Raw genomic sequence first — 54,862 nt, forward strand, 5'->3', positions numbered from 1 at the left:
TCAGTAAGAGCCCTGAGAGATGATCAGGTAGATAGGTTAGAAGTGGAAGTGTGGCGACACATGTAGCGGACTAATACTAATAGCTCGAGGACTTATCCAAAGTAACTGAGAATACGAAAGCGAACGGTTTTCTTGGTTTGAATAGATATTCAATTTTGAGTAGGTATTACTCAGAGTTAAGTGACGATAGCCTAGGAGATACACCTGTACCCATGCCGAACACAGAAGTTAAGCCCTAGAACGCCGGAAGTAGTTGGGGGTTGCCCCCTGTGAGATATGGAAGTCGCTTAGCTTTATTCCGCCATAGCTCAGTTGGTAGTAGCGCATGACTGTTAATCATGATGTCGTAGGTTCGAGTCCTACTGGCGGAGTAGTAATTAAGAGAGGCTTAGTCCTCTTTTTATGTGGCTCTCTTTCAACTGTAGTGAAAGGACAAAATTTGTCCTTTCTTTTTTGATATTCAGAGCAAGAAAAATGCGTTTTTTGAAGTTTTCAAAGTTTCGAAAACCAAAGGCATTGCGCTTGATGAGTTTGATGAGAATATTCGTCGCTTCTAATTTGGCGTTGTAAGTTGTAATATGAAGTCTCTTCAAAGTAGGTAGGAGTTGCATTTTGAACCACTTTACAAATAGGAACTATAAACTCTCCCTCTACTTTTCTTGAAACAATTGAAGTCCGCTCAAAACGCCGTCCGATAATATTTTCATATACTTTCTCCTCTCTAGGAGTCCGTGCATCATAAGGACGATAAAGGTAGGGGACGATTCCCGTTTCGTCAATATAGTAGATTGGAACTAGAATAGTATGTTACAACTGCTAAAAATATTTCTAGAAATTAATTTGACTTTCCTAATCGATTTATTCATCGCTTTATTATAACATGCGCATTTTAAACTAAGCGACTATACAAAATTAAGCATACCATCAGCTATTATAGATAATGCAAGATTACATAGATTTGAATATCTGATAATATGCGTTTTTCTTATTTTAAGATTTTTTCCTCAGTCTCTTTTAGTATTCAACGCAGTCAATAAGGTTTTTATCAAAGTCTAATTTAGGTAGTAAATTTATTTCTATTCTGTCAACTTTTCCTATTTTTTCTCTTGTTGAGGTTGGTATTTTAACAATTCAGGAGTTATTAATGATTAATTAAAATTTTTTGTTAGAATAAGATCATAAAAAGTAAAGGAGTGTATGCTTATGCTACAAAATATTTATGATCAGATGACTGATTTCTATGACAGTATCGAAGAAGAGTATGCTACTTTCTTTGGTAATAGTTGGGACTGGGAACATTTTCATTTTAAATTTTTAATTTATTATTTAGTGAGATATGGTATTGGGTGTCGTAGGGATTTTATCGTTTACCATTATCGTGTTGCTTATCGTTTGTATCTTGAAAAATTGATAATGAAACAAGGTTTTGTTGCTTGTTGAGATAGTCTGAGTTAATTTCCGAACAAACTTACTTTTTTATGGCAATATAACAATAAATAGCTGGTAATTTGTCTAAAACATTTTTTAATAGTTGGAAATAGCAAATCTTTCTATTGTTTCTTCTTGATAAAAAGGCGATTTTTTCTTATAATAAATTGTAAGATATAATTGCAGGTGAGATTCCTGCCATGTATGTGAGAAAGGAAGAGCCTGAGGGCTCAGACAAGATTATGACTTCAGTTGTTGTTGTAGGTACCCAATGGGGTGATGAAGGTAAAGGGAAGATTACAGATTTCCTTTCAGCGAATGCAGAAGTGATTGCACGTTACCAGGGTGGTGATAATGCAGGTCACACGATTGTGATCGATGGTAAGAAATTTAAGTTGCACTTGATTCCATCTGGAATTTTCTTCCCTGAAAAAATCTCTGTTATTGGGAATGGTATGGTTGTAAATCCTAAATCTCTTGTGAAAGAGTTGAGCTATCTTCATGAGGAGGGTGTGACAACTGATAACTTGCGTATTTCTGATCGCGCGCATGTTATTTTGCCTTATCATATCGAGTTAGACCGTTTGCAAGAAGAGGCTAAGGGCGACAATAAGATTGGTACTACAATCAAGGGAATTGGTCCAGCTTATATGGACAAGGCTGCTCGTGTTGGGATTCGTATCGCAGATCTTTTGGATAAAGATATTTTCCGTGAGCGTTTAGAACGTAACCTTGCTGAGAAGAATCGTCTTTTTGAAAAATTGTATGACAGTAAAGCGATTGATTTCGATGATATTTTTGAAGAATATTACGAATATGGTCAACAAATCAAAAAATATGTGACAGATACATCTGTTATCTTGAATGATGCGCTTGATAATGGAAAGCGTGTGCTTTTTGAAGGTGCACAAGGTGTTATGCTAGATATCGACCAAGGTACTTATCCATTCGTTACGTCATCAAACCCTGTAGCTGGTGGTGTGACAATTGGTTCTGGTGTCGGTCCAAGTAAGATTGACAAGGTTGTTGGTGTATGTAAAGCCTATACGAGTCGTGTAGGAGATGGTCCTTTCCCAACTGAGTTGTTTGATGAAGTGGGAGAACGTATCCGTGAAGTTGGTCATGAATATGGTACAACAACTGGTCGTCCACGTCGTGTGGGATGGTTTGATTCAGTTGTGATGCGTCATAGTCGTCGTGTTTCTGGTATTACTAATCTTTCATTGAACTCTATCGATGTTTTGAGTGGTTTAGATACTGTGAAAATCTGCGTGGCCTATGATCTTGATGGTCAACGTATTGACTACTATCCAGCTAGTCTTGAGCAATTGAAGCGTTGCAAGCCTATCTATGAAGAGTTGCCAGGTTGGTCAGAAGATATTACTGGAGTTCGTAATTTGGAAGACCTTCCTGAGAATGCGCGTAACTATGTTCGTCGTGTGAGTGAATTGGTTGGTGTTCGTATTTCTACTTTCTCAGTAGGTCCTGGTCGTGAACAAACAAATATTTTAGAAAGTGTTTGGTCCTAAGAGATTTTTAAGATTTGTTTAAGATAGGTCGGGTATACTATAGACAGTTACAAGAAGACCTCCTAACTTGTTGTAACAAATATCCTAAACTTTTCTTTTTCATAATAATCTCCCTATAAAGTCACCGCATTCGGTGGCTTTTTTTGTCTTGGGATTCATGATATAATAATAAAATCGATAAGTAGTAAAAGGGAAATTGATGAATTATACAGTTGAAGAAAAAGAAGTCTTTATGAGGGAAGCTTTGAGAGAGGCTGAGATTGCTCTTGAACACGATGAAATTCCAATTGGTTGTGTGATTGTCAAGGATGGCGAAATCATTGGTCGTGGGCACAATGCGCGTGAGGAATTGCAGCGGGCGGTCATGCATGCAGAAATCATGGCAATAGAGAATGCGAACTTGACTGAGGAGAGCTGGCGTTTGCTGGATTGCACACTTTTTGTGACCATTGAGCCTTGTGTCATGTGTAGTGGGGCGATTGGGCTTGCCCGTATTCCAAACGTGGTCTATGGGGCTAAAAACCAGAAATTTGGCGCTGCTGGAAGTTTGTACGATATCTTGACAGATGAGCGTCTCAATCATCGTGTGGAGGTTGAAACGGGAATTTTGGAAGATGAATGCGCAGCTATTATGCAGGACTTTTTTAGAAATAGACGGAAAAAATAATTTTGCTTTTAAAATGAATAGGAATGTGATATAATTAACAGTGGAGCAACAGTTCTGCGTGAAGCGGGTCAGGGGAGGAATCCAGCAGCCCTAAGCGATTTGAATTGTGTGCTCTTTTTTCGTACAATTTAAAAACCCTTTAATATCAACACTTTAAAGGGTTTTTGTTTGTCTTATATGATAAAAAGGGGCAGGCGAGGGGCATAATTTATAGTTTTATCTTTTCTAACTTACTAGATATGTCTGATACCATTTTTTGAGTGACATGGGAATAAATCTCTAGTGTGGTCTTTGAGTCGCTATGTCCTACTCTATCCATGATGGCAGTCAAAGGAATGCCTAGCTCGGCAAGTAGGGATATGTGAGAATGTCTAAATGTATGTGTAGTTATATTTTTTTCTATGCCGATTTTTTGACCATGTCTTTTCAATGCACAAATAACCCTGGCATTTGTTATTGGTTCTCCTAGAGTATTGATGAAAATAAAATCTGTATCAAATCCATTTGTCGCATTCTCTATTATTTGCTTTTTGATAATATCTAACACTTTTTGAGGTGCTGTTATAACCCTATCGGACTTGATTGTCTTTGGTGTAGTTCTCTCTTTTTGTCTGAAATCGTATGTATGCTTGATGTGAATAGTCTTTTTAGAAAAATCTATATCCTCCTTGTAGTTTAAGGCTGCCAGTTCTCCATACCTCATGCCAGTAAGAAAAAGAACTTTAGCTATTCGGATATACTTTGTAATTCGATAATCACATAGGGCCTCGTCTTTTAAATTTTGGATGAATAACTTAAACTCTTTTTGGTCTAAGTATTTTGTGTTTTTCTTCCTGAGTTCGTCGGATGTAATTACTTTTCTAGGCGTTTCAACAAATAGCATTTCATTTGTATCAATATAATTCATTCTGATAGCGAATTTCATTATCTGATTGAGCTTGAACTTGATTTTAGAAACATAGTTATGAGATCTCCCGTCTTGTAATAGTTGATCTATTACTTTTTGTAATAAACGTCTATCAATATTTCTAACTAGGTAGTCGCCCTCTATCTGCTTTAAAATCTCTTTTTTTACATTTTTTGAAGCATAGACTGTTGAATTTTTAACACCGTGTTTCCAATTCTCCTCGAATTCCTCATATAGTTTTTCAAAAGTTATATCAGAAACAAAATGTTGTTTTTCTCCTAACTTTTGTTTTATCTTTTCCTGCAACAAGATAGCAGCTTGATTTCTTGCCTGGGGAGTTTTCTTCTCCATCGTGACTGACACTTTTTTCAATTTCTCAGTATATGGATCTTTGTAGCGCTCAAAAAATTTATATTTGCCATTTGGCAATTCTTCCATCCACATTGATTTTACCTCACTTTTTTGATAAAATGGGTATAGTAAAAAGGGCTTTTTAATGCCTTTTACTATACTACCTAATCCTCACACTCTCCTCGACCAAAATTTGAGTGTGGGGATTTTTTTTTGTTTTTATAGTTATTCTGATGAACTATCCTATCAATTCATAATATTCGTCAATTACCATCAATTCGTCCGTGACTGTTCTAAGCTCATGTTTTTGCATGAACTGGATATAGTTGAAAGATTGATGGTCGTCTGATAGTGCGAGTTCTTCTTCTAGCAACTTATGAATCATGTGCCTATTAGCCTCATTCTCGCATCTGGTGTGGTTATTTTTATATAGTGCAGTAGAATGTTCCAGATGTCCTAATTCGTGGTATATGACCCGTTTTTTTGCGTTTTCGGACAGTTCACGGTTTATAAAGATAATACTAATCTCTTTGACGTAAACTCCAGGTCTTTGCCAAAGTTCATTATCAAAGTAAGCGAGAGTGACACCGTGTGAGTCAACTAGCTCTTCAATAGTCATAGGCTATCATCCTTTTTGTGTTATTTTGTTGTTAAAATGGTTACGATGATTGCGAGTATCCCCAGTAAAGTACTAACTAACAATCCGATAAACCAATACATGAACTCTTTTTTGCTTTTAGCTTGCTCTTCTAATCTCTTGTTTTCTTGAGTTAGAAACATAGTTTCAATACGTTTCTCGAAATTATCAAATTTTAAATCGACTTGCTCAAATTTCAAATCAACTTGTTCAAATTTCAAGTCGATTTTTTCAAATCCGCTACGCATTTCTTGTTTGAGTTGGTCAATTTTTAAATCAATTTTCTCGAATCCATGCTGGGTGTCAGAATTAATTTTATCAAGTTTTAAATCGATTTCAGATTTGCTGTAAGTATCTTGTGACATAATATTTTCCTCCGATAACATTTCTGACTCCATTATATCACGATTTTGTATGGGTACAGTTGTCAAAGAGGCTCTTTTACTACTCAATGAAACAAAATTAGATGGCAAAGCTTTAAAATTATCTTGTGTGTCCGGCATTGATTATCCCCACTTTCCAAAATGATGATAACTATATGCTGTATCTACTTCCTGACCGTTTTCGTCCATCAAGACGAAGAAAAAGTAAAAATCACTTGGGTTCTGTATCGTAAAATTAAAGCTGAAATTACCAGTGGCCATACCAAAGCCGTCTTCGAGTAGCACGAATTCTTGTCTCGCGATATTAATTCTAGTAGCATGGACAGGGTAAGACGTGCCGTTGGGGAAGTGGGCAGTTAGAGACAGGATATAATCTGTTTCAGGTCTTAGATTAAAGAAGTCTAGAAATGCAACCAAAGATGTCGAACCAGGAAACATATCAAAGTTAGTGATCGTTCCTAGAAACTGAGAAGTTTCAGGATTGACAATCCTGATTGCTGTCATCTTTTCTCTGAACGGATTCTTTTTCATTGGAATACTTGTCATACTATCTACCTCTCAAATAAATCTCAATGATGTTTTGAATCGCGTCAATATCTTCTTCTGTAAGAGGCTTGCCATCGAAGGTCTTGGCATTCTCTGCCATCTTTCGGAGGTCGTCAGATGTGTATCCTGCGATTGTATCAGCCTTTGCAATAGTCGGATTATCCGTGCGACCGAGCAGGTAGTCAGTGGAGACATGGAAATAGTCGGCGATTTCTTGTAATCTTTCAGCATTTGGTTTTTTACTCTTCATGCTATAGATTGTGTTTCTGCTATATCCAAGTGTTTCTTCGAGAGAATTTATAGAAATTCCTCGTTTTTGGCAAAGTTCTTTAATTTTTTCAAACAAAGAAAACATTGATTTATCAGCCTTTCTAAGACATGACAAAAAATATTTAAACTTTTGTGTGTAAAATCGTTGACAAAACACAATCAATAGTTTACAATAGTTTTTGTAAGTAAGTTACAACTAAAAAAACAACTAAGAAATAAATTATAAAAATGTTTTGGCGAACGGTATTTATAGTTTTATTAGTGCTTTTTCTTATGCTTTTATTCTAAACAATAGATTGTAAAAAGTCAAGCGATAACACAAAAAATAGTTAAATTTTTAGTTGTTTCTTATTTACAAATAAGTAAATAGGAGGAACGTATATGCCAGATATTGCAAACGGTCGTGAAAGAGTTAATGCTTTCTTGAAAGAGAAAGGGATCAAAAAAGCAACTCTAGCGGTTGCTTACGGCTTTAAGCGACAGGAAGTGACAAACATTCTAAGTGGAACAACAAAAGGTCCACGAGCGAACAGTTTTATTCTTCAGGTGATTGAAGATTACGGGATTGAGTAGCACAAAAAGCACCTAACAGAAGTCAGGCGCTAATCAAAATAACTAACTGAATTATAACACGAAAGGAGCAAAAATGGAAGCAGTTGAAATTGTAAGAATTAAAGATGTAATCATCGAAAAGGTTTCGGCTAATGATGAAGAATTAGAACACATCTTTGGATGCTCGAAACGGCAAGCGGGAGACATGAGACGCGAGATGAAGAAGCTACCTAGCCAACAGAAGCATCTTAGGAATGATGGCCAGCTTGTCACGATTAAAGGTTTTGATGCTTATCTGCAATATCGTGGGACTCAAGCTTGGGAAAAAGAAATGGTGAAAAGCAAGAAAATGAGGTCAGTCGGATGAAATTACTAGACAGAATCACAAAATGGTTTTTCAACACAACAAAAATCGAAGTCAACACCGACTGGCGATTGGTTGCGTTGGACTTAAACCGAGAATTGATTGCAGCACAAGAAGAAAAACAAATACTTTATCAGCGCATTGCTGACTTGGAAAAACTTTTAGAGGTATAGAAAAATGGAAATCAAATACATCTATAATCAAACGCCCCTTGGTTGGGTGTGGCAGTTGGTAATTGATGGGTACGAGTTTTTTTATCCATGTGGCGATTTTAAAGCGTTAAAAAAATTCGTCAAATCAGAACTAGAAGTTTTGTTAGACAAAAAAGAAAGTGGTAGTAATCACGGCTTGGCATTCCATGCGTGTGGATATAACGGACAAGCACAACAAGAATATATTTCTTATTGGGATAAACAAGGTTTAAGTGTGTTTTAAGGAGAATAATATGACAGAACCAACTTTAATGAGCCAACTACTCGGATTTGCAACAACCTTTATTTGCTTTTTTGTAGCATTGATGGTCATTGAAAACAACGAGCAGAAAAGAAAAAGGCAAGTGGAAGAACAAGAAATTCTAGACAAAGCGATCATTGAGGTTTACCAACAGGGGCGGAATCAGTTCAACAACATCGCTCGTATGAATCTGAGAAATTCAGATAAACAATTTACGTACGACGTGCAACCGCCTGTAGGACTCGCAAAATGTGTAGAAGAAGGAGTTTAAAATGGTCCGAAATAAATTGACAGATTTAACCAATACTCTTTTTGCTCAGTTGGAAACATTGGACGACAGGGATCTTACTGCTGATGAATTAAAGACCGAACTCCAACGATCAAAACAGATGGTCGCTATCTCAGGTCAAATCCTACAAGCTGGCCAGTTGGCGCTAGATGCCGAGAAGTTCAAAGATAAGGTAGGTGAGGATAATGCCCCAATCGCTTTGCTGGAAGGATGAGTACACCAAATACATGCATGAAATATGCCCTGGTCGTTTAACTCCTGAAGTAACCAGGTTGCTGAATGAAAAATTTGGTACGAATTATAACAAGAGTCAAATCGGTGGCGTACGCAAACGTCTAGGATTGCTTGTCGGCGAAGCTTATCAAGGTAAATTGCTGACTAAGGAGCAACATGACTACCTTGTGTCCATCCAAAAAAATAAGATTTCTCGTGATGTCGCAAATGAAATGAACCGAAAATTCGGATTATCACTGACTGAGAAACAGATTAAGAGTTATCGGAGAAATAATAATCTACATAGTGGTTTGACAGGAAGATTCGAGAAAGGTCAGACTCCCCACAATAAGGGGAAGAAATACCCAAATATGCCAAAAAACAGCGGGCAGTTCAAAAAAGGTAATCGACCTCCGAATTATGTGCCTGTCGGCACTATCAACTACACAACAGACGGTTATCCGAAAGAAAAGATTGGAGAACCTAATCAATGGGTCTTGAAACATCGTAAAGTCTGGGAGGACCATCACGGACCAATACCAAAAGGGTACTCAATCGTTTTTCTGGACGGTGATAAAACAAACTATGATATTTCTAACCTGGCATGTTTATCTAAGAACGAAATTGCTAGAATGAATCAAAATCATCTATTTACGTCCAACGCTGATTTGACCAAATCTGGTATTGGACTAACAAAACTTATAAATAAAATTAGAGAGGTAGAAAAAAATGGCTAGTTTATACGAACTAACAGGTCAGTTCCTGAGAATTTATCAAATGGATATTGATGACGAAACAAAAGCAGACACGCTTGAGGCCATCGATTGGCAAGAACAATTCGAACAGAAAGCAGAAGGATATGCCCATGTTATCAAGAATCTAGAAGCTGACGTGGACATGTACAAGGCTGAGGAAGAGAGCTTCAAATCCAAGAAACAGGCGGCACAGAAAAAGCTGGATTATGTCAAGGATAACATTATGGCAGCTATGAATGTCACAGGTCAAACCGAAGTCAAGAGTGGTGCCCTGATTATAAAAATTGCTAAGAATCCAGAATCAGTCAAGGTCAACGAAGATGACCTTCCGAAAAAATATTTTACAAAAAAAGTGACGCTTGCGCCGGACAAAAAAACACTCAAAGAGTTACTTAAATCTGGCAAGAAAGTCAAAGGAGCCGAGCTCATTAGGACGGAAAAGTTGGTGATTAAGTAATGGAATTGATGAACAAAACACGAGTAACAGATTCGCTAGCAGTTGTTATTGGACCAGAATCAATTGAAGTGCTTGTTACAGAAGGATTTCTATTCGATGTTGCGATTCGTTTTGTGAAAGTAGACGAAACAAATCTTGATCAAGGAAATGAAAAACCGGTATTTACTCCGGAGTACAAACTGGTCACAGTCGCTAAATACAAGGAAAAACCTATTTTTGAATCCGAGGAAGATATTCGAAGATTCGAAAAACAAGCAAAAGAAATTAAGGCGCTATTTGCCTTTGCAAAGGTAAATAAACAAAATTGGTTTAACACGGCCCTTTATCCAGGAGTGCTGACTGAGAAAGTTGGTGTTTGATGAAAATTTTAGCAATTGATCCATCAAGCAACAAAATTGAAACCAGTACAACAGGGATTGTACTCTTGGATAATGCAAAGCTGGTTGATTATTGGGTGGTCCCTTATGGTGCCCAAAACTTCAAAGCTTGGTTCAAAGAGATTGGTCGTAGTCTTGAATTCGACATAGTGGTCGTTGAAAAATTCGAAGTTAGGGACAATGATTATTCCAGGGACAACTCGGTTGTAGAAACTATTGCAGCCATTGAACTTTGCTATCCGGACTTGGTTCTGCAGCGTAACGCAGGTTATCAGACAGATATACCAAATGACTTGCTGAAAGCTCTTGGGCTGTGGAACTTTGACAAGAGCCATCACAATGATGTGAGGGCAGCAGCAAGGCTCGGGCTCTTCTATGCCCAACGGAATGACATCGAGGAGGTGATTGTGGACATTGGCAATCGAATTACGCAAATGGCAAGCTGAAGCAGTTAAACGTAGCGACCGTAATTGTCCTGGGATCTTTCTTGAGGCATACGGCGGCCGTGGTAAGACCATCTGTGCTTTTGAAATAGCAAAGCACAAGTCAGCAAAAAAAGTCCTGGTTATCAATAATCGTTTAGCTATCCTGAACGGATGGAATAGCACTTATCAAAATCTAGGATACGACACTGATTTTGAATTAGAAACGATGACGGACCGTAGATTGCAGAACAGACTTGCAAGCGGTGAGTCTATTGAGTGTGATGTATTCATTATTGACGAGTGGCAGAACATGTCTAGTGATGCCAACGTGAAGGCTTATCGCAAGGTCAAACGTGGCTATACAGTTGGACTATCAGCAACCCCGATCAGGAAGAAGGGGCAAAACTTCTACCCTCTGGAAAAAACATTTTTTGGGATGGCTGATCCTAATCAAAGAGAAAACTGGCAACTGGCTCATGGAAAAATGAAATATTCCAAGTTCAGCTATTCTAAGCAAGAATGGGATGATTTCCGAGACTATGAAAACTATGTAAGCAATCTGCCTAACTTCTTCCGCTGGGAGGAAGTAGAAGCCATTGAAGAAGCGGAAGAGAACAACGGATTTGAGGTTGTATTTGAACCTATCTGGTGTCTAACTGCTAATCCGGAGGAATTAGAACAATTTAGAAAATTGAATATTGTTGGAAAAGATGGTAAGTATGCCATGGCAAAACAGACATTTGGCCGAAAAACTTTCGAACGATACTTAATCCAGACTGGTTTTGAGGTTGACTTTCCAAAATTGAAAGCAGTTAATGCAGATACTCCAATGCTACTTCAATTGGATCTTCTACTAGCAAGCAGGACAGAAATGCTGATAGTGAGCAAATCCAAGCAGATTGTAGAGGTCATCAGAGAGCGTCACCCAGAAATTGGTATTTGGACTGGAGACAAGAAGGACTCCTTAGAACAGACAAATGTGGTTGCTACAAGTCAGGTTTTAGGTGTAGGAGTTGATGGCCTTCAGCATAAATTTAAAACTATTGTGGTCTTAGACCCTGTTAATCCATCTGATGGAGATTATGACGATTATCGCCAACTTTTATGGCGAGTAACAGGCAGCCGTCAACAACATGACGTGCGTGTCATTGAATTTTATTTTTAAGGAGAATCAAAATGAAACTTTCAAGTGATTATATTGTAATGCGTAACAAACAAAGCGGACATTTTTTAAATGAACTCAAGAACAAACGTTCTTCATTAGCTACTCAGGCCGGTTTTGTGGATGATATTCGAGGTGCTCTTACAATGCCATATGATTGTTATCTTGAACAGAAAACAGCTCTAAAATCATTGGCTAAGGTACACGGAATGGAGATTATTCGGGTTAAAGCCACATTTGAACTTACTTATCCAAATGGTAGCGATGTTTCAAAAATCGAGCGTGAAAATACTAAGCCTGGTTTGCTTGATCTATTGAGAAACTTATAAAGGGGGAGATGTATGGTAACAAAACAACAATCCCCAATCTTTGTCACTTTACAGAGTATCCAGCAGAGTTTGGTTGCTCCAAAAGGACAGTATAACAGTTTTGGGAAATATAGCTATCGAAGCGCAGAGGACATCCTAGAAGCGCTGAAGCCAATCTTGCAGGAACACGATGCAGTATTGATTTTACAAGATGGAATTGTACAAATCGGTGACAGGTACTATGTCGAAGCAACAGCAACTCTATATGCAGTTGGTGAAACTATTGGGACTACAGCCTATGCTAGAGAAGATGATAGCAAAAAAGGGATGGATGGTAGTCAAGTTACAGGTGCTGCATCCAGCTACGCCCGAAAATACGCCCTAAACGGACTTTTTATGATCGATGACAATAAGGATCCTGACACGGATGAATATCATAATCAGAATAGCCAAGCAGGCCGTACGTCGCAAAAACCAGCTCAAAAAACAAATAGCCAGCAAAAGCAACCGGCTAATGCTCCAGCTAAAAGTAACGGAGCCAAAACAATTACAGGAGCACAGGCTAAAACCATTCGGACAGAACTCAAAAATATGGCTGAAGCTACAGGGAGTCCTGCTGCAACAATTGGAAAATGGTTCATCGATAAAATGGGTGTTGATAAACCTGAAAGCATTCCAGCTGATCGATTGAAGGAAGCTCAGAAGATTATCGCAGATGCGAAGAAAGCAAGAGGTATTGAGTAATGGGATATACGGAACTGGGGCGCAAACGTCCGATTGAATTACAGATTGATTATTATGATAAGATCCTAGTCTATCAGCATCAAGGTGAGATTTGGGGTGTATGTTATAAGCACGGAGAAATTGATTGTGTTTACAACTACACTAAGAACGATTTCTTTTGGCTTGAAATTTCAGATATGTCCTTAAAAGAAATTGTTACTAAAATTATCAAGCCTTTGAAGAGAAATAACCATGGATTATACTCATTTCATGAGAGTACGTTCAGTAGAATTTTGGAGGTAATAAAATAATGATTAACAATGCTGTACTTGTAGGGCGCATGACCCGTGATGCTGAACTCCGCTATACACCGCAAAATGTAGCAGTTGCGACTTTTACTCTTGCAGTAAACCGTACATTCAAGAGTCAAAATGGCGAACGCGAGGCTGACTTTATCAACTGCGTTATGTGGCGCCAACAAGCCGAAAATCTTGCAAACTGGGCTAAAAAAGGCTCACTTATCGGGGTGACAGGCCGTATTCAGACTCGTAGTTACGATAACCAGCAAGGACAACGTGTCTACGTGACAGAAGTCGTGGCTGAGAATTTCCAAATGTTGGAAAGTCGTAATCAACAAAGTTCGAATGATACATTTGGGAATGACAACCCGATGGATATTCAAGACGACGATTTACCATTCTAAGGAGTTACTAAATGGGAATGAAAGAACATGCCTTGGCTTATCAAAAAAAAGGATTTTCGGTTATTCCTATTAGTCCTTCAAATAAGCAACCGATGATCAAATTTGCTGATAAACCAGCTATGACTGCGCAAGAAATTGAGGATTTTTGGAGTCAGTATCCGGATAGCAACATTGCTGTTCGGACTGATAAATTCTTCGTTATCGATGTGGACCTGCACGGAAAGGCTAATGGCTATGAGAGTCTGGCTAATTGGGAGCATCTGAACTTGATAACTCCAACACTGCAGGCAAAGACAGCTAGTGGCGGTAAACATATTTTTTATTTTAAACATCCTGATGTGTCCATGACCCAGATGATTGGATTTCTGCCTGGTGTGGATATCAAAGCACATCCAAATAATTACGTACTGGTTGCTCCGTCTAAAACTTCCAAAGGTGTCTATGCTTGGGACAAGAAAAAGTCCAAAGAGGGTGGCACTATGGTCACGGCTAGTCGATCTCTTGTAATGGCCATCAAGAAGGAATACAACAAAAAGAACTCTGGTAGTGACCTGGATAATATCTACTATCAAATCAGCAAAGGTGCTGGTAAGAGAAACAGAACAACCGAATTATTTGAAATGGTTGTCCTAGGCTTCGGCGATGAAGGCAGCAGAAATGATACACTTGCAAAATTTGTGGGCGGACTCCTTAGTAGGTCAGTAGATCCAAACTGCATCCTAACACTTGCAGAAACAGCCAATAACAATTCGGTAGAACCTCTTGGACATAGAGAATTAAGTAGGACTGTCGAATCAATGATCAAGAAACACATGAGGGGGGGTGGCCATAATAGCTGATGTCACGAATATTTCAATCAAGCAATTTTCGCGCAGAAAGAAAAAAATCTTAAATGAAGAAGGTGAACAGATTGAAATTGAATCTATTGTGGCTGACAGTCCTAGAAATGTTCTTCTTGCAATGAAGAGCGATAACAAGCTCAACGACTTTCTCAGACACAATGAATTTACTGGTGAACACGAAATTGTGGAGGATGTCAAATTGGATGCTATCCAGTTAAGGAAGGGGCAGCTACCTTCAGCCTTTGAATCCTACCTAAGCGTATATTTGGAGAATCACTTCAAGACAGTTTTCAAGGCTGGAGCATTAAGGGATGGTATTGAAGCATTTTTTGCAGAAAAAACCTACAATCCGGTTAAAGAATACATGGAAAACGCTTATGAGTCATGGGATCACAAAGAACGACTTGCCCAGGTATTTCAAACTTGGTTGGGTGCAGAAGACAGTATCTATGTCCAGAAAATTGCTGAAATGTTCTTTGTTGGTGCGGTCTCTAAGGTTTTTAATCCATGGGTTAAATTCGACTACACGCTAGATCTTGTCGGTGGCCAAGGTGCTGGAAAGACCACTTTCTTGCAAAAAATAGCCGTCGGTTGGTATACAGATTCAGCTAAGGATTTTATGGACAAGGACAACTATGAGATTATGCTGAAATCGCTGATCGTCAATGACGACGAGATGGTTGCTTCCAGGAAGACTACTTTTGACGAGCTAAAAGCCTTCGTGACTAAAACAGAACTTTCTTTCCGTAGGTCGTACGGTCGCAGGGCCGAAAAATTCCCTAAAAACTTTGTGATCGCAAGGACCAGCAATAAAATTGAGTACCTGGGAGACAAGACTGGCGAGCGGCGCTTTCTGCCTGTGCTGGTGGATGCAGGCCAGCAGTTTGTCAAGCCATTTGATATGACCGATCATGATGTGCTCCAGCTTTGGGGTGAAGCAGTCGCTATTTACAAAAAAGGATTTATCCTTACCTTTGATGATGAGTTCGAAAATGAGCTTGCGGTCTATAAGGAGCGCTTCACTTATAAAGATGAAGCCGAATCGCAAGTATACGACTATCTTGAAATGTTGGTTCCAGAAGAATGGGAAGATTTCTCAGTCACTCAGCAACATCAATATACCTGGTGCTACTTCAATGATGGTAGCTATCGCAATGAGTCCGGTCTGATATATGAAGGTGTGAAGCTTCAATCGAGTGTGTCTGCTAAACAGATATTAAAGAATGTCTTTGATATTGATAGCGCAAGAGGTGAAAAGATTGCTAGGAAAATCAAGTTGATTATGGACAATAATCAGGATTGGGAATACAAAATAAAGAAGGTTAAAGGGAAGACACTACGTGCATATTTTAGAAAAAATATACAAACAGAAGTGATGTAACCTTAGCAAAAATGATGTAACCTTTTAGGCAAAAAACGGTCAAAAATCCTGTTTCGGTTACATCAGGTTACATCATTGATGTAACCGCAGGAAAAGTCAGTTATATCAACGGTTTGAGTGCTGTTTTTGATAAAATTTTAAAAAAAGTGATGTAACCCTCTTAAACCCTTGATACTACTGAGGTTTTGGAGTGTCTATTAGTAAGGTTACATCATTTATATAAAATATTTAATAAGTAAAAATAGCAAGTGCTATAAACGTTGATATAACAGCATTCTTGTTTTTTATAAAATATATTTTTCAAAAAGTGATGTAACCTGTAACCTTAGAAAAAATATTCATTAAACAAACATATTTTTTAATAAATTAAGGAGAAGAAATGTCATATACAGTAACACTATATTTTGACAATATGGTAGATAAAACTCACTTCTTTAAGAAAGTTGGAGATGCTACTAAATGCAAGGCTCAACTTGAGAGCAAGTATCGAGGGGAACGAATGTATAAAGTAAAGATGGAGGAGATGGAGTAATGAGTTATGATTTGGAAATCTTAGCGAAAATAGAGAGTGGAGATTATATTTGTATTGCTGAACCTAGATATAGTTCTCCGACCTACAATCTCGGTAAGATGTTTAGAATTGCTATGGATTGGGATTTTGACCAAGACACTACATACAACATTGCTGACATTTTAGATAATATCCAGCGCGGTATATCTGAATTAGAGCGGTACCCTGAAAAGTATGTGCAGTATGAACCTGAAAATAGATGGGGAACAGTCAGCGGTGCCTTAGAAGTTTTAAAGTCACTGAAAGAATGTATTTTAGAACAAGATATTGATATGAAATATTTATATATGAGGTGGTAATATGGAACGACCTGAACGACACCCATCTAAATACTTCATTCCTGAACTGATTGAAAATGAAGATATTATCTTCAACAAAGATAGCAATTATCACAAGCAGAAGAAAAAAGAAAAGAAAAATCCCATTTTTAAAATAAATAAGTCCAAAAATAGATGGGCGCTTTGAGGAGTTAACAGAATGACAAGAAAAAACTATATTATTTTTATCAGGCATTTAAAAAAAATAAAAGATTTAGCAGATTTTTATGAATATATTGCAGACTCAAAAGTTTGTGGAAGTGCTATTTATTTATTTTTAATCATTTGTTCACCTTTCATTGCTTTGCTATTTCCAATCGCATACATAGAGCATTGTTTTTATAAAAAAAGATTTATTAGACAATGCGTTGAATACGATTGGTGTTCAAAGGAATATCTTGAAGAGGTTGTTGATATCAAAAAAGATGATATTGGAGAGGTGGAGTGATGAGTTATGATTTGGAAATCTTAGCGAAAATAGAAAGCGGAGATTATATTCGTATCGCTGAACCTAGATATAGTTCTCCGACCTACAATCTCGGTAAGATGTTCAGAATTGCTATGGATTGGGATTTTGACCAAGACACTACGTACAACATTGCTGACATTTTAGATAATATCCAACGTGGTATCTCTGAATTAGAACGGTACCCTGAAAAGTATACTCAGTATGAACCTGAAAACAAATGGGGAACAGTCAGCGGAGCATTGGAAGTTTTAAAGTCATTGAAAGAGTGTATTTTAGAACAAGATATTGATACGAAATATTTATATATGAGGTGGTAACATGAAACGACCAAACAGATACCCGTACACACGAGGTCAATGGGTTGAAGAAACCGCTGATTATTATACATATGCAGACGGTATTTATTTTACAAGTCATGTTTTAAAAAATAGACTCACTAGAGAAATTAAGAGCAAGGAGATGAAATAGTGATTATCAAAAATTACAAATATGATTATTCAAGTGGCAGAATCTGCTACACAATTGATGTAGATGGTTATGAATCAGCCGTGGAACATACAAAGACAGACCAAGGAAGTGTACAAAGAAATGATATTGATGATTTCTTAAGTAAGGTTGAGGAATACGACTTTCAAGAAGCTGAGATGATTGAAACATTCGTTGACTTTCAAAATGATTTGCTCTTATATGGAATTGGTTTTGAATTGAGAAATGAGGTCACAGATTGAAACGATTCATATCTATCTGGATTCTGCTATCTGCTGGATTGAATATCTGGCAGATGGACAGGATTCGAGATTTGGAAGAGAAGAAGCCGATGGTTATCTATAAGGCAGATAACGCAGGTGGTGAGATATTCGGTAAGGTCGTTGAAAAAGGACGGCATGGCAAGTTATACACGCTTACGATACGTGATTACGGGGTGTTCGTTGTTACGAAGGACGTGTACGAGAAAGTGAAAGTTGGGGATGAGGTGATGTTATGAAAGTTCGATTTAATGGGAAGTATAACTTCTTCTTAACCCAATTTGTCCATTTTATTGTATTGGACTATCTCTGGAAGATACTTGAAATTATCATCTTAGGTGGAGTGAGAGGGAATTTGGCGGATTCCATTATGCTTTCTCTGATTTGTGTCTATATTGCATGGATTTTAGATAAGGAGGAATGAAACAGATGACTACACTAGACAAAGTCAAACAATGGTTTATTGACCGTGACCTTGAAAACGGTGGACGGCTGGATAAGCAGTCTTTAAAATTAAGTGAAGAGTTCGGTGAGTTATGCGCAGGCTATCTCAAGAAGAATGAGAAGCTAACCAAGGACAGCATTGGAGATTGTGCAGTCGTGATTGTTGGTCTGGCGTTGCTCATAAAAGCGGATGTGCAGGAGATTTTTGAGGAAGTAAGTTTCATCGAAAATGAAGATGTGATGGATTCCTTTAAATGGTTAAGTGCTGAGATTAGTAGTTTTCAATTGAGGCAGGATTTAATCGGCAAGAAAATGTGTCGATATAATTTAGCGCATTCAATCGGTTATCTAAAATCAATCAGTAAATCGCTTGGTTATAGTTTTGAGGAATGTTTTGAACTGGCTTACCAAGAAATCAAAGACCGAAAAGGTCGTTGGATTGATGGTTCGTTCGTAAAAGAGGAGGATTTAGGATGATACCAAGATATAGAGCGTGGATAAAAACAGAAAATTGTTTTGCTGATTATATAGAGTCGATTCGATTTTACATAAATGAAATAGACCTATGCTGGGGTGGAATTTGCGAAAGCGATTGTTTTGATTTTAAAGACGTTATCCTCATGCAATCAACAGGACTCAAAGACAAGAACGGCAAGGAGATCTTTGAAGGCGACATTGTGAAAACCACTAGATTTTTTGGAAGAGCTGACGAAGTGGGCGGTTTTTATGAGTATGACAAGGAAATAATAGGGGTTGTTAAGCAACTTGAAGGAGCTTGGGTAATTGATACAGGCAGTGAAGCAGTAAATTTATGGACTGAAATTGAAGAAAATGAAGTTATAGGTAATGTTTACGAGCAACCTGAGTATTTGAAGAAAAAAGGAAATTAAGATGACAGAAACTATTAAACTACCAAACTACTATGAGCCTGATTGGGGAAATGCAAGATACGGCTCACTGGAAGAACTTAAAGAGTTGTTACTCTATAAGCGTATCGTGAAATGGGACAAAGACTTTCTGCTACTTGAAGATGGCACAGAGGTCACTATCGAGATGTCTGAAAGTGATTGCTGTGCCTCAGCAGGTGGGGAGTTCCAAGATGTATCACTTGATGCTGTGATTACTGATGTTGAAATTGGGGAACCTAAAGAAATCCCTGACCATTGGGGAACGGGCTATAAAAACAAAGTAACTATCTTCCACAATCAGAACCCTGTAGCTATTGCCAACTGTGAGGCAGAACATAACGGCTATTATTATAGCGTAGGGTCCCTAGTGATTGGCGACATTCATTTCCCAGTAGTGAAAGCGTAGGAGGCTACCTATGAATAAACGTCAACGCAAAAAGAAAATTTTGAACGGTCTGAACAAAGAAGAAAGATACCGTAGGACGCATTGTCCTGTATGCGATAGCGAAATTGGAGTATTTGATGAATATTTTAATACATACGGTTTCTGCTCTGAATATTGTGGCTATGAATACTACGGAATTTCAAGATTATAAAAATAAAAGATTGGGGTTAAAATGACGTTGTTTGATGAAGTGCAGCAATTAAGCTCAGAAAGCCACTCAAAATGGTTCGAGCGATATTTTGAGAAATATAACCTAGAACAAAAACTAAAAACTTCTGCTCAAAAAGGTTATACAGGTTATTTAATCGATGTTTGGTCAGTTAGAGACGAATATCTCAGGAATCGATTAGGAGATGAAAGAACGTTGGAAGCGTTAAGAGAATTATTAGGAGCTGGCTTTACTGTCAAATATAAGCTTTATCTATCTAAAAATTTTTTCACTGGACAAGATTTCGTTTCTAACAAGAAAATTCACATAACCTGGTAATAAAAAAAGCTAAGACACTCTCTGCCTCAGCTATAATTAACACACTATTATTATATCACAAAGGAGACAGAGAGTGAACAAGGCTAAAGAGCTCTTGAAAGAGCTGCAGGATCTAGACATGGACATCCAAAGCCGTATAGATGAAATCAATGAGCTTGAGGCAGGTTTGCTCTCAAGTCCAAAGTGGACTGATGTCAAAGCCCAAGGTGGCCAGACCAGAAAAGTTGATGATGTCTATACACAGCTGGTAGTGATGAAAGAGGCTATAGAGCAGGATACTAAAGAGGTTATCAATAGGAAACTTGAGCTTGGCAGATTGATTAACAAGCTGAAAAATCCGAAATATAGAACAGTATTGAGGATGACCTACATCAATAAAATGTATGTTGATGACATCTGTGACAGCATGGGAGGCATGAGCTCTCCTACTTATTATCGCTTGAAGAAACAGGCAGTAAATGAACTTGATGTCATTCTTACGGAATTGATAGTAAATGATAGTAAATGATAGTAATGGTACAGGCATGAAGTCTAAAATCTGTTAAAATGGTAGTATCAAGAATTAAGGGTAAGGCAGTAAGTCTTCCCTTAACATGGAGAGTTGGCAGAGTCAGGTTGAATGCGCCCGTTTGCTAGACGGGTGGTCGCCTATGTGCGGTCCGTGGGTTCAAATCCCACACTCTCCATTGAGTGTTTGTGTCCCAGAATGGGGTAGGCAGTAGGTTTAGAATTCACATATCACTCATTAACTTATTAGAAGGTCGGCTTATCGACTGGACCTTGCATGATTGCGTAGCTAATTATATTCCGGATAAGTTATAAGCTAGAGGGTTTGATTCCCTCAGAGGTTTTAAATGACTACAAAAAAATAAAAAAAGGAAAACTTTCAAATTGATTACTAATTAACACGCAAGTCTGTAGTCTGCTTGCAGTAAGAACATAGCTCAAGTGGTAGAGCGGTAGAATTTTAATCTATTGGTTGCAGGTTCGAGCCCTGTTGTTCTTATGAGAGGTCTTACAATGGGTCACACAAACGTGTGGCTTTTTGTTATCTTTGAAAGAGAGGGAATGATGAAACCGCAAAAACTTACAATATTTGGAGGCAGAAGAACCTCGGTGGACTATGATCAACGAAACAATGAGTATACTGAATACAATCGTACTCGTTGGAAGTATGACAAGGATGTCAAGAGGTTTTATAATTCATCTATCTGGAAGCGAACAAGTAAGCAAGTGTTGCTTGAGTCTGATTATGTTTGTGCGATGTGTGGAGATGAAGCGACAATGACTGACCATATCATCAGTGTTAAACAAGATTGGTCCAGACGATTAGATAGAAATAATCTTCAAGCAAGTTGTAAGAAATGTAATGACAAGAAAGCAATCAAAGAAAGATATTCTTTTTAGTTCTTTTATTGTCAACCTTGTGTAAAATAAAGAGAAATTTTAATATAAAAAAACGATATTGAGCTAGCTGAGGTAAGGGAATTGCTAAGGAATCGGTCGGTTTTTGTACGGAAATACCCCCTTCAATTTCTTACGGGGGTATATAACGTTCGGGAACAGGAACGCTGCCCTCTTCTGTACGAAAAATTCCCTTTTTGAAATATTGGAAGTTATAAAATTTGGTGTAAAGGAGGCAGAAATGGGACGGAAAATGAAGGTTGTCGAAAGCAACAAAAAGCACATGACCAAAGAAGAGAAAATAGCTCGCAAAAGTATACAGGAGAAGGCTTCGGATGGTTTGGATGCATTACAACTAACACCGCCAAAGCACTTCGATCCGATTGCGAAAGCAGAATATAAACGAGTCATCAACGATCTGCGAAAGCTACCCCTAAGAAATCTAGACAGAGCCGTTTTAGAGAGCTACTGCACCTGGTATGCAGTCTACAAAGAGATATCTCGCGGATTGCAGAAAAAAGGTTATGTCTACGAGAATGAAAAAGGTTCGGTAGTTCCAAACAAAATGTTGTATACATTAGAGCGTGCCACAACTAACTTGATGAAAGCAGCATCTCAGTTAGGATTGACGGTGGACAGTCGCATGAAATTGTATGTGCCACAGGTTGAAGAAAAGAAAGAGAGTATTTTTGATAAATTTGGTAGTTAGGAGGTGATTGTGTGGAAGACGTAGCTTATCAGTATGCTTCAAGAGTCGTAAGTGGAGAAATCATAGCCAGCAAGAAAGTTATAAAAGCTTGCAAGCGACATTTAAGAGATTTGAAGCGTATGGATGATGAAGACTTTCCATATATTTACTTACCTGACAAAGCAAAAAATCCGATAGATTTCATTGAAATGCTCCCAGATGTCAAAACTGGCAAACCATATCCACTGGCAGATTTTCAAAAATTCATTTTATCGAGTTTGTATGGTTGGAGAAGAAAGTCTGACACATCGATAAGAAGATTTAAAAAAGCTCTAATCAGTTTGGCCAGAAAGAACGGGAAGACTATTCTCGTTGCAGGGATTGCCCTGTACGAGTTTTTATTTGGTCGGAACCCTTCTATGAGCCGACAACTATTCTGTACTGCCAACGACCGTTCTCAAGCCCGTATCGCATACGATATGATCCGTAAGCAGTTAGATGCTCTGAGAGCGCAAGATGAAGATATTCGAAAAGCAACTAAAATCGTGCGTGATGAACTTCGTAATTTGAATGATGAGAGTTATGTTCGTGCGTTAAGTCGAGATACTGGAGCGGTCGATGGATTTGAACCATACGTTGGTATCTTGGATGAGTTTGCAGCATCTAAAACTAATGAGATGATTGAGTTGCTAGAATCTGGGCAAGGTCAGTTGGATAATCCGTTGATTTTGATAATCTCAACAGCTGGTATGAACTTAAATGCTCCAATGCACACAATCGAATATCCATATATCGAGAAGATTTTGGACGGAGATGTGATAGATGATAGTTATTTTGCTTTTATTGCAGAACAAGACAATGAGGAAGAGATAGCTGACGAGGCTAATTGGATAAAATCCAATCCAATTCTTGAAGTCGAAGCGCTTCACGAAAAGATGATGGATTATCTTCGTAAACGTCGCAAGACGTCACTAGAAACTGGTACGGTCAATGAAGTTTTAATCAAGAATTTCAACATGTGGAGGCAATCCTCTGAAGAGTCTTACATGGATAAAGAAAGTTGGTCTAAGGCTAAAATCGATAAACCAGATACTAGAAAACGTAGAGTATGGATTGGTGTTGACGTAGGTAGGTCAAGTGACTTATTCTCCATTTCTCCAATGGTCATGATGGACGATTACTGGTATGCGGATAGCTTTTCGTTTGTTGCTACCAAGTATGGTCTGATTGCTAAAGAAAAACGAGACGGTGTTTCTTATACCAATTTGGAGCGAATGGGCGAATGCGAGATTACTACTCTTGAAAGTGGGGTTATCGATGATGAGCGTGTTCTTGAGAAGATTGAAGAAATGGTTTATGAGAATGATTGGGAATTGCAGGGTATTTATTTCGACCCTTATCAGTTCGGTTCGTTATTGACCATGATTGAGAAACGACATCCTGAATGGCCTTTGACACAAATACCACAAACAACAATGGTATTGAATATGCCTACTAAACAATTCCGTGATGATATCCGTTTAGGAAAGATAAAGCATAGCGGAAATCAGTTGCTTACTATGGCAGTGAATAACGCTTATACTCGTGTTGATAACAATGGTATGAGGATTGATAAGAATAAAAATAGCAATAAAATCGACCCTTTGGACGCTCTTTTAGATGCGTATGCTGCTTGTTATTTAGAACCATTTGACGGTACAGGATACTGGACGAATGAGAAAATTTTGAAAGGAGATTCGCTGTTTTGAGATTTTTAAATCAAATACATACAATCTTGCTATTAGTTGGATTATCTTTCTTCATCTACGGTATTTTCTTGATAGGTGAAGTATATGGCTATATCTCTACAGGTATTATTCTATGCTTGCTTGCTTTATATATTGATAAAACTAAATGAATGAGCTATAATATCCTTTAAATAGGAGGGGTGTTTATGCCAAAATCATACAAAACTCAGTTGCTGGAAAGAATATCTGATTACAGAAACCAGATAGAAGAGATTGACCAAGAAGTAGACCAACTTGTTAAAGAGAGTAAAAAAGGTTTTCTCGCTTTCTTGTTTGGGGCAAGAGACTATAGCTTTAGGATTCAACCGTTATTAAATAAAAAATCTGAGATACAACAGTGGTTGGGTAAACTTGAAGAGGAATTAGAAAAAGACTATATTTATGGACGTAGGTTATTCGTAAAGGGGACTAAATACCGAGAAGAAGGAGAGGTCCCGTTTCGCAAATTAGCTGGTATCCCAGAAGATGAAGATGATATGTTTTATCATGAAATAGTAAAAACAAAGAATTTTAAACTTGTTCCGGAACCAACTAATCAAGCAGATGAGAATGCGATAAAAGTAATGGTTGAGGGTTATTTTGTAGGTTATATTGACAGACGTTATAACAAAGGTTTGAAAAAATACGTAAATAATGATGATTACATTATCGAGGGTGAAGTCATAGGAACAGGAGGTTCTTTTGATGTTGATACAAGTTATCCGATACGTTACGATATAGAGTTAAGAATTAGGAAGAAATAGCATTCAAGAAAATTGAGTGCTTTTTTTGTACCCAAAAATAGAAAGGAGGTGAGAATCTAATGGCTTTTTTTCAATCTTTGAGTTCGTCAAAATTATCTTATGACGACTATATATCATCTGTGGTATCTGCCAATTCAAGCCCTGAATATACTGGTATTAAGGCTTTAAAAAATAGTGATGTCTTGACTGCAGTATCTATTATCGCTGGTGATGTGGCGCGTTTTCCTCTGCTAAAAAAAGATTTAATGGGGAATATTGAGATAGATGAGAATATGAATTATCTTCTAAATGTGAAATCGACTGGTAATGCTTCGGCAAGACAGTGGAAATTCGCAATGACGGTCAATACTATCTTGACTGGTAATTCATTCTCCCGTATTCTTAGAAATCCAGCGACTGGAAAGGCAATGGAGTTTCAGTTTTTTAGACCGTCTGAAACGACGGTTGAAGAAACAAATGACCATGAGTTGATTTATACTTTTCGTGACCAACTGAGTGGTAAAGAGGTTCGTTGTCACTCGGATGATGTTATTCATTGGAAATTCTTTAGTCACGACACGATACTTGGGCGCTCTCCGTTGTTATCTCTTGGAGATGAAATCAGTCTCCAAAATGGCGGAATTAACACCTTAATTAAGTTTTTCCGTGATGGTTTTTCAAGTGGGATTATCAAGTTGAAAGGTGCTCAGTTGAACGGTGAAGCTAGGCAGAAAGCACGTATGGACTTCGAGAAAATGCGTGAAGGCTCGACTGGTGGAAGTCCGTTAGTATTTGATGATACTCAAGAGTATACGCCACTTGAAATTGATACAAATGTCTTGCAGTTGATTACGTCAAATAACTTTTCAACTGCCCAAATCGCCAAAGCTTTGCGAGTTCCTAGCTTTAAATTAGGAGTGAACAGCCCAAACCAGTCTGTCGCTCAATTGACGGAAGATTACGTTACTAACGACCTTCCTTTTTATTTTGACGCAATTACTAGTGAGTTAGGGTTGAAAGTGCTAGATGATGATGAACGTAGGAAATACCGTGTTGAATTTGATACTCGTAGCGTTACAGGACGCAATGTTGAAGAGTTGGTTAAGCTTGTTAATAATCAAATCCTAACACCTAACCAAGCGCTCATTGAACTTGGTAAAGAACGTTCTACGGACCCAAATATGGACCGCTATCTATCTAGTTTGAACTATGTCTTCTTAGATAAAAAAGAAGAATATCAAGCAATGAAAGGAGGTGAGACAAGAAATGCCGAAGAGAATCAAGATGAAGGGTCCGCTGATCTCGAATAATCAACAAGAAGTATATGATTATTTTGGGATGGAAGCGGTTAGTGCTAAATCTGTTGTTGATGCATTTCCGGAAGACGGTAGCGATATCGTGTTGGAAGTTAATTCCAACGGTGGATTGGTAACAGTTGGAAGTGAAATTTATACCTCATTGCGTTCCTATCCAGGTAAAGTTACTGTTGAAGTTACTGGTATGGCTGCAAGTTCTGCAAGCGTCGCAATCATGGGAGCGGATTCGGTGCGTATCAGCCCAACTGCTCAAATTATGATCCATAAAGCATTGTTACCATGGGTTTCAGGCAATAGCGATGATTTGGACAAAGCGTCAAACGCTTTGAAGGCTAGCGACCAAGCTATCGTTAATGCTTATGTATCTAAAACAGGTCTTGAAGAGTCCGTTATCATCGACATGATGAAGAATGAGACCTTCATGAGTGCTGAAGAAGCGGTTGAAAAGGGTTTTGCTGATGAAGTAATGAACTTTGAAGACCGTGAAGCTGTTGCAAGCTTTGGGACAGGAATGTTACCACAAGCTGTTATTGATGACTTCTTCGCTAATAAATCGAATCGTAAGAACGAAATCGAAGCGATGAAGCTAGAGTTGGAAAAAGAAGAACTACTAAAAGGGCTATAGGCTCTTTTTTTATACCCAAAAAGGAGAATTTAAAGGTATGTTTAAAGAAAAAATGAAAGAACTGAAAGCACAAATTATGAATATTGGTGCTGAAATTACTGCTAAAACAGAAGAATTAAAATCTGTTTTGAACAACGAAGACCTCGAGAAAGCTCGTGAAGTGCGTGCTGAAATCGATGTTTTGAAATCTCAAAAAGCAGAAGCTGAGAACAATCTAAAAGCATATGAAATTGCAGAAGTTGGTTCTGATGTTAAAACTGTTGGACAAGCTCATAAAGTTGAAGAAGAAACTAAATCTTATCGTGAATCTGTAAATGAATTTATTCGTTCAAAAGGTCGCATTCGAAATGAGGATCTTCGTTTTGAAGGTCAGGATGAAGTGCTTGTCCCTATGAATGAGGCAGTTAATCCATCCACTGATGGATTGAAGAAAACAGGGACTGAAAAAGTAACTAGCAAAGAAATTGTTACTACACCAATCCGTGAAGTCAAGACTGTTCTTGACCTTAAACAATTCGTGACAATTCACAAAGCATCTAAGGGTGAAGGTTCATACCCAATTCTTAAACAAGCTACATCTAAGATGGCAAGCGTAGAAGAATTGGAAAAGAACCCAGCTCTTGCGAAGCCAGAATTTACAGATGTCGCTTGGAAAGTTAAGACTTACCGTGGTGCTATTCCACTTTCACAAGAAGCAATTGACGATGCAGATGTAGACTTGCTCGCTATTGTCGCTGAGGCAGCTACCCAAATCAAAGTCAACACCACAAACGACGCAATCGGTGGTATTTTGAAAACATTTGAAGCAAAAGAAGCAGCGGATTTAGATGCTATCAAGGCTATCTTGAATGTCAACCTTGACCCTGCTTACAATGTGTCATTTGTAGTTTCTCAAAGTTTCTACCAAAAATTGGATACAATGAAAGACAAAAATGGACGTTACTTGCTTCAAGACTCTATTGTTTCTGCATCAGGTAAAGTTTTCCTTGGTCATCCAGTATTTGTAGTTGCTGATACAGTTCTTGGAGAAGCTGGTGAAGCTAAAGCATTTGTAGGTGATATCCAACGTGGTGTGCTATTTGCAGATCGTGTAGACCTTGGACTTCGTTGGACTGATAACGAAATCTATGGTCAATACTTGCAAGCAGTTGTTCGCTTTGATGTTAAGAAAGCTGATGCAAAAGCTGGTTACTTTGTAACTATGCCCTAATACGCCCCCAGTTGGCGGGGGTGTCTCACGGTCAGCGGTAACATCAATCGTACCAACCGCAAGTAACACCAAACAAGAAATCATGGCTTATTTAGATAGCAAAGGTATTTCTTACACAGCCTCACAATCGAAAGAGCAACTACTAGCTTTGATTGGAGGTTAGAAATATGGATAATGAAATATTCGACTTTTTAGAAGAAGTCAAGTTGTACTGCAAAATCGATTATGATTTTGAAGATGATTTACTAATTGAGATGATTGAAGCAGCCAGAGAGCAAATTTGTTTCGCAATCGGGAATGACTTGCAACCTAAAGATTTGCAAGGTTATGCCAAGTTCCGTCTGGCAGTAAAGAAGCAAGTGAAGGAAGAATACGAACATCGTGGAATGTCAGCGGATACCATGCGGTATCCATTGGCTAACGGTGTTTTAAATATCATTCATCAGCTTAGAACGAGAGGTGAAGTGGATGAGAACTCGTAAAATGAATGTTCGTATTACTTTTTTTAAAAAAGTAGGTGAACAGAATGAAGATGGGGAAGTATTAACTTTCAAAAAGAAATGCTTGTATAAATGCTGGGCAGAAGTATCAAAAACAAGTATCAAAGATTTTCGTGAGAACGCAACTGTCACGAAAGCAAGTGGCTTACTCGAACACAAAGATACTAAAACGTTTTTGATTCGCCATCTCCCAAAATTACCTTTTGATAATTCTTGTCATATTGATTTTGATGGATGTGAGTATCAAATCGTCGCAATCGAACGAGATTATGCGAATAAAGAGTTTGATTTAATAGCAGGGGTGATGATGTCATGACGAAAGGATTGGATCTTTGCCTTAAAAATCTTACGATACTTGAAGCAAAAGCACCTCGTGTTGCTCGCGAGGCTGTGACTGAAGTTGCGCAAGAGTTCAAGAAAGAACTTGAAGCGAACACCCCGGTCTACAAAGAAGAAACTCTTTATAGAATGAAGGAAGATGTGAAAATCAGTAACTTCAAAAGCGGTGGTGATGCACCGTCAAAAGATATCGGATACGGTCGTGCAACAGGTTGGCGTGCTAGATTTCCAGATGACGGAACAATTTATCAAAAGTCTCAAGGATTTGAGGAAAAAACAATAAATGCAATGACTCCTCGTGCAAAAGAAATCTATCTACAAAAGATGAAGGGGGTGTTAGGTAAATGATTGCTGAAACAGAAGCGTATAAACTTTTGATAGAAGATGAACCTCTGAATCAATTGTTTAATCAATTCAGAGGCAAGGCGTTTCCAAAGGAATATAAGCAGGGTATTTTTACTTATGATATTCCTGAGAAACCAATCAACATGAAACGAAAAGAACTTGCTCCTTTTGCAAGAATTTACTCTACATACGAAATACCTCACGAGTATGCAGACGATAGAGTAATTGCAATGGAACAACGTATCACAATCGATTTTTGGTGTAAGAATGCTAAACAAGCAGATAACATCAACAAAAGACTAGATACGATACTAGAAAATAACGGTTTTGAACGCTACACAGCTAATGAGAAACCCCGATACATGGATAGCGATATTGGATTATTAATGAATGTCCGAAAATATCGCTTTTTTGATTGGGAAGATCTCGAAAAAGAAAGGAATTAAATAAATGTCTAAAGTAAAATTTGGTTTGAGCGGATTTGAGTATGGTGTTGTAACAGATAAGAATCTGGTTCCAACCACTAAAAAAATCCCTGGTTTGAAAACCGCAAAGATTGATATCACAAATGAATTGAAAACAATTGCTGCAGATGATGGACCTTACGTTGTATTGTCGTCTGGGATCACAGGTACAACTCTTGAAGTGGCTTGGTTAGATCTACCAAGTGATGTTCGTAAGGATTTCTACGGAATTGAAGTGGAAAGCGGAATTGAGAAGTATAGCAAGAAACTTACTCCTCAAGATATCGCTTGTCTTTTCAAAACAACTGGAGAAGACGGTAAGAAAATTTGGATCGGATTGCTTAAAGGTAAATTCTCGCTTCCAGGGATGGATTACGAAACTAAAGATGGTTCACCAGATCCTAAGAACGATACAGTGTCAGGAAGTTTCGTAGCCCGTGGAAACGAAGAAGAAGGATTGGTTCTTATCGTTGGTCGTGAAGATAATCCTGAGTTCCAAGAAACTAAATTCCGTGAGATGGTTTTCCCAAAGGCCTAAGCGGTGCTAGTCCAGAATTAGCAGTTACCGCTGAAACAACAAGAACACTAGAACAACAGTAATAAGAGGCTTGGTTTTCCAAGCCTTTATTATTTATGAGGAAAAAGAATGTTTGAAATTAAATTTAAAAAAGCAGGTGTTTTGAAGGAATTTTCTAAAGACTATGTAAATGTCGAAGATAATTTACTGGCATTAGAACATCAAGTCCGTCAGACTGCTTTGTATGAAGCAAAAGAGGATTTATTAAACCCAGCTAAACACCGTGAATTGAACGAAGCTTATCTTGATATGTTTGTAAAAATGTACGGTGAGCAGTTTGCTGCCGAAGATTTGAAAACCGCAAGTGTTGAAACTCTTGAAACCTTGAATGACCTCTATTTAGCTGCATTAGGTGGCAAGCAAGAAGAAAAAGAGACTACCAAAGGAAAAAAGAAGAAAAAGGATTGACTCCTAAACAAGCACAAGAAAACTTGTTAACTTGGGTTCAATCATTAATGAGTCAAGGATATACAATCCATGATATTAAGAGCATGCGCCTTTCTGATTTCGATTTGATGGTGCAGGCTTTAGAAATAAAAAATAGCAAAGAGGAAGAAGAGACTACCCTTGATAAGGCCTTTCCATTCCTTTTTGGTTAGAAAGGAGAGTAAATGGCAAGTAATATTGGTGAATTAGTCGCAACCGCTACTTTAGATGTCGCTCCTTTCCAATCGAACGTTGGAAGGTTGAAGACATACTTAAAAGGCGTCGATAATTCCCTAAAAGCTATGGAAAATAACTTTAAGGGCGCTGGCAAGAATGTCACCAACTTAAAGAGCCTTATGGATCAAACTGGTTCTGCTTTGGGAAATTACCAAAAATTATTGAGTCACAAAAGTGAACGATATAATGAATTAAAAGCTAGTATTGACGATGTCTCTACGGCTAGTGATGAGCAGAAAAAGAAATTGCTTGAAGCCGGTACTAGTATGACTGCAACTGCTGCTAAAGTAGCTGAGTTGAAAAACCGTTATGAAGAGTTGGCTAAATCTATGAGACAAGCCTACATAGACGATAGTGCGTTTACTAAATTCGGTAAGAGTGCACAAGAATTGGGTAATAAATTCAAAAATGTTGGTGAAAGCGTATCTGGTTTCGGTTCGGCTCTAACCAAGGGTGTGACTGCCCCTATTGTAGCTGGAGCAGGATTAGCTCTGAAAGCAGCGATCGATTATGAGAGTGCGTTTGCTGGTGTTAAAAAGACAGTAGACGGAACGCCTCAACAATTTGAAAAATTAAGTGCTAGCATTCGGAATATGGCAAAAGAAATGCCAGCTAGTGCTACGGAAATTGCTGCAGTCGCTGAAGCGGCAGGGCAGTTGGGTGTACCGATTGGTTCAATCGAAGGTTTCACTAAAACCATGATTAACCTTGGTGTATCTACCAACTTGAGTGCTGAAGAAGCTGCAACGTCTATCGCTAAAATCGGTAATATCATGCAAGTGTCAGGAGATGATCTTGATAGTTGGTCAGCTAAATTTGGTGCAACTGTCGTTGGTTTGGGAAATAATTTCGCAACAACTGAAAGCGACATTGTCAACATGGCCAATCGTCTTGCAGCATCAGGTAAAATAGCTGGATTGACTACGCCTGAAATCTTAGGTCTATCAACTGCAATGAGTTCGGTCGGTATTGAAGCTGAAGCAGGAGGTACTGCAATGACTCAAACTCTGACTGCTATTTCAAAAGCAGTGTCAGAGGGTGGAAACGACTTAAGACTTTATGCTGAAACTGCAGGAACAACTGCTGATCAGTTCGCTGAAAAGTGGAGAACTAAACCTGCTGAGGCTTTGCAAGATTTCATTAGAGGTCTCGGTAAAGCTAAAGAAGAAGGTAAAGACACCAACAAGATTTTGGACGAACTTGGTCTAACAGGTATCCGACAATCTAATATGCTGAAATCTTTGGGTCTTGCAGCAGAAACAATGGGCAAGGCAGTCGGATTGGCAAATAGTGAATGGGAAAAAGGAACTGCATTAACAGACGAAGCGAATAAACGTTACGAGACAATGCAATCCAAACTCCAAATGCTCAAGAACCAATTGACAGATGTCGCAATTGAATTTGGAGGTCCGTTATTAGATGCACTAAAAGACGGATTAGAAGCAGCAAAACCTTGGATAAGTACACTAGCAGATTTGGCTAAGCAATTCAGTTCCATGTCAAGAGAACAACAACAGAACATCATTAAATGGGGATTGGCGTTAGCTGCTATAGGTCCATTTTTTAAAATTTTAGGTGGTGGTATATCTACTATTGGTGGTCTGATTAAAGCTATAGGCGGTCTATCTAGAGGAATTGGGTTCTTGAGTGGTTCACTCAAGTATTTAAAAGATTTTAAGTTTGCAGCAGGAGCGATGAAGGCATTCGCTGGATCAGCTGGAGCAGTTGAAACTGCAGCAGCAGGCGCAGCGTCTAACGCAGGAGCATTATCTGGCGCATTCGGTGCTTTAGCAAATCCAATCGGCTTATTGGTCGGTGGTACTGCATTGCTTGCAGCAGGTCTTGTTTACTTAGGTAACAAGAAAGATGAAGCAAGAATCAAGACCGAAGAGTTCGGTTCTCAATTAAGCGATACTGCTACCAAAGATTTAAGAGATTTCCAAACCAAGGTTGATGAAACAAGCACTGCAGTCGCTAATTTCGGAACACACGCTGGAGATGCTGAAAAAGTTTCTAGTGCTTTTCGAAAACTTCATGAAGAAGTAGCAGCAGGTGCTGAAAAAGCCAATCAACGTATGGAAGAACTAGCTAAAAAGTTGGGGTTTAGCGATGAAGAAATCGCTAAAATGAGAGCAAAAAATGAGCAAGTTGTTTCAAATACCGATGCAATGGCTAATCAGGTTAGCGAAATTTATAAACGTCATAATGGAGATGCTAGCAAGTTTTCTCAAGAAGAAAAAGAAATCGTCTTAAATAACCAAAGAGAGATGATAAAAGCTAGAATCTCTATGATGGAATTGTCTGGTGAACAACAAAAAGCAGCAATTCAAGCGTTAAATGGAGAAATTAATACTCTAAATGAAACTCAGTTAAATCATTCCAAAGATGTTTTGAAAAAGGCTCTTGAAGAAGAAAATCAATTATACAAAACACAAAAAGACGAGTTAAAACAACTCTTAGACGGTAAAGTTCTTGACCAAGAAACCTACAATAAAAAACTTCAAGCTTTGGAAAGCAATCACCAGCAGACCATGGAAGCACTAGGGGTTAAGTATTACCAGGTTATGCAGAATCTTGACGCAAAACTTAAAGCTAGAACTGGCCAAAGTTGGAATTACTGGGAAGAAGCTAAAAAAGTCCTTGAGGAATACGGTCTATCCTATGAAATGATTGGTCAAAAAGCTGCAGAAGCATCTCAAAAAATGGGCGATTCTCATAGTATCTTAGCTAAATATACTAGTGATATGAGCAAAGAGACAAGAGAAGCAAATGACGCTTGGTCTTTGTTGGTTGGAAATATCAATGAAAATGGTAATTTCGAAGTTAAATCCAACGTTAAAGAAGTTATCGGAGAAGCTACCAAGTCAGCTGAAGGTTGGGAGCAACTGCAATTCATTGTTAAAAACGCAAACTTAAACTCAAATGCCCGAGTAACGATTGCTGAGGCTCTTGTTGAATCTGGTAAGTGGTCAGAAATGAGTTTAGAAGAGAAACAACTCGTTGTCCAAAATCAAGCAGGCTTGCAAGCTATTTTTGATAGCGAGGAAAATCTCAAAATTTGGAATAGTATGCCAGCCGAAGTAAAACAACTTCTATTGGATAAAACAGACGTGATGAACAATGTGGAAATTGCTTCGCAAACTCTTAAAAATTATGATGCTCAAACTCCTAAAATTAAAGAACTTTTGGCAACGGATAAAAATTTCAGAGATGCGGTATCTCGTTCCACAGAAACCTTGAAGACGTGGGACGCAACAACTCCATTTCCTAAAGATTTGAAATTAAATCCTAACGATGTATTGAACAACGGCCGTTTGTCAATTGATAAAATCATGGAATGGAATCTTGCGCAAGCAAATCCCAAATCATTGACTGCAACAGATAACACTGGTAGTGGAGTTGCAAGTGCGCAAGCTAGTGTTGATTCTGCAAAGCAAACGAGCCCGATTGATATCAACGCAACGGATAACACTGCAGGAGCTTCGCAATCTGCAAGCGCAAGTGTAAATTCGCCTACGCAATTGAGTCCGATTGGAATTAATGCAACGGATTTAACAGGGAATCCATCTGCTTCGGCAAGTGCTGGGGTGAACGCAGTTAAGCAAAACTTTCCAATTGATATCAATGCGTCTAATAAGACACAAAGCGAGGCAAGTGCTGCGAGTAATGCAGTAAATGCAGTTAAGCAAAACAGTCCAATAGGTATCAACGCTACCAACAATACAGGCGGGGTAATCAGTACGGTTTGGAACGCCCTTACTTCATTGCCTGGCATCAAGTATATCGATATCATCACGAGGTACTTCACACAAAAACATGCCAAAGGTACGGATAATCACCCTGGTGGTCTCGCTATGGTCAATGACCAACGAGGGACGCTTTATAAGGAATTGATTACACTACCTAACGGAACTTCGTTTATTCCGGAAGGTCGTAACGTAACCTTACCTCTACCACCTGGAACCAAGGTTATGAAGGCCGGTGATACTAGAACGTTGATGAATCGCTTAGGTATGCCGAACTATGAAAAAGGGATTGGTTTTGAAGATACTAAACTTTCTCATTTAACACGTCGTATCAGAGATATTAATACTACTAACCGTTCAAACGAACAAGCTAGAGCCGTTTACACAGTAAACAACACAAGTAATCAAGATCAAGCAATCATAAGAGAATTGGTTGAATTAAAAGCTAGTATTGAAAATCTGTTAGGTAAATTGCTAGAAAAAGATTTCAATACTTACCTTGACGGTAAGGTAATTGCTGAAAACTCGTATCGTTATCAAGGAAATATCATAGGAAGAGAGGGATTGTGATGACAAATTATTTAAAAGTAAATGATTTTACGACTGCTAATATCAAACATTGTGTGGTCATGGATTTTGGAACAATCCATGCAAGCCCTCGTTTCTCTGAGCAGATAAAACTTTATGGAACAAACGGAAGTTACAATATTATCGATGGTACTTTTGAAAATTACGACAGAACTATTCGGATATTCTTTGAACGTTTTGCAGATTTAGCAACATTCGTTGAAAAATTTAAACCAGTTGACAATAAACTAGAATTTAGCTACCAACCAGAAGCTATTTTCTATGCCGATTTACTAGATACAGAAATCACTGTAAGAGGTATGTACGGCTGGGAATTAGCAATTAAATTAGATATGCAGCCTTTCCGTTATCAAAAATCAGTCGAACCTATCGGATTCACTGCTAATGGCACTATCAATAATCCAGGATCTATTTATAGTGAACCGGTCATTGAAATTGAAGGTGACGGGGAAATCTCGTTAACAATTGGCAAGAAAACAATGTATCTGAATATTAGTCGTAAAGCTACGATTGATTGTAGACACAAGAAACAAAACATCTATAATGCCGAAGGTGTTGTTCAAAACACTCTACGAAAACGAGGGGGATTTTTTGAATTGCCTGTAGGAAATAGCGGTCTTGTATTTACTGGTACGGTTCGTAAGATTACTATTCAACCGAATTGGAGGTACATCTTATGATTTACCTTACAAATGGCAATACGCCCTTAAATGAGGCCTACAATGACGAAATTGTCCAGGAACATAACAATACCTATCAATTAACGTTTCGATTCCCTACATCTGATCCTAAATGGGAATTGCTGAAAGAAGAGACTTTCTTGACTGCCGATGACCTGCATGGCGAGCAGGATTTTTATATTTTTGAGGTTGAAAAACAGCAAGGATATATCCAAGTCTATGCTAATCAAGTATTCACTCTCTTGAATAACTATGTGGTCAATCCGATTTCTTTGGATAGGCAGACTGGTTCGACTGCCTTGAGTCGCTTCGCTGGAAGCATAACTCGAGATAATCCGTTCTCATTCTTCTCTGATATTGAAGATAGGCATACCTTTAATATTGATTCTAAGAATGCTATGGAGGCATTTGCGAAAGATAAGCATTCTATTATTGGTCAATGGGGTGGAGACCTTGTGCGCCACGGCTACCAGGTTCAACTTTTAAAAAATGGTGGTTCAGAGAATGAATCGCTTTTTATGTACAAGAAGAACCTGTCTAGCTATCAACACAAGACATCTACTAAGTCTTTGAAGACTCGAATTACCTTCAAGACTACCGTTAAAGGTGAGGGAGAAAAGCCAGTCGATAAGCATTACAAAGTGGTTGTCGATAGTCCACTGATTAACAAATATAGTCAGATTTATGAGGATGTTGTAGAGGTCAACGATCAGGACGTAGTGGATGAAGCAACCCTCTTAAAATACGGCAAACAGTATTTCAGAACAACATTGTGCGATATGCTCGAAGATAGCCTTGAGCTTGAGGTTGTCGGTCAGAGTGACGTGCCTGTCCAGATGTTCGATATTGTGAGTATCTTCCACGAGCACTACAATCTTGACGTGCGCAAGAAAATCACCAAGTACACCTATTCGCCGATGGCCAAGAAGCTGAAATCTATTGGATTCGGTCAATTCCAGTCAGGTCTTGCGAATGCGATAGGTAACGCGGTGAGTGATGCCGTCAAGGGTGAAGCTCAACAACTTCAAGATGATTTTGAAAGGCAGTTAGCCAGAGAACTCAAGAATGCTGATCTTGCATTTGATAGGCAGAAAGAAGAGTTGGTCAATCAATTCACAGACGGTCTCAATGCTGCCAAAGCCAGAGCCGAAGAAGTCAAGAGACAACTCTCTGACACTATCGACCAGCGCTTTAGCAGTTTTAACAACGGCCCATTACAAGAAGCCAAGCGCAGGGCTGAAGAAGCCTTGCGAAACGCTGGCGCAAGTAGCTTACTCGCTCAGGAAGCCAAGCGGATTGGGTTGGATTCTGTTGCCAAACTTGAAGAATTTAAGAGACAGGCTACGAGCGCTCAAACGGCTTTGTCAGGCGATTTGGATGCTCTGAAACGGACGGTTACAAGCGAGGTAAATCAAGCGTCTGAGTATCGCAGAACGACCACAGAGGTTCTTAGTCGAATGACTGGCCAGATGAACGGATTTGCGACGAAATCAGAGGTCAGACAAGATGTAGCTGGTCTGACCGAGACATTTGCCAAGCTTAAAACCGATACGAACAATTTGATTTCTGGAGCCAAAAGCGAAATCACTTTAGCAAAAACAGAATTCAAGAAAACAGCTGATGCTCTATCTGCCAAAATGTCAGCAGTCGAGAGCTATGTTGGTCAAGATGGTCAGCGACAGGATGCCCTACAACGTTATACTCGTGAAGAGAGTGCTCGTCAAGCTAATGCGATTCGTGAGTTAGTCGCTCGTGATTATGTTGGTAAGGCTACTTATCAAGAGGACGTGAGAGGTCTTGAACGTCGATTTAGTGCAATAAGCACGCAGACGAACAATGATATTGCTTCAAAGATAGCTCAGTACAAGCAGACAGTAGACGGCCAATTCGCAAGTATCAGATCTCAGGTAGCTAGTAAGGCTAACCAAGTCGATTTCCAGCGAGTAAGAGAGACCAGCCAGCTCTATGAGCGTATTCTAGGCAATACTGAAAATGGAATTGCGGATAAGGTTGCTCGTATGGCTATGACCAATCAGCTGTTCCAGGTTGAGGTTGGCAAGGCTTTTGCGGGACATCAGAATTTATTCTTAAATTCAACACATACTAAAGGATTTTTAGGAAATAATGGAATCATTTACGTAGCGAATGCTACACAAAAGGAGGTTACATCCGATTTCATTTCAGTAGATCCAAATGAAAAAATTATCTTCCAGCACTGGGTAACTCTTCCTGAGAATGGAATGGCTTGGACCGCTTGGCAATTTTTCGATAAAAATAAAAATCCTATTGATAACCGCAAACCAGGCTTGAATGCCTACAAAACAACAACAGGTAAGCAACACAATATCAATCAAATCACTGTACCAACGAATGCTTATTTCATCAGAGTATCAGCTCGTATGTATAATGACGGTTTGATAAAAATAGAACGCGGTTCAGCTCCGTCTAATTATTCAGCAGCTCCCGAAGATACCGATGAAGCTATTCGTACGGTTCAAACTCAACTAGCTGGCTCGTGGGGAGTTCATAATAAGAACAGTGTCAACGAAATCATAGCTGGTTTTAATCTAGCAGGTCGAAATGCAGGAATTAAAGCAGAGACTATCAGACTTGAGGGGAATACTCTGGCTGATAAATTAACTGCAATTGACGGTTACTTCAAGCGATTATTTGTTGGTGAGGGTACGTTCGCGACTCTGAATGCGGATGTTATACGAACGAATTCTATCACGGCAGATAAGCTGGTATTTAACGAAGCTCTTGCTAATAGAATGGTCTCAAACGAGCATATCACTAACAAATTGGTAGCAAGTAGAGCGTTTGTGAACGCTTTGAAAGCTGTAACAATAGATGCTTCTCAGATTGTGACAGGTACTCTCAAGGGTGACCGTATTTATGGGGGCACAATCCGAGGTACTGAAATCAACGGGACCACGATAACAGGTAATAGTCGAATGACTATTGGTGATAATGGATTCTTGAGACCTACTCAAGAAGGTGGCCTTCAAATTAACGTCCCTGAGACCTATAGTGCGAGCAAGGGAGTTGGTGTTCAATTATTAGGTCGAGAGCTTGGACGAATCCCTAAAGGAATGTTTATTTACAATTCTCCAAATTGGAATGGTGGAAACATTATTGGAGACAATACAGAAGATATACTGCTTACCGTCAAGGGGCGTGTGTCACTTTGTAATCTGCATAATGGTTCTCCTGTTTCTGGAGTTCCTATCATATCGAATTTTGAATATCAAAATCCTATTCGAAATCTATATCCTATTCGATTTATTGGCTGGGATCCTCGAAGTAACCAGCTTTATGTCGACGATGGGACTGGTAAAAGTGGAACATGGTGGATTAGTGTTGATGGGTCTACATCTGACAAAAATTTAAAGACTAACATTGGTGATACGCATTATAATGCGTTAGATTTTGTACAAAAATTGATGTTTAAAGAATTTGATTGGAAGACTGATAAATTTGGATATAAGAAACCTTATACAAATGTCGGATTGATTGCACAAGATGTAGAAAAAATAGATAGTTCACTGGTCTATAAGAAAGGTGAAACTTTAGCATTAGATGATTTTAGATTATTAAATATCGCACTAAAAGCAATTCAGGAGCTTGCTCTTGAAAATAGAAAACTAACACACAGATTGGAGAATTTAGAAAATGAACGAAGAACAGCTTAACCAAGTCCTAATCATGACACTTGATGACATGTTAGTTGATTCAAAGGCATTAATGCTCAGACATAATCTGTCGAAGATTCAACTAAGGGAAAAAGAAGTAGAGAATCAAAGACTTCAAGCACGAGTGGAGGAGCTGGAAGCTCTGCTTGATGAACAAACTAAACCAGCAGACAAAGGAGAATAGACATGGCAGAAACAATTCAAAACACAGATAACTTGCTAGACCTTACAAAAATCACAGAACCATTTGATCTTGCGACCGCTTTGCGATACATGAAAGAAAACGGAGAGTTCATTCGTTGCAAGAATGCAAGCAATGACTTCTATATGTATCGTGATGTTCAAAAGCGTCCTGTGATTGTAAATGGCCGTCGCCAATTCAAGGATGTTGAAACCGTTTGGGCGTTCAACCAGTGGGGTGGGACAACCACAACAATCAACGTAACAGATTTGTTTAATCAGGAGTTCTACATCATGAAATTTGATGAAGAGGGCAATCCTGACTGGACGGATCCAACGGTAGAACCTAAAGAGTAGGAGGTGGATATGCATATTGAATTTTTCAATTTTTTTAGAAGCCTCATCCAAACAGAAGATGGTTTGGTATTGTATGCTCTAGCTCTAATTGTTTCAATGGAAATTATTGATTTTGTGACAGGAACTATTGCTGCGATTGTCAATCCTGATATTGAATACAAGAGTAAAATTGGTATCAACGGGCTACTTCGAAAGATTTTAGGGGTTCTCTTATCGATGATCCTTATTCCAATGTCTGTCCTATTGCCCGAGAAGACAGGCTTCGCATTCTTGTACTCTATTTATCTCGGGTACATCGCATTCACATTTCAATCGCTCATTGAAAATTATCGCAAACTAAAAGGAAATGTCACTCTTTTTCAGCCGATTTTAAAAGCGTTTCAACGCTTGCTTGAAAAAGATGAAGATAAAAATAAAGGAGAATAACACATGCAACAAATTACTGAAATCATTATTGCTTCAGCAACTGGAATCTTGACTATCCTAGCTGGTATCGTAGTCAAATCGATTAAGGATTTTCTTGTCAAAAAGGGTGGAGAAAAGACCATCAAGATTGTTGAAATCTTGGCCAAAAACGCAGTCAATGCGGTTGAGCAGGTAGCAACCGAAACTGGCTATAAAGGCGAAGAGAAGCTGGAGCAAGCACGAACTAAAATCCGTACAGAGCTTAGCAAGTACAATATCAGCATGACTGACAAGGACTTGGACACATTTGTTGAGTCAGCAGTTAAACAGATGAATGATGCGTGGAAGGAGCAATAGAAATGATCAAAATCATTAATAATACGATTTTCAATGGAATTGCAGGTTCTCGTCCGACCGAAAAACCAAAATACTACATCATGCACAATGATGAAGGAGCAATGGCCTAATGCATTGCCATAAAACGAAAGGAAAATAAACAAATGAAAAAAAACGACCTATTCATCGATGTGTCTAGCCACAATGGATACGATATTACAGGTATTTTGTCTGACATGGGTACACAGAATACTATTATCAAAATTTCAGAAGGTACGACCTATTTAAACCCTTGCTTGTCTGCTCAAGTAGAGCAATCAAACCCTATTGGCTTCTACCATTTTGCGTGGTTCGGTGGAGATGTAGACGAGGCAGAAAGAGAGGCACGCTACTTCCTTGATAATGTACCTAAGAAAGTTCAGTATCTTGTGCTTGACTATGAAGACCATGCCAGCGACGACTCACAAGCCAACACAAACGCTTGCTTACGCTTTATGCAGGTTATCGCAGACGCTGGTTATAAGCCTATTTATTATAGTTACAAACCTTTCACGCTCAATAATATTGACTATCAGCAAATTCTTTCACAATTCCCAAACAGTCTTTGGATTGCAGGCTATGGGTTAAATGATGGTACAGCTGACTTTGAATACTTTCCAAGTATGGACGGTATCAGATGGTGGCAATATTCAAGTAACCCGTTTGACAAGAATATTGTCCTGTTAGATGATGAGGAAGATAATTCAATCAGTAAAAACGATCTAAAAAGCCTTAATACCATAGCCAATGAGGTCATTCAAGGCCTTTGGGGCAATGGGCAAGAACGTTTTAATAACCTATCAAATGCTGGTTACGATGCGCAAGCCGTTCAAGACAAGGTAAATGACCTCTTAAATGCTGAAAATACTAGTAAAGACTTGGATACGTTAGCTAATGAAGTGCTACAAGGCTTGTGGGGGAACGGTCAAGAGCGTTTCAACAGACTAACTGATGCAGGTTATGATGCCGAAGAGGTTCAAGACAAAGTAAATAGCCTTTTAGGTGGTGGAAACACCGTAGATCTTAATACCATAGCCAATGAGGTCATTCAAGGCCTTTGGGGCAATGGACAAGAACGTTTTGACAATCTAACAAATGCGGGATATAATGCGCAAGCCGTTCAAGATAGAGTTAACGAATTGCTTTCTTAAAGATCTGACTAAAAATCTGTATGAAACCAAAAATATAGTACACCAACCGCAGGCTCAGGCTTGCGGTTTTTTTGTTTGTTCTGAATCAAGAAAACATCTAACCAACCGACATCAATGTCGGTAGCAAAATAAATGGTTTGCCTGAAAAATTGACTTGTTGAAGTCAACAAATAGCTTTATAAAGCCCTTAGTTGCCAATTTTGTTGAGGTTAACAAAATTAGAGTTTGTATTTCTATTTTGCAAAAACACGCATTTTGAACGATTAGAAACAGGAATTACAATCCTATTGTTCAAAAAAGCGTTTTCTTGAAGAATAGGGAGGGGTTTTGAGCATTGGATAGGTGTGACTTACCTGGTCCCGATTTTGAAAAATGAGTACACGGTAAAACTACTGATTTTATTGGACTTCAAAGTGGAAGATAAAGAGTTGTTAGACTACCTAGTAATGAGCTGAAAATATCGTGACATCGTAGGGTATTCAACTATGATGTACCAGATTGAAAGGGGCGAAAAAGGGGCAAAAGTGTCGTAAATCTCTGTAAAATGATGTAAAAAGTCAACTTTGTTCTCGCTTTAAAGCTCTAAATTTCAACGTATTGTGAAACAGTGTAAATTATCGTACAGCCTATAACTGTTGTGTGCTCTTTTTTTCGTGCTTTTTCCGAATAAATAAGATAGAATAATCTAGAATAAATGATAATAGAAAAGAGAAGATGATGAAAATTCGTGGATTTGAATTGGTTTCTAGTTTTACAGATGAAAATTTATTGCCCAAGCGTGAGACAGCGCATGCGGCTGGTTACGACTTAAAGGTTGCTGTGCGTACAGTTATTGCGCCAGGAGAGATTGTATTGGTTCCGACAGGGGTTAAGGCTTATATGCAGCCGACTGAGGTTCTATACCTCTATGATCGTTCTTCAAATCCTCGTAAGAAGGGCTTGGTCTTGATTAACTCGGTTGGTGTCATTGATGGGGATTATTATGGAAATCCTGGGAATGAAGGGCATATTTTTGCGCAGATGAAGAATATCACAGACCAAGAGGTTGTTCTTGAAGTTGGAGAACGTGTTGTCCAAGCTGTATTTGCTCCTTTCTTAATTGCAGATGGAGATGCGGCTAATGGCGTTCGAACTGGTGGATTTGGGTCAACTGGACACTAAGATGAAGATTATCTTTATACGTCACGGGGAGCCAGATTATAGTATGCTTGATAAACTTGAAAATCCGCAACTCTATAGTGGTTTTGGTCGTGATTTAGCACCATTGACAGGAAAAGGTCGCAGTCTGGCAAAAGAAGTTGCTAAAACTGCATGTTTTGGAAAGGCAGAGATTATTATTTCATCGTCTGTGACGAGGGCTTTAGAAACAGCACATTATATAGCGGTTGAAACAGGATTGGACTTATTTGTGGAGCCGTTTTTTCATGAGTGGCGTCCAGACTTAGATGGTACTAACTCTGATTTAACTAGTGTATTGGTAGCTCATGAATATTATCTAAAACATCAAGGAAGTTTACCTGAAGATTCTCCTTATCGCTATGAAACAGCTCTGGAGATGCGTCATCGTTTTTTAAGAACTTTGGAAAAATATAAAAATTATAAAACTATTATCATTGTAACTCACGGAATGCTCATGCGTCAGTTTGTGCCAAATGAGAAGATTGATTTTTGCCAAGTGATTGAGTGTGAGTTAGAGATATAGAAAGAGGTTTATCATCGCAAAAAAAAGCGACATTTGTATGTCAAAATTGTGGGTATAATTCCCCTAAATATCTGGGGCGTTGCCCCAACTGTGGATCTTGGTCTTCTTTTGTAGAAGAGGTTGAGGTTGCCGAGGTCAAGAATGCGCGTGTGTCCTTGACAGGTGAGAAAAGACAGAAAGAAGAAATTTGTGACCGGCTTGCTGCTTGTATCTTCTCGTATCTTTGAGAAGCGTCGGGCTTCTTGCTTTACTAATCCAGATTTAAAAGATTTTTTAGAGGAAAACGGTGCTAAAAGCATAGAGTTTATAGGGGTAGATGGCAATGGCTGTGTTAAGGCTTCCGTTTTGGCAGTTACCAAGGAGAATTATCAGGTTTCTGTCGATTTGTCTGCTGTCGGAGTTGGCAACCAGAAGAAATTCTCTAAAACACTGAAGCAGTGGCAAGATTGCGGAATCAAGATTGGATAGTTTTATGGGGGTCTTAATATGAAAATTATTTTTATCCGTCACGGGGAGCCAGATTACCGTGAGTTAGAGGATCGTTCTTATACGGGATTTGGGATAGATTTGGCGCCCTTGTCTGAGAAGGGACGGCAACAAGCTCAGAAACTGAGCAAAAATCCCTTGCTTCCTTCAGCTGAAATAATCATATCTTCTGCAGTCACAAGAGCTTTAGAAACGGCTTCTTATGTGGCTTGTGTTACTGGACTTCCTTTAAGAGTGGAGCCATTATTTCATGAATGGCAGGTTTATGAAAGTGGCACAGATAATTTTGAAAAAGCTCGTACTATGTTTCTAGAAAATAAGGGGGAGTTACTTCCTAATAGTCCTATTCAATATGAGACAGCTACGGAGATGAAGTCTCGTTTTCTAGAATGCATGTCTAAGTATCGAGAACACCAGACTGTGGTAGTTGTTGCTCATCGAATGCTCATGCGCCAGTTTGTGCCAAATGAGAAGATTGATTTTTGCCAAGTGATTGAGTGTGAGTTAGAGATATAGAAAGAGGTTTATCATCGCAAAGAAAAAAGCGACATTTGTATGTCAAAATTGTGGGTATAATTCCCCTAAATATCTGGGGCGTTGTCCCAACTGTGGGTCTTGGTCTTCTTTTGTGGAAGAGGTTGAGGTTGCCGAGGTCAAGAATGCGCGTGTGTCCTTGACAGGTGAGAAAACCAAGCCCATGAAACTAGCTGAGGTGACTTCTATAAACGTCAATCGAACCAAGACGGAGATGGAGGAATTCAACCGTGTACTTGGGGGAGGAGTGGTACCAGGAAGTCTCGTCCTCATAGGTGGGGATCCTGGAATCGGGAAATCAACGCTTCTCCTACAAGTCTCAACCCAGTTGTCTCAAGTGGGAACGGTTCTCTATGTCAGTGGCGAAGAGTCTGCCCAGCAGATTAAACTACGTGCAGAGCGTTTGGGTGATATTGATAGCGAGTTTTATCTCTATGCAGAGACCAATATGCAGAGTGTTCGAGCTGAGGTGGAGCGCATCCAACCAGACTTCCTCATTATTGACTCCATTCAGACTATTATGTCTCCTGAGATTTCAGGGGTGCAGGGATCTGTTTCTCAGGTGCGTGAGGTGACTGCTGAGCTCATGCAACTGGCCAAAACCAATAACATTGCCATCTTTATCGTAGGGCATGTGACCAAGGAAGGTACTCTGGCTGGTCCGCGTATGTTGGAGCATATGGTGGATACGGTGCTTTACTTTGAAGGGGAACGACACCATACCTTCCGTATTTTAAGAGCGGTCAAAAACCGTTTTGGTTCCACTAATGAGATTGGCATCTTTGAGATGCAGTCGGGTGGTCTGGTTGAGGTACTCAATCCGAGTCAAGTTTTCCTAGAAGAGCGTTTGGATGGAGCAACTGGTTCCTCCATCGTTGTGACCATGGAAGGGACGCGTCCAATTTTAGCAGAGGTTCAGGCTTTGGTGACACCGACCATGTTTGGAAATGCCAAGCGTACAACGACAGGACTTGATTTTAATCGTGCGAGTTTGATTATGGCTGTTTTGGAAAAACGGGCAGGTCTTCTCTTGCAAAATCAGGATGCCTATCTCAAATCTGCTGGTGGTGTCAAATTGGATGAACCTGCGATAGACTTGGCCGTCGCTGTTGCTATTGCTTCGAGCTACAAGGACAATCCAACTAATCCTCAGGAATGTTTTGTGGGAGAACTTGGTTTGACGGGAGAAATTCGGCGCGTGAATCGTATCGAGCAACGCATCAACGAAGCTGCTAAACTGGGCTTTACTAAGATTTATGTACCTAAGAATTCCTTGACAGGAATCACCCCGCCCAAGGAAATTCAGGTCATTGGCGTGACAACGATTCAGGAAGTTTTGAAAAAGGTATTTGCATAATCCGTGACAAATCCTCTTAAAAATGATAAGATAGGAGAAATATTTGACTATCAAATTTTCGAGGAGGGAATCATGTCGTATTTTGAACAGTTTATGCAAGCCAATCAGGCTTATGTTGCCCTACATGGGCAGTTAAATCTGCCACTTAAACCCAAAACAAGAGTTGCCATTGTGACCTGTATGGACTCACGTTTGCACGTTGCGCAAGCTCTAGGTTTGGCACTTGGGGATGCTCATATCTTGCGGAATGCAGGTGGTCGAGTGACTGAGGACATGATTCGTTCGCTAGTTATTTCCCAGCAACAGATGGGGACAAGAGAGATTGTGGTGTTGCACCATACAGACTGTGGTGCTCAGACCTTTGAAAATGGTCCTTTTCAGGAGTATTTGAAAGAGGAACTGGGTGTCGACGTGTCAGACCAGGACTTCTTGCCCTTCCAAGATATAGAGGAGAGTGTGCGAGAGGATATGCAAGCCCTTATCGAATCTCCCTTAATACCAGACGATGTCATTATCTCTGGTGCTATTTATGATGTGGATACAGGAAGTATGACAGTCGTAGAATTATAAATACTTCATTTAGAAAGAAAGTGTATGAAGAAAAACAGTATTTTATTTATTTTTATTTTATTGCTATGTATTGGTTTGCAGTATGAAACCATCTATTATACGGATGGTTCGATGTCAGGTGCGGAATATGGACTCATGGGAGTTTCTATCTTTCTAGCTCTCTTTTATATGATTCCGGCTCTTTATTTCCTTTTCCGTATTGGGAAAAAATGGGAATTGCCAAAGAAGGCCTTGGTTTTGTCTTTATTGGGAGGAATGTTCCTTTCAGGCTGGTTGTCTAGCTTTGCTAATACCTATATCCATGATTTGCTTGGCGTTCTTTTCCCAGATAGTACATTTTTAAATGCCTTTGAAAGTGCGATTGTGGCTCCTTTGGTAGAAGAGCCCTTGAAATTATTGCCACTTGTTTTTGTTTTAGCTTTGGTTCCTGTGCGAAAATTAAAATCTTTGTTTTTATTAGGGATTGCTTCTGGTTTGGGATTTCAAATGATTGAGGATATTGGCTACATTCGTACGGATTTGCCAGAGGGCTTTGACTTTACTATTTCGAGAATTTTAGAGCGTATCATCTCAGGAATTGCCTCTCACTGGACTTTTTCAGGTTTGGCTGTAGTGGGTGTTTACTTGCTTTACAGAGCCTATAAAGGGCAGAAGGCTGGCAAGAAAGAGGGGCTTATTTTCCTAGGTTTAGCCTTGGGAACTCACTTCTTATTTAACTCTCCTTTTGTAGAATTAGAGACAGAGTTGCCATTAGCGATTCCAGTGGTTACGGCTATTACTCTCTATGGTTTTTATCAGGCTTATCGCTTTGTTGAGAAGAACGATGAGATAATGAACTAGAATATTTTTCAAAAGAATGATGCAAGGGTACAAATATGGTGCCCTTCTTTTATTTTTGATTGAAAAATAGTGTAAAAAGCGCTACAATGGTAGATGGAAAATCTTGTGAAAAGCACAAGTGATACATATATACCGGAGGAAATCATGTCTTTTTCTGATTTAAAGCTGTTTGCCCTTTCTTCTAATCAAGAATTGGCAAAACGTGTGGCGCAGGAGATTGGGATAGAGTTGGGGAAATCAAGTGTTCGCCAATTTTCAGATGGAGAGATTCAGGTCAACATCGAAGAATCAATCCGTGGGAAACACGTCTTTATCCTACAATCAACTAGTTCGCCTGTAAATGACAATCTGCTTGAAATTTTGATTATGGTAGATGCTTTGAAGCGTGCGAGTGCAGAATCTGTCAATGTTGTCATGCCTTACTATGGGTATGCACGTCAGGATAGAAAGGCGAGAGCGCGTGAGCCAATCACTTCAAAACTTGTCGCAAATATGCTTGAAGTAGCTGGAGTGGATCGTTTGTTGACCATCGACTTGCATGCTGCGCAGATTCAAGGATTCTTTGATATTCCTGTGGATCATTTGATGGGTGCTCCTCTGATTGCGGATTATTTTGAGCGTCGTGGTATGGTTGGTTCTGACTATGTGGTTGTCAGCCCAGACCATGGAGGGGTGACTCGTGCCCGTAAGTTGGCAGAATTTTTGAAAACATCTATCGCTATCATTGATAAACGTCGTAGCGTTGATAAGATGAATACTAGTGAAGTCATGAACATCATCGGTAAGGTCGAAGGCAAGACTTGTATCTTGATTGATGATATGATTGATACTGCTGGAACGATTTGTCATGCGGCAGATGCCCTTGCGGAAGCTGGTGCTGTTGAAGTCTATGCAAGCTGTACGCACCCAGTTCTTTCTGGTCCTGCTATGGACAATATCCAAAAATCAGCTATTAAGAAATTGGTTGTTTTGGATACCATCTATCTGCCAGAAGAGCGTTTAATCGATAAGATTGAGCAGATTTCAATCGCTCATCTACTGGGTGATGCTATTGTACGTATCCATGAAAAACGCCCACTTTCTCCACTTTTTGGTATTGAGAAAAAGATTTAATGATCAAGCCTGAGATAATTCTCAGGTTTTTTTCGTCTCTTTTCCGAATAAATAGATAGTAGCAGAGAATCTAGTAAATCTAGATTAAAAAATGTGCTATAATGAAAGGAGGAAGTATGACTGTACGTCATCCGGGCATCAGCCCGACTAACGACTTGGTAGCTAAGAAAATCTTTAGCAATCCAGAAATCACTTGTCAATTTATTCGCGATATGTTGGATTTACCAGCCAAAAATGTAACCATTTTGGAGGGGAGCAATATTCATGTCTTGCCATCCCTGCCTTACTCGGCTCAGGATTTCTATACCAGTATAGACGTCTTGGCGGAGTTGGATAATGGTACGCAAGTAATTATTGAAATTCAAGTTCATCATCAGAATTTTTTCATCAATCGCCTGTGGGCTTACCTGTGCAGTCAGGTCAATCAAAACCTAGAAAAAATTCGTCAACGAGAAGGTGATACACACCAGAGTTACAAACACATCGCACCAGTTTATGCAATCGCTATTGTAGATAGTAACTACTTTCAAGATGATCAAGCTTTTCATAGCTTTAGTATGCGAGAGGATACGACAGGTGAGGTTTTAACCATCACCAATAATGGACAGGAACACCATCTGATCAAGATGGCATTCTTGGAATTAAGAAAGTACAGAGAAACCAGCAAGGATAGTGTTCGCAAGCCGTGGTTGGAGTTTTTTGGTAACAAGCCTTTTACCCAGCAACCTGAGCGAGCCATCAGCCAAGCAGACCAACTGCTAGACTATAAAAGCTGGTCCGAGGAGGATAGGAAAATGTTTAGTCAACTACGTATGCGAGAAGAACAAGCCTTGTTAGCACAGGACTATGCCTTGGAAACAGCTAGGGCTAAGGGGATTGAACAAGGTATTGAACAGGGACTGGAGCGTGGACTTGAACGTGGGAAAGTTGAAGGGAGGGAAGAAGGAAAACTCATTGCCTTCCTAGATATGGTCCGCCAAGGTCTTCTGACAGCTGAGGTTGCTAGTGAACAATTAGGTATGACTGTCGCTGAGTTTGAGACGCTGTTGTAAGACTATCACAAACAATGGGCAGGAAAACCATCTAGTCAAGATGGCATTCTTGGAACTAAAAAAAATACAGAGAAACCAGCAAAGACGAGGTTCGCAAGCCGTGGTTAGAGTTTTTTAGGAACAAACCCTTTACCCAAGAACCCGAGCGAGCCATCAGTCAGGCAGACCAACTGCTGGACTACAAGAGCTGGTCCGAGGAGGACAGGAAGATGTTTAGTCAACTACGTATGCGTGAAGAACAAGCCTTGTTAGCACAGGACTATGCCTTGGAACGAGCTGAAGAAAAAGGCCTAGAACGTGGTCGTCCAGAGGGTATTGAAGAGGGGGAAAAGTAGGTTTAGCAAATCTCGTTCGTCAAGGGCTTCTAACTTCAGATGTTGCCAGCCAGTAATGATTCGAATAGTCGGGAATATAAAGGATTATTGTTCGTTTGATTGAAATAAGTTAGCTTTTAAGAGTGATTAGAGTTCAACATTTAAAGTTTGGACTGTTTTCTCCAATATTTTCTTAAAAATAAGATAAAAATTGTTGACACCAATTATTTAAGTGGTATAATGGTGGTCACGAACCTTATATGGGAACAGTGTTTATGGACACAGACAATAAAAAGGATTTTAGTGACCGTTTAACTTGGTTATTTGGTCATGCTCGTGGTAGTAAAGTTGGGGATCATCGTATGTTTAATGATGTGAACTACTATAGTCGTCAAGATTATTTTGATGAACATCCATATGTTGTGATTGAGACTCCAGAGAGAAAGTATTATTATGAAGCAGTTGCTATGATTATAGTACCGGAAGAAACAGCCTTTTATCGCACTTCATTTGATGATGATAAAGATTTTCAAACACAGTTAACAACTATTTATGAAACAGCTGAAGTTAAGAAACCAAATGTTAAAGTATCAGCTAAAGATAAGTATTTAGTTCTTTCAACTTGTCGTGAAGAAGATGAAACGATTCGTGCAAATCTATATCTTCGTCAAATACCAGACTCAGAAATGAGTGAGTTTGTCAAACAGCACAAAGATCAATTAACGTATAAACCAACAAGATAAATATATAGACTATTACTACAATAGGAATGAATATAGTCTAGCAAGAATAGAAGTTCTTTGCAGTTGAAAAGGATTTCACTTTTATAATTATAAAGCATAAAAACAGAATTTAGTCATGGGCTAAGTTCTGTTTTTTTTAAAACTAAATGGCTATATTCGGAAAAAGTTTGAAAAATACTTGCTCTTGCTCTTCCTAATGGTATTTTTTGGTGCTTTCCTTTATAATGGGTGTATGGATAAGAAAAAATTATTATTGATTGATGGGTCTTCTGTTGCTTTTCGGGCGTTTTTTGCGCTCTATCAGCAGTTGGATCGTTTTAAGAATGCGGCTGGTTTGCATACCAATGCGATTTATGGCTTTCAGTTGATGTTGAGCCATTTGTTGGAGCGGGTTGAGCCAAGTCATATTTTGGTGGCTTTTGATGCGGGAAAGACGACCTTCCGTACAGAGATGTATGCGGACTATAAGGGTGGTCGGGCTAAGACTCCGGATGAGTTTCGTGAGCAATTTCCCTTTATTCGTGAGTTGCTGGATCATATGGGGATTCGTCACTATGAGTTGGCTCAGTATGAGGCTGATGACATCATTGGGACGCTGGATAAGCTCGCAGAGCAGGATGGTTTTGATATTACCATTGTCAGTGGGGACAAGGACTTGATTCAGCTGACGGATGAGCATACGGTGGTTGAGATTTCCAAGAAAGGTGTGGCTGAGTTTGAGGCATTTACGCCAGAATATCTTATGGAAAAGCTGGGCATTACACCGACGCAGTTTATCGATCTTAAGGCGCTTATGGGAGATAAGTCGGATAATATTCCTGGGGTGACCAAAATCGGCGAAAAGACGGGTATCAAGCTCTTGCTGGAGCATGGCTCACTCGATGGTATTTATGAAAATATCGATGAGATGAAGACTTCTAAGATGAAGGAAAATCTCATCAATGATAAGGAACAGGCCTTTTTGTCTAAAACACTGGCGACCATTGATACCAAGGCACCGATTGAGATTGGTTTAGAGGATTTGGTCTATAGTGGTCCAGATGTGGAAAATCTTGGGAAATTCTACGATGAGATGGGCTTCAAACAGCTCAAGCAGGCTTTAAATGTGTCGTCAGCTGATGTGGCTGAGAGCTTGGATTTTACTATCGTTGACCAAATCAGTCAAGATATGCTGAGTGAAGAGTCTATCTTCCATTTTGAGCTTTTTGGTGAGAATTACCATACGGATGATTTGGTTGGATTTGCCTGGTCTTGTGGGGAAAAGCTCTATGCTACCGACAAGCTTGAGCTTTTGCAAGAGCCTATTTTCAAGGATTTTTTAGAAAAAACATCTCTTAGAGTTTATGACTTTAAGAAGGCTAAAGTTCTCTTGAATCGTTTTGATGTGGATTTGCAGGCGCCCGCTTTTGACAGCCGTTTGGCTAAATACCTCCTTTCAACTGTAGAGGATAATGAAATTGCGACTATCGCTAGTCTTTATAGTCAGACTTGTTTGGTTGATGATGAGACCTTCTATGGTAAGGGGGTCAAGAAGACTCTTCCTGAACGCGAGAAATTCTTGGAACATTTGGCTCGTAAGCTTGCTGTTTTAGTCGAAACAGCGCCTATTTTGATTGAAAAACTCAGCGAAAATGGGCAATTAGAACTTCTTTATGATATGGAGCAACCTCTGGCTTTTGTCCTTGCTAAGATGGAAATTGCTGGGATTACGGTCAAGAAAGAGACCTTGCTTGAGATGCAGGATGAAAATGAGCTTGTCATTGAAAAACTGACTCAGGAGATTTATGAACTGGCTGGTGAGGAGTTTAATATCAACTCGCCTAAGCAGTTGGGTGTACTCCTCTTTGAAAAATTGGGACTTCCACTAGAATACACTAAGAAAACCAAGACAGGTTATTCGACTGCGGTGGATGTCTTAGAGCGCCTGGCTCCTATTGCTCCGATTGTTAAGAAAATCCTAGACTACCGTCAGATTGCCAAGATTCAATCTACTTATGTGATTGGCTTGCAGGACTGGATTTTGGCTGATGGTAAGATTCATACCCGCTATGTGCAGGATTTGACCCAAACAGGTCGTCTGTCTAGTGTGGATCCCAACTTGCAAAATATTCCTGTGCGTTTGGAGCAGGGGCGTCTCATTCGTAAGGCTTTTGTACCTGAGTGGGAGGATAGTGTGTTGCTCAGCTCCGACTATTCACAGATTGAATTGCGCGTTTTGGCTCATATTTCTAAGGATGAGCATCTGATTAAGGCCTTTCAAGAGGGAGCAGATATCCATACCTCGACAGCCATGCGGGTCTTTGGCATTGATCGTCCTGAGGATGTGACTCCAAACGACCGTCGCAATGCCAAGGCGGTTAACTTTGGAGTGGTTTACGGGATTTCAGATTTTGGTCTGTCTAATAATTTGGGTATCAGCCGTAAGGAGGCCAAAGCTTACATTGATACCTACTTTGAACGTTTTCCAGGTATTAAAAACTACATGGATGAAGTGGTGCGTGAGGCGCGTGATAAGGGCTATGTGGAGACCCTCTTCAAGCGTCGCCGTGAGTTACCAGATATCAATTCGCGAAACTTTAACATTCGTGGTTTTGCGGAGCGGACTGCTATCAACTCTCCTATCCAGGGTTCGGCAGCAGATATTCTCAAGATTGCCATGATTCAGCTGGATAAAGCCTTGGTTGCAGGTGGTTATCAGACTAAGATGCTGTTACAAGTGCACGATGAAATCGTCCTTGAAGTTCCTAAATCTGAATTGGCAGAGATGAAAAAATTGGTCAAACAAACTATGGAAGAAGCCATTCAACTCAGTGTTCCCCTTATCGCAGATGAGAATGAAGGGGCAACCTGGTACGAGGCTAAATAAAAAGGGGGCTAGTCCTCCTTTTTTGTAGTAGAATTATGCAAGCCTTTTCAAAATATGCTATACTGATGAAAAAGGAGGATTTCTATGAGTCAAGAATTTATCAATCCAAGTGATGGCGTGATTCGTCAGTATCTCGCAACGAGTAAAACTCTTGCTGTGGTGGGTTTGTCAGACCGTGAGGAAACAACCAGCAATCGAGTGACCAAGGAAATGCAGGCTCGGGGTTATAAAATCATCCCAGTCAATCCCAAGGTAGCAGGTGGTGAAATATTGGGTGAAAAGGCTTATGCTAGTCTCGCTGAGATTCCTTTTCCTGTAGATATTGTCAATGTTTACCGTCGCAGTGAATTTTTGCCAGATGTGGCGCGTGATTTTCTTAAGGCTGATGCCAAGATTTTTTGGGCACAGCTAGGACTTGAAAGTTTAGAAGCGGAAGAAATCTTGCGTGCTGGTGGATGTGATGATATCGTGATGAATCGTTGCATCAAGAGAGAACATACACGCTTGATTGAGGAAGTATAATAAAAAGGTAGCTGTGGGCTACCTTTTTATTATACTAAATGAAAATTAAAGAGCAAACTAGGAAACTAGCCACAGGTTGCTCAAAACACAGTTTTGAGGTTGTAGATAAGACTGACGAAGTCAGTCACATATATACAGCAAGGCGACGTTGACGTGGTTTGAAGAGATTTTCGAAGAGTATTAGAAAATGCCGATAAGGGTCTGCATACCAAGACTAGTGAGGATGATGGCAATCCAGCAAATAGCTCCGAGAACAATGGATTTTCCACTGGATTTGACCATAGCTACCAGATTGGTTTTGAGACCGATAGCACTCATGGCCATGATAATAAGGAATTTAGAGAGTTGTTTGAGAGGGGTAAAGAAATTACTGGACACACCGAGAGAGGTGAGTAGTGTAGTGAGGAGAGAGGCAAGGATGAAGTAAAGGATAAAAAGTGGGAAGACTTTTTTCAGTTGCAATCCTTGCTTATTTTTTTGCTCGCGACTTTGCCAGTAGGAGAGAAAGAGAGTGATGGGGATAATAGCTAGGGTGCGTGTGAGTTTGACAATGGTTGCGGATTCGAGGGTATTAGTTTGGTAGAGACTGTCCCAGGCGCTGGCGGTAGCCGTTACAGAGGAAGTATCATTGACCGCAGTTCCTGCAAAGAGGGCGAAGCCTTCATTGGATAGATGAAGCCAGGTACCTAGGGTTGGAAAGATGAGCGCAGCCAAGACATTGAAGAAAAAGATAACGGAGATGGCTTGGGCTACTTCCTTTTCCTTGGCATGGATAACGGGCGCTGTCGCCGCAATGGCAGAGCCCCCACAGATAGAAGATCCCACTCCAATCAAGGTAGC

General features: G+C 39.3%; 73 protein-coding genes, 3 tRNA genes, 2 rRNA genes, 1 other RNA gene and 5 pseudogenes (1 of these 84 cut by a window edge). 77 read left to right on the top strand and 7 right to left on the bottom strand.

What is annotated here, in order from left to right; translation table 11 throughout:
• The 3 genes from CYK18_RS05910 to CYK18_RS05920 all read left to right on the top strand — a co-directional run.
• A 23S ribosomal RNA gene (locus tag CYK18_RS05910) occupies positions 1–100 on the top strand; the annotation flags it as partial.
• A 76-nt stretch (positions 101–176) separates the two neighbouring features.
• Positions 177–292: ribosomal RNA gene (gene rrf / locus CYK18_RS05915) — 5S ribosomal RNA — on the top strand.
• A 5-nt stretch (positions 293–297) separates the two neighbouring features.
• Positions 298–371 (top strand) — tRNA-Asn (locus CYK18_RS05920).
• Between the two features lie 6 nt (positions 372–377).
• Here CYK18_RS05920 and CYK18_RS05925 read toward each other — a convergent pair.
• Positions 378–566: pseudogene (locus tag CYK18_RS05925) on the bottom strand (transposase); the annotation flags it as partial.
• Positions 567–1,203: 637 nt separating this feature from the next.
• On the opposite strand from CYK18_RS05925, the gene comW reads away from it, so the two are divergent.
• The 4 genes from comW to ffs all read left to right on the top strand — a co-directional run bounded on the left by comW (position 1,204) and on the right by ffs (position 3,754).
• Positions 1,204–1,440: a sigma(X)-activator ComW gene (gene comW, locus CYK18_RS05930; RefSeq protein WP_049521810.1), complete on the top strand. Its 237-nt coding sequence runs from the start codon at positions 1,204–1,206 to the stop codon at positions 1,438–1,440.
• A gap of 230 nt (positions 1,441–1,670) precedes the next feature.
• On the top strand, positions 1,671–2,957 hold the full coding sequence (locus tag CYK18_RS05935; protein ID WP_004237599.1) for an adenylosuccinate synthase: 1,287 nt from the start codon (positions 1,671–1,673) through the stop codon (positions 2,955–2,957).
• 199 nt (positions 2,958–3,156) lie between these two features.
• Complete coding sequence (gene tadA, locus CYK18_RS05940) at positions 3,157–3,624, top strand: tRNA adenosine(34) deaminase TadA (protein ID WP_049521811.1); 468 nt, start codon at positions 3,157–3,159, stop codon at positions 3,622–3,624.
• Positions 3,625–3,656: 32 nt separating this feature from the next.
• An RNA gene (gene ffs / locus CYK18_RS05945) (signal recognition particle sRNA small type) lies at positions 3,657–3,754 on the top strand.
• 78 nt (positions 3,755–3,832) lie between these two features.
• Here the strand turns inward: ffs and CYK18_RS05950 are convergent.
• From CYK18_RS05950 to CYK18_RS05970, 5 genes are all read right to left on the bottom strand, one after another.
• Positions 3,833–4,969 (bottom strand): tyrosine-type recombinase/integrase, encoded by a 1,137-nt coding sequence (locus CYK18_RS05950; RefSeq protein WP_257960166.1) that lies wholly within the window; start codon positions 4,967–4,969, stop codon positions 3,833–3,835.
• Positions 4,970–5,120: 151 nt separating this feature from the next.
• Positions 5,121–5,501: an ImmA/IrrE family metallo-endopeptidase gene (locus CYK18_RS05955; RefSeq protein ID WP_101785626.1), complete on the bottom strand. Its 381-nt coding sequence runs from the start codon at positions 5,499–5,501 to the stop codon at positions 5,121–5,123.
• 20 nt (positions 5,502–5,521) lie between these two features.
• Positions 5,522–6,022, bottom strand: coding sequence for a hypothetical protein (locus CYK18_RS05960; RefSeq protein WP_257960167.1), 501 nt, complete (start codon positions 6,020–6,022; stop codon positions 5,522–5,524).
• A 3-nt stretch (positions 6,023–6,025) separates the two neighbouring features.
• The gene (locus CYK18_RS05965) at positions 6,026–6,448 is read right to left on the bottom strand and encodes a hypothetical protein (RefSeq protein ID WP_101785628.1); all 423 of its coding nucleotides are present in this window, start codon (positions 6,446–6,448) and stop codon (positions 6,026–6,028) included.
• A gap of 1 nt (position 6,449) precedes the next feature.
• Positions 6,450–6,803 carry a helix-turn-helix domain-containing protein gene (locus CYK18_RS05970; RefSeq protein WP_101785630.1) on the bottom strand — a complete coding sequence of 118 codons (354 nt, stop codon included), beginning with the start codon at positions 6,801–6,803 and terminating at the stop codon, positions 6,450–6,452.
• Positions 6,804–7,099: 296 nt separating this feature from the next.
• Between CYK18_RS05970 and CYK18_RS05975 the strand changes: the two genes are divergently transcribed.
• The 70 genes and pseudogenes from CYK18_RS05975 (at position 7,100) to CYK18_RS06305 (ending at position 54,022) form a co-directional block, all read left to right on the top strand.
• Positions 7,100–7,291, top strand: a complete 192-nt coding sequence (locus CYK18_RS05975; protein ID WP_001112860.1) for a DNA-binding protein — start codon at positions 7,100–7,102, stop codon at positions 7,289–7,291.
• A 73-nt stretch (positions 7,292–7,364) separates the two neighbouring features.
• The gene (locus CYK18_RS05980; RefSeq protein ID WP_007518714.1) at positions 7,365–7,637 is read left to right on the top strand and encodes a hypothetical protein; all 273 of its coding nucleotides are present in this window, start codon (positions 7,365–7,367) and stop codon (positions 7,635–7,637) included.
• A complete protein-coding gene (locus CYK18_RS10795) occupies positions 7,634–7,807 on the top strand; it encodes a hypothetical protein (protein ID WP_180948015.1) in 174 nt (57 codons plus the stop codon). Before CYK18_RS05980 ends, CYK18_RS10795 begins: the two co-directional genes overlap by 4 nt.
• 4 nt (positions 7,808–7,811) lie before the next feature.
• Entirely contained in the window at positions 7,812–8,069 is a 258-nt protein-coding gene (locus tag CYK18_RS05985; protein ID WP_101785631.1) for a hypothetical protein, read from the top strand.
• Between the two features lie 10 nt (positions 8,070–8,079).
• Positions 8,080–8,358 (top strand): hypothetical protein, encoded by a 279-nt coding sequence (locus tag CYK18_RS05990; RefSeq protein ID WP_101785632.1) that lies wholly within the window; start codon positions 8,080–8,082, stop codon positions 8,356–8,358.
• A gap of 1 nt (position 8,359) precedes the next feature.
• Positions 8,360–8,590: a hypothetical protein gene (locus CYK18_RS05995; RefSeq protein WP_007518722.1), complete on the top strand. Its 231-nt coding sequence runs from the start codon at positions 8,360–8,362 to the stop codon at positions 8,588–8,590.
• A 13-nt stretch (positions 8,591–8,603) separates the two neighbouring features.
• Entirely contained in the window at positions 8,604–9,326 is a 723-nt protein-coding gene (locus CYK18_RS06000; protein WP_025172825.1) for an HNH endonuclease signature motif containing protein, read from the top strand.
• On the top strand, positions 9,319–9,801 hold the full coding sequence (locus tag CYK18_RS06005; protein WP_101785633.1) for a siphovirus Gp157 family protein: 483 nt from the start codon (positions 9,319–9,321) through the stop codon (positions 9,799–9,801). The genes CYK18_RS06000 and CYK18_RS06005 overlap by 8 nt, the downstream gene beginning before the upstream one ends.
• Before the next feature lie 8 nt (positions 9,802–9,809).
• On the top strand, positions 9,810–10,160 hold the full coding sequence (locus CYK18_RS06010) for a hypothetical protein (RefSeq protein ID WP_229035165.1): 351 nt from the start codon (positions 9,810–9,812) through the stop codon (positions 10,158–10,160).
• Positions 10,160–10,624: a hypothetical protein gene (locus tag CYK18_RS06015; RefSeq protein ID WP_007518729.1), complete on the top strand. Its 465-nt coding sequence runs from the start codon at positions 10,160–10,162 to the stop codon at positions 10,622–10,624. Before CYK18_RS06010 ends, CYK18_RS06015 begins: the two co-directional genes overlap by 1 nt.
• Positions 10,593–11,768: a DEAD/DEAH box helicase family protein gene (locus CYK18_RS06020; protein ID WP_007518731.1), complete on the top strand. Its 1,176-nt coding sequence runs from the start codon at positions 10,593–10,595 to the stop codon at positions 11,766–11,768. Before CYK18_RS06015 ends, CYK18_RS06020 begins: the two co-directional genes overlap by 32 nt.
• Before the next feature lie 11 nt (positions 11,769–11,779).
• Complete coding sequence (locus CYK18_RS06025; protein ID WP_101785634.1) at positions 11,780–12,094, top strand: hypothetical protein; 315 nt, start codon at positions 11,780–11,782, stop codon at positions 12,092–12,094.
• A 12-nt stretch (positions 12,095–12,106) separates the two neighbouring features.
• Complete coding sequence (locus CYK18_RS06030) at positions 12,107–12,817, top strand: ERF family protein (protein ID WP_007518735.1); 711 nt, start codon at positions 12,107–12,109, stop codon at positions 12,815–12,817.
• A complete protein-coding gene (locus tag CYK18_RS06035) occupies positions 12,817–13,107 on the top strand; it encodes a hypothetical protein (RefSeq protein ID WP_101785635.1) in 291 nt (96 codons plus the stop codon). Before CYK18_RS06030 ends, CYK18_RS06035 begins: the two co-directional genes overlap by 1 nt.
• Positions 13,107–13,499: a single-stranded DNA-binding protein gene (gene ssb / locus CYK18_RS06040; RefSeq protein ID WP_007518739.1), complete on the top strand. Its 393-nt coding sequence runs from the start codon at positions 13,107–13,109 to the stop codon at positions 13,497–13,499. Before CYK18_RS06035 ends, ssb begins: the two co-directional genes overlap by 1 nt.
• Positions 13,500–13,510: 11 nt before the next feature.
• Positions 13,511–14,338 carry a bifunctional DNA primase/polymerase gene (locus CYK18_RS06045; protein WP_101785636.1) on the top strand — a complete coding sequence of 276 codons (828 nt, stop codon included), beginning with the start codon at positions 13,511–13,513 and terminating at the stop codon, positions 14,336–14,338.
• The gene (locus tag CYK18_RS06050; RefSeq protein WP_101785637.1) at positions 14,322–15,722 is read left to right on the top strand and encodes a VapE domain-containing protein; all 1,401 of its coding nucleotides are present in this window, start codon (positions 14,322–14,324) and stop codon (positions 15,720–15,722) included. Before CYK18_RS06045 ends, CYK18_RS06050 begins: the two co-directional genes overlap by 17 nt.
• A 379-nt stretch (positions 15,723–16,101) precedes the next feature.
• The gene (locus CYK18_RS10800) at positions 16,102–16,254 is read left to right on the top strand and encodes a DUF7204 family protein (protein WP_180948016.1); all 153 of its coding nucleotides are present in this window, start codon (positions 16,102–16,104) and stop codon (positions 16,252–16,254) included.
• On the top strand, positions 16,254–16,592 hold the full coding sequence (locus tag CYK18_RS06055) for a hypothetical protein (protein ID WP_050259481.1): 339 nt from the start codon (positions 16,254–16,256) through the stop codon (positions 16,590–16,592). The genes CYK18_RS10800 and CYK18_RS06055 overlap by 1 nt, the downstream gene beginning before the upstream one ends.
• 1 nt (position 16,593) lies before the next feature.
• Positions 16,594–16,758, top strand: coding sequence for a hypothetical protein (locus CYK18_RS10805; RefSeq protein ID WP_180948017.1), 165 nt, complete (start codon positions 16,594–16,596; stop codon positions 16,756–16,758).
• A 12-nt stretch (positions 16,759–16,770) separates the two neighbouring features.
• Positions 16,771–17,058, top strand: a complete 288-nt coding sequence (locus CYK18_RS06060; RefSeq protein WP_101785638.1) for a hypothetical protein — start codon at positions 16,771–16,773, stop codon at positions 17,056–17,058.
• The gene (locus tag CYK18_RS06065; RefSeq protein ID WP_101785639.1) at positions 17,058–17,396 is read left to right on the top strand and encodes a hypothetical protein; all 339 of its coding nucleotides are present in this window, start codon (positions 17,058–17,060) and stop codon (positions 17,394–17,396) included. The genes CYK18_RS06060 and CYK18_RS06065 overlap by 1 nt, the downstream gene beginning before the upstream one ends.
• A gap of 150 nt (positions 17,397–17,546) precedes the next feature.
• Positions 17,547–17,807 carry a hypothetical protein gene (locus tag CYK18_RS06070; protein ID WP_101785640.1) on the top strand — a complete coding sequence of 87 codons (261 nt, stop codon included), beginning with the start codon at positions 17,547–17,549 and terminating at the stop codon, positions 17,805–17,807.
• A gap of 53 nt (positions 17,808–17,860) precedes the next feature.
• Positions 17,861–18,064 (top strand): DUF1372 family protein, encoded by a 204-nt coding sequence (locus tag CYK18_RS06075; protein ID WP_257960170.1) that lies wholly within the window; start codon positions 17,861–17,863, stop codon positions 18,062–18,064.
• On the top strand, positions 18,061–18,249 hold the full coding sequence (locus CYK18_RS06080) for a hypothetical protein (RefSeq protein WP_101785642.1): 189 nt from the start codon (positions 18,061–18,063) through the stop codon (positions 18,247–18,249). The genes CYK18_RS06075 and CYK18_RS06080 overlap by 4 nt, the downstream gene beginning before the upstream one ends.
• A gap of 5 nt (positions 18,250–18,254) precedes the next feature.
• Positions 18,255–18,746 (top strand): MazG-like family protein, encoded by a 492-nt coding sequence (locus CYK18_RS06085; protein WP_101785830.1) that lies wholly within the window; start codon positions 18,255–18,257, stop codon positions 18,744–18,746.
• Positions 18,743–19,159 carry a YopX family protein gene (locus CYK18_RS06090; RefSeq protein ID WP_101785643.1) on the top strand — a complete coding sequence of 139 codons (417 nt, stop codon included), beginning with the start codon at positions 18,743–18,745 and terminating at the stop codon, positions 19,157–19,159. The genes CYK18_RS06085 and CYK18_RS06090 overlap by 4 nt, the downstream gene beginning before the upstream one ends.
• Position 19,160: 1 nt before the next feature.
• The gene (locus tag CYK18_RS06095; RefSeq protein WP_101785644.1) at positions 19,161–19,583 is read left to right on the top strand and encodes a DUF7448 domain-containing protein; all 423 of its coding nucleotides are present in this window, start codon (positions 19,161–19,163) and stop codon (positions 19,581–19,583) included.
• A gap of 10 nt (positions 19,584–19,593) precedes the next feature.
• Positions 19,594–19,773, top strand: a complete 180-nt coding sequence (locus CYK18_RS10685) for a hypothetical protein (RefSeq protein ID WP_142374381.1) — start codon at positions 19,594–19,596, stop codon at positions 19,771–19,773.
• Between the two features lie 21 nt (positions 19,774–19,794).
• Entirely contained in the window at positions 19,795–20,109 is a 315-nt protein-coding gene (locus tag CYK18_RS06100) for a hypothetical protein (protein ID WP_101785645.1), read from the top strand.
• A 73-nt stretch (positions 20,110–20,182) separates the two neighbouring features.
• Positions 20,183–20,617: a DUF1492 domain-containing protein gene (locus CYK18_RS06105; protein ID WP_101785646.1), complete on the top strand. Its 435-nt coding sequence runs from the start codon at positions 20,183–20,185 to the stop codon at positions 20,615–20,617.
• An 87-nt stretch (positions 20,618–20,704) separates the two neighbouring features.
• A tRNA-Ser gene (locus CYK18_RS06110) sits at positions 20,705–20,795 on the top strand.
• Positions 20,796–21,042: 247 nt separating this feature from the next.
• Positions 21,043–21,115 (top strand) — tRNA-Lys (locus CYK18_RS06115).
• 65 nt (positions 21,116–21,180) lie between these two features.
• Positions 21,181–21,516 (top strand): HNH endonuclease, encoded by a 336-nt coding sequence (locus tag CYK18_RS06120; protein WP_101785831.1) that lies wholly within the window; start codon positions 21,181–21,183, stop codon positions 21,514–21,516.
• A gap of 238 nt (positions 21,517–21,754) precedes the next feature.
• Entirely contained in the window at positions 21,755–22,222 is a 468-nt protein-coding gene (locus CYK18_RS06125) for a phage terminase small subunit P27 family (RefSeq protein WP_101785647.1), read from the top strand.
• 11 nt (positions 22,223–22,233) lie between these two features.
• On the top strand, positions 22,234–23,949 hold the full coding sequence (locus CYK18_RS06130) for a terminase large subunit (protein WP_101785648.1): 1,716 nt from the start codon (positions 22,234–22,236) through the stop codon (positions 23,947–23,949).
• A gap of 185 nt (positions 23,950–24,134) precedes the next feature.
• Positions 24,135–24,731 (top strand): HIRAN domain-containing protein, encoded by a 597-nt coding sequence (locus CYK18_RS06135; RefSeq protein ID WP_101785649.1) that lies wholly within the window; start codon positions 24,135–24,137, stop codon positions 24,729–24,731.
• A 59-nt stretch (positions 24,732–24,790) separates the two neighbouring features.
• A complete protein-coding gene (locus CYK18_RS06140) occupies positions 24,791–26,020 on the top strand; it encodes a phage portal protein (protein ID WP_101785650.1) in 1,230 nt (409 codons plus the stop codon).
• Positions 25,977–26,651, top strand: coding sequence for a head maturation protease, ClpP-related (locus CYK18_RS06145; RefSeq protein ID WP_101785651.1), 675 nt, complete (start codon positions 25,977–25,979; stop codon positions 26,649–26,651). Before CYK18_RS06140 ends, CYK18_RS06145 begins: the two co-directional genes overlap by 44 nt.
• Before the next feature lie 37 nt (positions 26,652–26,688).
• Positions 26,689–27,861, top strand: a complete 1,173-nt coding sequence (locus tag CYK18_RS06150; protein WP_101785652.1) for a phage major capsid protein — start codon at positions 26,689–26,691, stop codon at positions 27,859–27,861.
• Between the two features lie 167 nt (positions 27,862–28,028).
• Positions 28,029–28,343 carry a head-tail connector protein gene (locus tag CYK18_RS06155; protein ID WP_101785653.1) on the top strand — a complete coding sequence of 105 codons (315 nt, stop codon included), beginning with the start codon at positions 28,029–28,031 and terminating at the stop codon, positions 28,341–28,343.
• Positions 28,330–28,677, top strand: coding sequence for a head-tail adaptor protein (locus CYK18_RS06160; protein ID WP_101785654.1), 348 nt, complete (start codon positions 28,330–28,332; stop codon positions 28,675–28,677). The genes CYK18_RS06155 and CYK18_RS06160 overlap by 14 nt, the downstream gene beginning before the upstream one ends.
• Complete coding sequence (locus CYK18_RS06165; protein ID WP_101785655.1) at positions 28,674–29,048, top strand: HK97-gp10 family putative phage morphogenesis protein; 375 nt, start codon at positions 28,674–28,676, stop codon at positions 29,046–29,048. Before CYK18_RS06160 ends, CYK18_RS06165 begins: the two co-directional genes overlap by 4 nt.
• Positions 29,045–29,491 carry a hypothetical protein gene (locus tag CYK18_RS06170; protein WP_101785656.1) on the top strand — a complete coding sequence of 149 codons (447 nt, stop codon included), beginning with the start codon at positions 29,045–29,047 and terminating at the stop codon, positions 29,489–29,491. The genes CYK18_RS06165 and CYK18_RS06170 overlap by 4 nt, the downstream gene beginning before the upstream one ends.
• 4 nt (positions 29,492–29,495) lie before the next feature.
• Complete coding sequence (locus tag CYK18_RS06175) at positions 29,496–30,047, top strand: major tail protein (RefSeq protein WP_101785657.1); 552 nt, start codon at positions 29,496–29,498, stop codon at positions 30,045–30,047.
• Between the two features lie 108 nt (positions 30,048–30,155).
• Positions 30,156–30,494, top strand: coding sequence for a hypothetical protein (locus CYK18_RS06180; protein ID WP_101785658.1), 339 nt, complete (start codon positions 30,156–30,158; stop codon positions 30,492–30,494).
• Positions 30,491–30,685, top strand: coding sequence for a hypothetical protein (locus CYK18_RS06185; RefSeq protein WP_101785659.1), 195 nt, complete (start codon positions 30,491–30,493; stop codon positions 30,683–30,685). The genes CYK18_RS06180 and CYK18_RS06185 overlap by 4 nt, the downstream gene beginning before the upstream one ends.
• 12 nt (positions 30,686–30,697) lie before the next feature.
• Complete coding sequence (locus tag CYK18_RS06190) at positions 30,698–35,065, top strand: phage tail tape measure protein (RefSeq protein WP_101785660.1); 4,368 nt, start codon at positions 30,698–30,700, stop codon at positions 35,063–35,065.
• Positions 35,065–35,763, top strand: a complete 699-nt coding sequence (locus CYK18_RS06195) for a phage tail protein (RefSeq protein ID WP_101785661.1) — start codon at positions 35,065–35,067, stop codon at positions 35,761–35,763. The genes CYK18_RS06190 and CYK18_RS06195 overlap by 1 nt, the downstream gene beginning before the upstream one ends.
• Positions 35,760–39,455 (top strand): phage tail spike protein, encoded by a 3,696-nt coding sequence (locus CYK18_RS06200; RefSeq protein ID WP_101785662.1) that lies wholly within the window; start codon positions 35,760–35,762, stop codon positions 39,453–39,455. The genes CYK18_RS06195 and CYK18_RS06200 overlap by 4 nt, the downstream gene beginning before the upstream one ends.
• Positions 39,436–39,639 carry a hypothetical protein gene (locus CYK18_RS06205; RefSeq protein ID WP_101785663.1) on the top strand — a complete coding sequence of 68 codons (204 nt, stop codon included), beginning with the start codon at positions 39,436–39,438 and terminating at the stop codon, positions 39,637–39,639. The genes CYK18_RS06200 and CYK18_RS06205 overlap by 20 nt, the downstream gene beginning before the upstream one ends.
• Positions 39,640–39,641: 2 nt before the next feature.
• Entirely contained in the window at positions 39,642–39,992 is a 351-nt protein-coding gene (locus CYK18_RS06210; protein ID WP_101785664.1) for a hypothetical protein, read from the top strand.
• Between the two features lie 9 nt (positions 39,993–40,001).
• Positions 40,002–40,418: a phage holin family protein gene (locus CYK18_RS06215; protein WP_101785665.1), complete on the top strand. Its 417-nt coding sequence runs from the start codon at positions 40,002–40,004 to the stop codon at positions 40,416–40,418.
• Between the two features lie 3 nt (positions 40,419–40,421).
• Positions 40,422–40,754: a phage holin gene (locus CYK18_RS06220; RefSeq protein ID WP_101785666.1), complete on the top strand. Its 333-nt coding sequence runs from the start codon at positions 40,422–40,424 to the stop codon at positions 40,752–40,754.
• Between the two features lie 143 nt (positions 40,755–40,897).
• Positions 40,898–41,923: a GH25 family lysozyme gene (locus tag CYK18_RS06230; protein ID WP_101785667.1), complete on the top strand. Its 1,026-nt coding sequence runs from the start codon at positions 40,898–40,900 to the stop codon at positions 41,921–41,923.
• A gap of 314 nt (positions 41,924–42,237) precedes the next feature.
• Positions 42,238–42,378 carry a DUF7720 family protein gene (locus tag CYK18_RS11270; RefSeq protein ID WP_419991810.1) on the top strand — a complete coding sequence of 47 codons (141 nt, stop codon included), beginning with the start codon at positions 42,238–42,240 and terminating at the stop codon, positions 42,376–42,378.
• A 262-nt stretch (positions 42,379–42,640) separates the two neighbouring features.
• Positions 42,641–43,084: a dUTP diphosphatase gene (locus CYK18_RS06235; RefSeq protein WP_101785668.1), complete on the top strand. Its 444-nt coding sequence runs from the start codon at positions 42,641–42,643 to the stop codon at positions 43,082–43,084.
• 1 nt (position 43,085) lies between these two features.
• Positions 43,086–43,625 (top strand): histidine phosphatase family protein, encoded by a 540-nt coding sequence (locus CYK18_RS06240; RefSeq protein ID WP_101785833.1) that lies wholly within the window; start codon positions 43,086–43,088, stop codon positions 43,623–43,625.
• Positions 43,622–43,795 (top strand): annotated as a pseudogene (locus tag CYK18_RS06245) (DNA repair protein RadA); the annotation flags it as partial. The gene CYK18_RS06240 and the pseudogene CYK18_RS06245, both read left to right, overlap by 4 nt.
• Positions 43,791–44,093, top strand: a pseudogene (locus CYK18_RS06250) (isochorismatase family protein); the annotation flags it as partial. The pseudogenes CYK18_RS06245 and CYK18_RS06250, both read left to right, overlap by 5 nt.
• An 18-nt stretch (positions 44,094–44,111) precedes the next feature.
• Positions 44,112–44,627 carry a histidine phosphatase family protein gene (locus tag CYK18_RS06255; protein ID WP_101785669.1) on the top strand — a complete coding sequence of 172 codons (516 nt, stop codon included), beginning with the start codon at positions 44,112–44,114 and terminating at the stop codon, positions 44,625–44,627.
• A 10-nt stretch (positions 44,628–44,637) separates the two neighbouring features.
• The gene (radA, locus tag CYK18_RS06260) at positions 44,638–46,002 is read left to right on the top strand and encodes a DNA repair protein RadA (RefSeq protein ID WP_101785670.1); all 1,365 of its coding nucleotides are present in this window, start codon (positions 44,638–44,640) and stop codon (positions 46,000–46,002) included.
• A 72-nt stretch (positions 46,003–46,074) separates the two neighbouring features.
• A complete protein-coding gene (locus tag CYK18_RS06265) occupies positions 46,075–46,572 on the top strand; it encodes a beta-class carbonic anhydrase (RefSeq protein WP_000119802.1) in 498 nt (165 codons plus the stop codon).
• 24 nt (positions 46,573–46,596) lie between these two features.
• Complete coding sequence (locus CYK18_RS06270; RefSeq protein WP_101785671.1) at positions 46,597–47,412, top strand: PrsW family intramembrane metalloprotease; 816 nt, start codon at positions 46,597–46,599, stop codon at positions 47,410–47,412.
• 144 nt (positions 47,413–47,556) lie between these two features.
• Positions 47,557–48,525, top strand: a complete 969-nt coding sequence (locus CYK18_RS06275) for a ribose-phosphate diphosphokinase (protein WP_000010167.1) — start codon at positions 47,557–47,559, stop codon at positions 48,523–48,525.
• 116 nt (positions 48,526–48,641) lie between these two features.
• Positions 48,642–49,577: an Rpn family recombination-promoting nuclease/putative transposase gene (locus CYK18_RS06280; protein ID WP_101785672.1), complete on the top strand. Its 936-nt coding sequence runs from the start codon at positions 48,642–48,644 to the stop codon at positions 49,575–49,577.
• Between the two features lies 1 nt (position 49,578).
• Positions 49,579–49,968, top strand: a pseudogene (locus CYK18_RS11095) (Rpn family recombination-promoting nuclease/putative transposase); the annotation flags it as partial.
• A gap of 147 nt (positions 49,969–50,115) precedes the next feature.
• A pseudogene (gene srtB, locus CYK18_RS06295) lies at positions 50,116–50,634 on the top strand (class B sortase, LPKTxAVK-specific); the annotation flags it as partial.
• A 232-nt stretch (positions 50,635–50,866) separates the two neighbouring features.
• A complete protein-coding gene (polA, locus tag CYK18_RS06300; RefSeq protein ID WP_101785835.1) occupies positions 50,867–53,500 on the top strand; it encodes a DNA polymerase I in 2,634 nt (877 codons plus the stop codon).
• Positions 53,501–53,584: 84 nt separating this feature from the next.
• Positions 53,585–54,022, top strand: coding sequence for a CoA-binding protein (locus tag CYK18_RS06305; RefSeq protein WP_101785673.1), 438 nt, complete (start codon positions 53,585–53,587; stop codon positions 54,020–54,022).
• 180 nt (positions 54,023–54,202) lie between these two features.
• Here CYK18_RS06305 and CYK18_RS06310 read toward each other — a convergent pair whose 3' ends face one another.
• A protein-coding gene (locus tag CYK18_RS06310; protein ID WP_049521045.1) for a YeiH family protein crosses the window boundary here: on the bottom strand, positions 54,203–54,862 show its 3' portion. The gene runs 351 nt beyond the window's last position; the window shows 660 of its 1,011 coding nt (coding positions 352–1,011); its start codon lies beyond the right edge, outside the window — the gene reads right to left on this strand; the stop codon is at positions 54,203–54,205.

It is taken from the genome of Streptococcus mitis, from assembly GCF_002860865.1.
Lineage (GTDB): Bacteria > Bacillota > Bacilli > Lactobacillales > Streptococcaceae > Streptococcus > Streptococcus mitis_AT.

Coding starts and splice junctions, on each gene's coding strand:
- CYK18_RS05955 (WP_101785626.1), bottom strand. CDS start 5,501: ATGACTATTGAAGAGCTAGTTGACTCACACGGTGTCACTCTCGCTTAC.
- CYK18_RS06075 (WP_257960170.1), top strand. CDS start 17,861: ATGGACAGGATTCGAGATTTGGAAGAGAAGAAGCCGATGGTTATCTAT.
- CYK18_RS06080 (WP_101785642.1), top strand. CDS start 18,061: ATGAAAGTTCGATTTAATGGGAAGTATAACTTCTTCTTAACCCAATTT.
- CYK18_RS05985 (WP_101785631.1), top strand. CDS start 7,812: ATGGAAATCAAATACATCTATAATCAAACGCCCCTTGGTTGGGTGTGG.
- CYK18_RS10800 (WP_180948016.1), top strand. CDS start 16,102: ATGTCATATACAGTAACACTATATTTTGACAATATGGTAGATAAAACT.
- CYK18_RS06155 (WP_101785653.1), top strand. CDS start 28,029: ATGGATAATGAAATATTCGACTTTTTAGAAGAAGTCAAGTTGTACTGC.
- CYK18_RS06085 (WP_101785830.1), top strand. CDS start 18,255: ATGACTACACTAGACAAAGTCAAACAATGGTTTATTGACCGTGACCTT.
- CYK18_RS06240 (WP_101785833.1), top strand. CDS start 43,086: ATGAAGATTATCTTTATACGTCACGGGGAGCCAGATTATAGTATGCTT.
- CYK18_RS06055 (WP_050259481.1), top strand. CDS start 16,254: ATGAGTTATGATTTGGAAATCTTAGCGAAAATAGAGAGTGGAGATTAT.
- CYK18_RS06305 (WP_101785673.1), top strand. CDS start 53,585: ATGAGTCAAGAATTTATCAATCCAAGTGATGGCGTGATTCGTCAGTAT.
- CYK18_RS06120 (WP_101785831.1), top strand. CDS start 21,181: ATGAAACCGCAAAAACTTACAATATTTGGAGGCAGAAGAACCTCGGTG.
- CYK18_RS06125 (WP_101785647.1), top strand. CDS start 21,755: ATGGGACGGAAAATGAAGGTTGTCGAAAGCAACAAAAAGCACATGACC.
- CYK18_RS06275 (WP_000010167.1), top strand. CDS start 47,557: ATGTCTTTTTCTGATTTAAAGCTGTTTGCCCTTTCTTCTAATCAAGAA.
- CYK18_RS06230 (WP_101785667.1), top strand. CDS start 40,898: ATGAAAAAAAACGACCTATTCATCGATGTGTCTAGCCACAATGGATAC.
- CYK18_RS06025 (WP_101785634.1), top strand. CDS start 11,780: ATGAAACTTTCAAGTGATTATATTGTAATGCGTAACAAACAAAGCGGA.
- CYK18_RS06265 (WP_000119802.1), top strand. CDS start 46,075: ATGTCGTATTTTGAACAGTTTATGCAAGCCAATCAGGCTTATGTTGCC.
- CYK18_RS06195 (WP_101785661.1), top strand. CDS start 35,065: ATGACAAATTATTTAAAAGTAAATGATTTTACGACTGCTAATATCAAA.
- CYK18_RS06010 (WP_229035165.1), top strand. CDS start 9,810: ATGAACAAAACACGAGTAACAGATTCGCTAGCAGTTGTTATTGGACCA.
- CYK18_RS05960 (WP_257960167.1), bottom strand. CDS start 6,022: ATGCCGGACACACAAGATAATTTTAAAGCTTTGCCATCTAATTTTGTT.
- CYK18_RS05950 (WP_257960166.1), bottom strand. CDS start 4,969: ATGGAAGAATTGCCAAATGGCAAATATAAATTTTTTGAGCGCTACAAA.
- CYK18_RS06160 (WP_101785654.1), top strand. CDS start 28,330: ATGAGAACTCGTAAAATGAATGTTCGTATTACTTTTTTTAAAAAAGTA.
- CYK18_RS06255 (WP_101785669.1), top strand. CDS start 44,112: ATGAAAATTATTTTTATCCGTCACGGGGAGCCAGATTACCGTGAGTTA.
- CYK18_RS06145 (WP_101785651.1), top strand. CDS start 25,977: ATGCCGAAGAGAATCAAGATGAAGGGTCCGCTGATCTCGAATAATCAA.
- CYK18_RS06090 (WP_101785643.1), top strand. CDS start 18,743: ATGATACCAAGATATAGAGCGTGGATAAAAACAGAAAATTGTTTTGCT.
- CYK18_RS05975 (WP_001112860.1), top strand. CDS start 7,100: ATGCCAGATATTGCAAACGGTCGTGAAAGAGTTAATGCTTTCTTGAAA.
- CYK18_RS05995 (WP_007518722.1), top strand. CDS start 8,360: ATGGTCCGAAATAAATTGACAGATTTAACCAATACTCTTTTTGCTCAG.
- CYK18_RS10685 (WP_142374381.1), top strand. CDS start 19,594: ATGAATAAACGTCAACGCAAAAAGAAAATTTTGAACGGTCTGAACAAA.
- CYK18_RS06140 (WP_101785650.1), top strand. CDS start 24,791: ATGGCTTTTTTTCAATCTTTGAGTTCGTCAAAATTATCTTATGACGAC.
- CYK18_RS06165 (WP_101785655.1), top strand. CDS start 28,674: ATGACGAAAGGATTGGATCTTTGCCTTAAAAATCTTACGATACTTGAA.
- CYK18_RS06100 (WP_101785645.1), top strand. CDS start 19,795: ATGACGTTGTTTGATGAAGTGCAGCAATTAAGCTCAGAAAGCCACTCA.
- CYK18_RS06180 (WP_101785658.1), top strand. CDS start 30,156: ATGTTTGAAATTAAATTTAAAAAAGCAGGTGTTTTGAAGGAATTTTCT.
- CYK18_RS06200 (WP_101785662.1), top strand. CDS start 35,760: ATGATTTACCTTACAAATGGCAATACGCCCTTAAATGAGGCCTACAAT.
- comW (WP_049521810.1), top strand. CDS start 1,204: ATGCTACAAAATATTTATGATCAGATGACTGATTTCTATGACAGTATC.
- polA (WP_101785835.1), top strand. CDS start 50,867: ATGGATAAGAAAAAATTATTATTGATTGATGGGTCTTCTGTTGCTTTT.
- CYK18_RS06235 (WP_101785668.1), top strand. CDS start 42,641: ATGAAAATTCGTGGATTTGAATTGGTTTCTAGTTTTACAGATGAAAAT.
- CYK18_RS05970 (WP_101785630.1), bottom strand. CDS start 6,803: ATGTTTTCTTTGTTTGAAAAAATTAAAGAACTTTGCCAAAAACGAGGA.
- CYK18_RS10805 (WP_180948017.1), top strand. CDS start 16,594: ATGGAACGACCTGAACGACACCCATCTAAATACTTCATTCCTGAACTG.
- CYK18_RS06280 (WP_101785672.1), top strand. CDS start 48,642: ATGACTGTACGTCATCCGGGCATCAGCCCGACTAACGACTTGGTAGCT.
- CYK18_RS06205 (WP_101785663.1), top strand. CDS start 39,436: ATGAACGAAGAACAGCTTAACCAAGTCCTAATCATGACACTTGATGAC.
- CYK18_RS06220 (WP_101785666.1), top strand. CDS start 40,422: ATGCAACAAATTACTGAAATCATTATTGCTTCAGCAACTGGAATCTTG.
- CYK18_RS06035 (WP_101785635.1), top strand. CDS start 12,817: ATGGGATATACGGAACTGGGGCGCAAACGTCCGATTGAATTACAGATT.
- CYK18_RS06170 (WP_101785656.1), top strand. CDS start 29,045: ATGATTGCTGAAACAGAAGCGTATAAACTTTTGATAGAAGATGAACCT.
- tadA (WP_049521811.1), top strand. CDS start 3,157: ATGAATTATACAGTTGAAGAAAAAGAAGTCTTTATGAGGGAAGCTTTG.
- CYK18_RS05935 (WP_004237599.1), top strand. CDS start 1,671: ATGACTTCAGTTGTTGTTGTAGGTACCCAATGGGGTGATGAAGGTAAA.
- CYK18_RS06060 (WP_101785638.1), top strand. CDS start 16,771: ATGACAAGAAAAAACTATATTATTTTTATCAGGCATTTAAAAAAAATA.
- CYK18_RS05965 (WP_101785628.1), bottom strand. CDS start 6,448: ATGACAAGTATTCCAATGAAAAAGAATCCGTTCAGAGAAAAGATGACA.
- CYK18_RS06210 (WP_101785664.1), top strand. CDS start 39,642: ATGGCAGAAACAATTCAAAACACAGATAACTTGCTAGACCTTACAAAA.
- CYK18_RS06150 (WP_101785652.1), top strand. CDS start 26,689: ATGTTTAAAGAAAAAATGAAAGAACTGAAAGCACAAATTATGAATATT.
- CYK18_RS06175 (WP_101785657.1), top strand. CDS start 29,496: ATGTCTAAAGTAAAATTTGGTTTGAGCGGATTTGAGTATGGTGTTGTA.
- CYK18_RS06015 (WP_007518729.1), top strand. CDS start 10,160: ATGAAAATTTTAGCAATTGATCCATCAAGCAACAAAATTGAAACCAGT.
- CYK18_RS06065 (WP_101785639.1), top strand. CDS start 17,058: ATGAGTTATGATTTGGAAATCTTAGCGAAAATAGAAAGCGGAGATTAT.
- CYK18_RS10795 (WP_180948015.1), top strand. CDS start 7,634: ATGAAATTACTAGACAGAATCACAAAATGGTTTTTCAACACAACAAAA.
- CYK18_RS06215 (WP_101785665.1), top strand. CDS start 40,002: ATGCATATTGAATTTTTCAATTTTTTTAGAAGCCTCATCCAAACAGAA.
- ssb (WP_007518739.1), top strand. CDS start 13,107: ATGATTAACAATGCTGTACTTGTAGGGCGCATGACCCGTGATGCTGAA.
- CYK18_RS05990 (WP_101785632.1), top strand. CDS start 8,080: ATGACAGAACCAACTTTAATGAGCCAACTACTCGGATTTGCAACAACC.
- CYK18_RS06095 (WP_101785644.1), top strand. CDS start 19,161: ATGACAGAAACTATTAAACTACCAAACTACTATGAGCCTGATTGGGGA.
- CYK18_RS05980 (WP_007518714.1), top strand. CDS start 7,365: ATGGAAGCAGTTGAAATTGTAAGAATTAAAGATGTAATCATCGAAAAG.
- CYK18_RS06030 (WP_007518735.1), top strand. CDS start 12,107: ATGGTAACAAAACAACAATCCCCAATCTTTGTCACTTTACAGAGTATC.
- CYK18_RS06135 (WP_101785649.1), top strand. CDS start 24,135: ATGCCAAAATCATACAAAACTCAGTTGCTGGAAAGAATATCTGATTAC.
- CYK18_RS06270 (WP_101785671.1), top strand. CDS start 46,597: ATGAAGAAAAACAGTATTTTATTTATTTTTATTTTATTGCTATGTATT.
- CYK18_RS06190 (WP_101785660.1), top strand. CDS start 30,698: ATGGCAAGTAATATTGGTGAATTAGTCGCAACCGCTACTTTAGATGTC.
- CYK18_RS06045 (WP_101785636.1), top strand. CDS start 13,511: ATGGGAATGAAAGAACATGCCTTGGCTTATCAAAAAAAAGGATTTTCG.
- CYK18_RS06000 (WP_025172825.1), top strand. CDS start 8,604: ATGCATGAAATATGCCCTGGTCGTTTAACTCCTGAAGTAACCAGGTTG.
- CYK18_RS06005 (WP_101785633.1), top strand. CDS start 9,319: ATGGCTAGTTTATACGAACTAACAGGTCAGTTCCTGAGAATTTATCAA.